At 72.5% G+C, this 53482-nt stretch carries 66 protein-coding genes and 4 tRNA genes (2 of these 70 only partly in view); 33 read left to right on the plus strand and 37 right to left on the minus strand.

All coding sequences use genetic code 11. The annotated features are described in order from the left end of the window. Positions 1-401: the beginning of a PrsW family intramembrane metalloprotease gene (locus BJ958_RS12065; RefSeq protein WP_179727053.1), read on the minus strand. 721 nt of this gene lie to the left of the window's left edge; the window shows 401 of its 1122 coding nt (coding positions 1-401); it begins with the start codon at positions 399-401; the stop codon falls past the left edge of the window. Between the two features lie 71 nt (positions 402-472). Here BJ958_RS12065 and BJ958_RS12070 point away from each other — a divergent pair, with 71 nt between their 5' ends. The 3 genes from BJ958_RS12070 to BJ958_RS12080 all read left to right on the plus strand — a co-directional run bounded on the left by BJ958_RS12070 (position 473) and on the right by BJ958_RS12080 (position 3850). Beyond that, positions 473-1903, plus strand: coding sequence for an aminopeptidase P family protein (locus BJ958_RS12070; RefSeq protein WP_343052657.1), 1431 nt, complete (start codon positions 473-475; stop codon positions 1901-1903). A gap of 56 nt (positions 1904-1959) precedes the next feature. Next, a complete protein-coding gene (locus BJ958_RS12075) occupies positions 1960-2400 on the plus strand; it encodes a universal stress protein (RefSeq protein WP_179727054.1) in 441 nt (146 codons plus the stop codon). 109 nt (positions 2401-2509) lie between these two features. Continuing rightward, positions 2510-3850 carry an NAD-dependent malic enzyme gene (locus tag BJ958_RS12080; RefSeq protein WP_179730140.1) on the plus strand — a complete coding sequence of 447 codons (1341 nt, stop codon included), beginning with the start codon at positions 2510-2512 and terminating at the stop codon, positions 3848-3850. Between the two features lie 28 nt (positions 3851-3878). Here BJ958_RS12080 and BJ958_RS12085 read toward each other — a convergent pair whose 3' ends face one another. Further along, the gene (locus BJ958_RS12085; protein ID WP_179727055.1) at positions 3879-4019 is read right to left on the minus strand and encodes a hypothetical protein; all 141 of its coding nucleotides are present in this window, start codon (positions 4017-4019) and stop codon (positions 3879-3881) included. Then, positions 4016-4531 (minus strand): DUF4396 domain-containing protein, encoded by a 516-nt coding sequence (locus BJ958_RS12090; RefSeq protein WP_179727056.1) that lies wholly within the window; start codon positions 4529-4531, stop codon positions 4016-4018. Before BJ958_RS12090 ends, BJ958_RS12085 begins: the two co-directional genes overlap by 4 nt. Positions 4532-4637: 106 nt before the next feature. Between BJ958_RS12090 and BJ958_RS12095 the strand changes: the two genes are divergently transcribed. After that, positions 4638-4714, plus strand: a tRNA-Arg gene (locus tag BJ958_RS12095). A gap of 63 nt (positions 4715-4777) precedes the next feature. On the opposite strand, the gene BJ958_RS12100 is transcribed toward BJ958_RS12095, so the two are convergent. Both BJ958_RS12100 and BJ958_RS12105 read right to left on the minus strand, forming a co-directional pair. Beyond that, positions 4778-5545, minus strand: a complete 768-nt coding sequence (locus tag BJ958_RS12100; RefSeq protein ID WP_179727057.1) for a hypothetical protein — start codon at positions 5543-5545, stop codon at positions 4778-4780. After that, complete coding sequence (locus tag BJ958_RS12105) at positions 5542-6102, minus strand: RNA polymerase sigma factor (RefSeq protein ID WP_179727058.1); 561 nt, start codon at positions 6100-6102, stop codon at positions 5542-5544. The genes BJ958_RS12100 and BJ958_RS12105 overlap by 4 nt, the downstream gene beginning before the upstream one ends. A 109-nt stretch (positions 6103-6211) precedes the next feature. Between BJ958_RS12105 and BJ958_RS12110 the strand changes: the two genes are divergently transcribed. Next, positions 6212-6877: a FadR/GntR family transcriptional regulator gene (locus tag BJ958_RS12110; protein WP_179727059.1), complete on the plus strand. Its 666-nt coding sequence runs from the start codon at positions 6212-6214 to the stop codon at positions 6875-6877. Then, on the plus strand, positions 6874-7680 hold the full coding sequence (locus tag BJ958_RS12115; RefSeq protein ID WP_179727060.1) for an ABC transporter ATP-binding protein: 807 nt from the start codon (positions 6874-6876) through the stop codon (positions 7678-7680). The genes BJ958_RS12110 and BJ958_RS12115 overlap by 4 nt, the downstream gene beginning before the upstream one ends. 127 nt (positions 7681-7807) lie before the next feature. Here BJ958_RS12115 and BJ958_RS12120 read toward each other — a convergent pair whose 3' ends face one another. From BJ958_RS12120 to BJ958_RS12130, 3 genes are read right to left on the minus strand one after another with little or no spacing between them, the layout of a single operon-like run. Then, positions 7808-8836, minus strand: a complete 1029-nt coding sequence (locus tag BJ958_RS12120) for an adenosine deaminase (protein WP_343052658.1) — start codon at positions 8834-8836, stop codon at positions 7808-7810. A gap of 32 nt (positions 8837-8868) precedes the next feature. After that, positions 8869-9606 (minus strand): DsbA family protein, encoded by a 738-nt coding sequence (locus BJ958_RS12125; RefSeq protein ID WP_179727061.1) that lies wholly within the window; start codon positions 9604-9606, stop codon positions 8869-8871. After that, positions 9606-10115 carry a MauE/DoxX family redox-associated membrane protein gene (locus tag BJ958_RS12130; RefSeq protein WP_179727062.1) on the minus strand — a complete coding sequence of 170 codons (510 nt, stop codon included), beginning with the start codon at positions 10113-10115 and terminating at the stop codon, positions 9606-9608. The genes BJ958_RS12125 and BJ958_RS12130 overlap by 1 nt, the downstream gene beginning before the upstream one ends. An 80-nt stretch (positions 10116-10195) precedes the next feature. Between BJ958_RS12130 and orn the strand changes: the two genes are divergently transcribed. From orn to BJ958_RS12145, 3 genes are all read left to right on the plus strand, one after another. Then, positions 10196-10831: an oligoribonuclease gene (orn, locus tag BJ958_RS12135; protein WP_179727063.1), complete on the plus strand. Its 636-nt coding sequence runs from the start codon at positions 10196-10198 to the stop codon at positions 10829-10831. Between the two features lie 49 nt (positions 10832-10880). Then, a tRNA-His gene (locus BJ958_RS12140) sits at positions 10881-10956 on the plus strand. 212 nt (positions 10957-11168) lie between these two features. Continuing rightward, on the plus strand, positions 11169-12029 hold the full coding sequence (locus BJ958_RS12145) for a bifunctional helix-turn-helix transcriptional regulator/GNAT family N-acetyltransferase (RefSeq protein ID WP_179727064.1): 861 nt from the start codon (positions 11169-11171) through the stop codon (positions 12027-12029). 1 nt (position 12030) lies between these two features. Here the strand turns inward: BJ958_RS12145 and BJ958_RS12150 are convergent, their stop codons facing one another. Continuing rightward, a complete protein-coding gene (locus BJ958_RS12150; RefSeq protein ID WP_179727065.1) occupies positions 12031-12984 on the minus strand; it encodes a pirin family protein in 954 nt (317 codons plus the stop codon). An 89-nt stretch (positions 12985-13073) separates the two neighbouring features. Between BJ958_RS12150 and BJ958_RS12155 the strand changes: the two genes are divergently transcribed. The 7 genes from BJ958_RS12155 (at position 13074) to BJ958_RS12185 (ending at position 18795) form a co-directional block, all read left to right on the plus strand. Further along, positions 13074-14657 carry a phytoene desaturase family protein gene (locus tag BJ958_RS12155; protein WP_179727066.1) on the plus strand — a complete coding sequence of 528 codons (1584 nt, stop codon included), beginning with the start codon at positions 13074-13076 and terminating at the stop codon, positions 14655-14657. A gap of 31 nt (positions 14658-14688) precedes the next feature. After that, positions 14689-15042: a VOC family protein gene (locus BJ958_RS12160; RefSeq protein WP_179727067.1), complete on the plus strand. Its 354-nt coding sequence runs from the start codon at positions 14689-14691 to the stop codon at positions 15040-15042. Next, on the plus strand, positions 15039-15482 hold the full coding sequence (locus BJ958_RS12165) for a MarR family transcriptional regulator (protein ID WP_179727068.1): 444 nt from the start codon (positions 15039-15041) through the stop codon (positions 15480-15482). The genes BJ958_RS12160 and BJ958_RS12165 overlap by 4 nt, the downstream gene beginning before the upstream one ends. 64 nt (positions 15483-15546) lie before the next feature. After that, positions 15547-15619 (plus strand) — tRNA-Lys (locus BJ958_RS12170). 83 nt (positions 15620-15702) lie between these two features. Continuing rightward, positions 15703-16554, plus strand: a complete 852-nt coding sequence (locus BJ958_RS12175) for a glycerophosphodiester phosphodiesterase family protein (RefSeq protein ID WP_179727069.1) — start codon at positions 15703-15705, stop codon at positions 16552-16554. A gap of 44 nt (positions 16555-16598) precedes the next feature. After that, positions 16599-18026 carry a protein kinase domain-containing protein gene (locus tag BJ958_RS12180; RefSeq protein ID WP_179727070.1) on the plus strand — a complete coding sequence of 476 codons (1428 nt, stop codon included), beginning with the start codon at positions 16599-16601 and terminating at the stop codon, positions 18024-18026. Positions 18027-18084: 58 nt separating this feature from the next. After that, positions 18085-18795, plus strand: coding sequence for an ANTAR domain-containing protein (locus BJ958_RS12185; RefSeq protein WP_179727071.1), 711 nt, complete (start codon positions 18085-18087; stop codon positions 18793-18795). A gap of 7 nt (positions 18796-18802) precedes the next feature. Here BJ958_RS12185 and BJ958_RS12190 read toward each other — a convergent pair whose 3' ends face one another. Continuing rightward, complete coding sequence (locus tag BJ958_RS12190; RefSeq protein WP_179727072.1) at positions 18803-18967, minus strand: hypothetical protein; 165 nt, start codon at positions 18965-18967, stop codon at positions 18803-18805. Positions 18968-19095: 128 nt separating this feature from the next. On the opposite strand from BJ958_RS12190, the gene BJ958_RS12195 reads away from it, so the two are divergent. Beyond that, positions 19096-19521: an SRPBCC family protein gene (locus BJ958_RS12195; RefSeq protein WP_179727073.1), complete on the plus strand. Its 426-nt coding sequence runs from the start codon at positions 19096-19098 to the stop codon at positions 19519-19521. Positions 19522-19527: 6 nt separating this feature from the next. Here the strand turns inward: BJ958_RS12195 and BJ958_RS12200 are convergent, their stop codons facing one another. The 9 genes from BJ958_RS12200 to BJ958_RS12240 are packed head-to-tail and all read right to left on the minus strand — an operon-like array spanning position 19528 to position 25414. Further along, positions 19528-20565 carry a helix-turn-helix transcriptional regulator gene (locus BJ958_RS12200; RefSeq protein WP_179727074.1) on the minus strand — a complete coding sequence of 346 codons (1038 nt, stop codon included), beginning with the start codon at positions 20563-20565 and terminating at the stop codon, positions 19528-19530. Continuing rightward, on the minus strand, positions 20562-21494 hold the full coding sequence (locus tag BJ958_RS12205; RefSeq protein WP_179727075.1) for a WYL domain-containing protein: 933 nt from the start codon (positions 21492-21494) through the stop codon (positions 20562-20564). The genes BJ958_RS12200 and BJ958_RS12205 overlap by 4 nt, the downstream gene beginning before the upstream one ends. A gap of 30 nt (positions 21495-21524) precedes the next feature. Continuing rightward, the gene (locus BJ958_RS12210; protein ID WP_179727076.1) at positions 21525-22304 is read right to left on the minus strand and encodes a crotonase/enoyl-CoA hydratase family protein; all 780 of its coding nucleotides are present in this window, start codon (positions 22302-22304) and stop codon (positions 21525-21527) included. Positions 22305-22347: 43 nt separating this feature from the next. Continuing rightward, positions 22348-22647: a GroES family chaperonin gene (locus BJ958_RS12215; RefSeq protein WP_179730142.1), complete on the minus strand. Its 300-nt coding sequence runs from the start codon at positions 22645-22647 to the stop codon at positions 22348-22350. A 46-nt stretch (positions 22648-22693) separates the two neighbouring features. Next, the gene (locus BJ958_RS12220; protein ID WP_179727077.1) at positions 22694-22942 is read right to left on the minus strand and encodes a DUF3618 domain-containing protein; all 249 of its coding nucleotides are present in this window, start codon (positions 22940-22942) and stop codon (positions 22694-22696) included. Beyond that, complete coding sequence (locus tag BJ958_RS12225; RefSeq protein WP_179727078.1) at positions 22939-23709, minus strand: ATP-binding cassette domain-containing protein; 771 nt, start codon at positions 23707-23709, stop codon at positions 22939-22941. The genes BJ958_RS12220 and BJ958_RS12225 overlap by 4 nt, the downstream gene beginning before the upstream one ends. Continuing rightward, positions 23706-24395, minus strand: a complete 690-nt coding sequence (gene cbiQ / locus BJ958_RS12230; RefSeq protein WP_179727079.1) for a cobalt ECF transporter T component CbiQ — start codon at positions 24393-24395, stop codon at positions 23706-23708. Before cbiQ ends, BJ958_RS12225 begins: the two co-directional genes overlap by 4 nt. A gap of 18 nt (positions 24396-24413) precedes the next feature. Then, complete coding sequence (locus BJ958_RS12235; RefSeq protein ID WP_179727080.1) at positions 24414-24731, minus strand: PDGLE domain-containing protein; 318 nt, start codon at positions 24729-24731, stop codon at positions 24414-24416. Further along, entirely contained in the window at positions 24728-25414 is a 687-nt protein-coding gene (locus tag BJ958_RS12240) for an energy-coupling factor ABC transporter permease (protein ID WP_179727081.1), read from the minus strand. Before BJ958_RS12240 ends, BJ958_RS12235 begins: the two co-directional genes overlap by 4 nt. A 122-nt stretch (positions 25415-25536) precedes the next feature. Here BJ958_RS12240 and bcp point away from each other — a divergent pair, with 122 nt between their 5' ends. From bcp to BJ958_RS12255, 3 genes are read left to right on the plus strand one after another with little or no spacing between them, the layout of a single operon-like run. After that, positions 25537-26031, plus strand: a complete 495-nt coding sequence (gene bcp / locus BJ958_RS12245) for a thioredoxin-dependent thiol peroxidase (RefSeq protein WP_179727082.1) — start codon at positions 25537-25539, stop codon at positions 26029-26031. Positions 26032-26086: 55 nt separating this feature from the next. Further along, entirely contained in the window at positions 26087-27301 is a 1215-nt protein-coding gene (locus BJ958_RS12250) for a hypothetical protein (protein WP_179727083.1), read from the plus strand. A gap of 1 nt (position 27302) precedes the next feature. Beyond that, entirely contained in the window at positions 27303-29270 is a 1968-nt protein-coding gene (locus BJ958_RS12255) for a hypothetical protein (protein WP_179727084.1), read from the plus strand. Here the strand turns inward: BJ958_RS12255 and BJ958_RS12260 are convergent. Beyond that, positions 29192-30418, minus strand: a complete 1227-nt coding sequence (locus BJ958_RS12260; RefSeq protein WP_179727085.1) for an amidohydrolase — start codon at positions 30416-30418, stop codon at positions 29192-29194. The two genes, BJ958_RS12255 and BJ958_RS12260, sit on opposite strands and share 79 nt — an antisense overlap. A 75-nt stretch (positions 30419-30493) precedes the next feature. Here BJ958_RS12260 and BJ958_RS12265 point away from each other — a divergent pair. Then, positions 30494-30575, plus strand: a tRNA-Leu gene (locus tag BJ958_RS12265). Positions 30576-30590: 15 nt separating this feature from the next. On the opposite strand, the gene rdgB is transcribed toward BJ958_RS12265, so the two are convergent. The 5 genes from rdgB to BJ958_RS12290 form a co-directional block, all read right to left on the minus strand. Continuing rightward, positions 30591-31193, minus strand: coding sequence for an RdgB/HAM1 family non-canonical purine NTP pyrophosphatase (gene rdgB, locus BJ958_RS12270; protein WP_273520655.1), 603 nt, complete (start codon positions 31191-31193; stop codon positions 30591-30593). Continuing rightward, the gene (gene rph, locus BJ958_RS12275; RefSeq protein ID WP_179727086.1) at positions 31190-31897 is read right to left on the minus strand and encodes a ribonuclease PH; all 708 of its coding nucleotides are present in this window, start codon (positions 31895-31897) and stop codon (positions 31190-31192) included. The genes rdgB and rph overlap by 4 nt, the downstream gene beginning before the upstream one ends. Positions 31898-31907: 10 nt before the next feature. After that, positions 31908-32666, minus strand: coding sequence for a GDSL-type esterase/lipase family protein (locus BJ958_RS12280; protein ID WP_179727087.1), 759 nt, complete (start codon positions 32664-32666; stop codon positions 31908-31910). Between the two features lie 86 nt (positions 32667-32752). Beyond that, a complete protein-coding gene (locus tag BJ958_RS12285) occupies positions 32753-33550 on the minus strand; it encodes an ABC-2 transporter permease (protein WP_179727088.1) in 798 nt (265 codons plus the stop codon). Further along, the gene (locus BJ958_RS12290; protein ID WP_179727089.1) at positions 33547-34485 is read right to left on the minus strand and encodes an ABC transporter ATP-binding protein; all 939 of its coding nucleotides are present in this window, start codon (positions 34483-34485) and stop codon (positions 33547-33549) included. Before BJ958_RS12290 ends, BJ958_RS12285 begins: the two co-directional genes overlap by 4 nt. 129 nt (positions 34486-34614) lie before the next feature. Between BJ958_RS12290 and BJ958_RS12295 the strand changes: the two genes are divergently transcribed. The 5 genes from BJ958_RS12295 (at position 34615) to BJ958_RS12315 (ending at position 38898) form a co-directional block, all read left to right on the plus strand. Beyond that, positions 34615-35829, plus strand: coding sequence for a histidine kinase (locus BJ958_RS12295; RefSeq protein ID WP_179727090.1), 1215 nt, complete (start codon positions 34615-34617; stop codon positions 35827-35829). Then, complete coding sequence (locus BJ958_RS12300; RefSeq protein WP_179727091.1) at positions 35781-36491, plus strand: response regulator; 711 nt, start codon at positions 35781-35783, stop codon at positions 36489-36491. The genes BJ958_RS12295 and BJ958_RS12300 overlap by 49 nt, the downstream gene beginning before the upstream one ends. 67 nt (positions 36492-36558) lie before the next feature. Next, positions 36559-37551 carry an AraC-like ligand-binding domain-containing protein gene (locus BJ958_RS12305; RefSeq protein ID WP_179727092.1) on the plus strand — a complete coding sequence of 331 codons (993 nt, stop codon included), beginning with the start codon at positions 36559-36561 and terminating at the stop codon, positions 37549-37551. A 133-nt stretch (positions 37552-37684) separates the two neighbouring features. Further along, positions 37685-38134 (plus strand): nuclear transport factor 2 family protein, encoded by a 450-nt coding sequence (locus BJ958_RS12310; RefSeq protein ID WP_179727093.1) that lies wholly within the window; start codon positions 37685-37687, stop codon positions 38132-38134. After that, complete coding sequence (locus BJ958_RS12315; RefSeq protein WP_179727094.1) at positions 38131-38898, plus strand: alpha/beta fold hydrolase; 768 nt, start codon at positions 38131-38133, stop codon at positions 38896-38898. Before BJ958_RS12310 ends, BJ958_RS12315 begins: the two co-directional genes overlap by 4 nt. Here BJ958_RS12315 and BJ958_RS12320 read toward each other — a convergent pair. Further along, a complete protein-coding gene (locus BJ958_RS12320; protein WP_218865723.1) occupies positions 38886-39725 on the minus strand; it encodes an MBL fold metallo-hydrolase in 840 nt (279 codons plus the stop codon). The genes BJ958_RS12315 and BJ958_RS12320 overlap by 13 nt on opposite strands. Next, a complete protein-coding gene (gene murI, locus BJ958_RS12325; RefSeq protein ID WP_343052660.1) occupies positions 39725-40564 on the minus strand; it encodes a glutamate racemase in 840 nt (279 codons plus the stop codon). Before murI ends, BJ958_RS12320 begins: the two co-directional genes overlap by 1 nt. Before the next feature lie 99 nt (positions 40565-40663). Between murI and BJ958_RS12330 the strand changes: the two genes are divergently transcribed. Continuing rightward, positions 40664-41683 carry an alkaline phosphatase family protein gene (locus tag BJ958_RS12330; protein WP_179727095.1) on the plus strand — a complete coding sequence of 340 codons (1020 nt, stop codon included), beginning with the start codon at positions 40664-40666 and terminating at the stop codon, positions 41681-41683. Positions 41684-41692: 9 nt separating this feature from the next. On the opposite strand, the gene BJ958_RS12335 is transcribed toward BJ958_RS12330, so the two are convergent. The 7 genes from BJ958_RS12335 to BJ958_RS12365 form a co-directional block, all read right to left on the minus strand. Further along, on the minus strand, positions 41693-42289 hold the full coding sequence (locus BJ958_RS12335) for a DUF3152 domain-containing protein (RefSeq protein ID WP_179727096.1): 597 nt from the start codon (positions 42287-42289) through the stop codon (positions 41693-41695). Positions 42290-42317: 28 nt separating this feature from the next. Then, a complete protein-coding gene (locus BJ958_RS12340) occupies positions 42318-43292 on the minus strand; it encodes a PLP-dependent cysteine synthase family protein (RefSeq protein ID WP_179730146.1) in 975 nt (324 codons plus the stop codon). A gap of 16 nt (positions 43293-43308) precedes the next feature. Next, complete coding sequence (locus BJ958_RS12345) at positions 43309-43587, minus strand: MoaD family protein (RefSeq protein ID WP_179727097.1); 279 nt, start codon at positions 43585-43587, stop codon at positions 43309-43311. Position 43588: 1 nt separating this feature from the next. Then, complete coding sequence (locus tag BJ958_RS12350) at positions 43589-44035, minus strand: Mov34/MPN/PAD-1 family protein (protein ID WP_179727098.1); 447 nt, start codon at positions 44033-44035, stop codon at positions 43589-43591. 294 nt (positions 44036-44329) lie between these two features. Beyond that, entirely contained in the window at positions 44330-45283 is a 954-nt protein-coding gene (locus BJ958_RS12355) for an acyl-CoA desaturase (RefSeq protein WP_343052661.1), read from the minus strand. 10 nt (positions 45284-45293) lie between these two features. Beyond that, positions 45294-46001 carry a response regulator gene (locus tag BJ958_RS12360; RefSeq protein ID WP_343052662.1) on the minus strand — a complete coding sequence of 236 codons (708 nt, stop codon included), beginning with the start codon at positions 45999-46001 and terminating at the stop codon, positions 45294-45296. Beyond that, positions 45998-47674, minus strand: coding sequence for a sensor histidine kinase (locus tag BJ958_RS12365; protein WP_179727099.1), 1677 nt, complete (start codon positions 47672-47674; stop codon positions 45998-46000). The genes BJ958_RS12360 and BJ958_RS12365 overlap by 4 nt, the downstream gene beginning before the upstream one ends. 122 nt (positions 47675-47796) lie before the next feature. Here BJ958_RS12365 and BJ958_RS12370 point away from each other — a divergent pair, with 122 nt between their 5' ends. From BJ958_RS12370 to BJ958_RS12385, 4 genes are read left to right on the plus strand one after another with little or no spacing between them, the layout of a single operon-like run. Beyond that, a complete protein-coding gene (locus tag BJ958_RS12370) occupies positions 47797-48783 on the plus strand; it encodes a Bug family tripartite tricarboxylate transporter substrate binding protein (RefSeq protein WP_179727100.1) in 987 nt (328 codons plus the stop codon). Continuing rightward, positions 48780-49283 (plus strand): tripartite tricarboxylate transporter TctB family protein, encoded by a 504-nt coding sequence (locus tag BJ958_RS12375; protein ID WP_179727101.1) that lies wholly within the window; start codon positions 48780-48782, stop codon positions 49281-49283. The genes BJ958_RS12370 and BJ958_RS12375 overlap by 4 nt, the downstream gene beginning before the upstream one ends. Then, on the plus strand, positions 49283-50803 hold the full coding sequence (locus tag BJ958_RS12380) for a tripartite tricarboxylate transporter permease (RefSeq protein WP_179727102.1): 1521 nt from the start codon (positions 49283-49285) through the stop codon (positions 50801-50803). Before BJ958_RS12375 ends, BJ958_RS12380 begins: the two co-directional genes overlap by 1 nt. After that, positions 50800-51192, plus strand: a complete 393-nt coding sequence (locus BJ958_RS12385; RefSeq protein ID WP_179727103.1) for a universal stress protein — start codon at positions 50800-50802, stop codon at positions 51190-51192. The genes BJ958_RS12380 and BJ958_RS12385 overlap by 4 nt, the downstream gene beginning before the upstream one ends. A 48-nt stretch (positions 51193-51240) precedes the next feature. On the opposite strand, the gene BJ958_RS12390 is transcribed toward BJ958_RS12385, so the two are convergent. From BJ958_RS12390 to BJ958_RS12400, 3 genes are read right to left on the minus strand one after another with little or no spacing between them, the layout of a single operon-like run. Further along, the gene (locus BJ958_RS12390; RefSeq protein WP_179727104.1) at positions 51241-51825 is read right to left on the minus strand and encodes a DUF2017 family protein; all 585 of its coding nucleotides are present in this window, start codon (positions 51823-51825) and stop codon (positions 51241-51243) included. Next, entirely contained in the window at positions 51825-52133 is a 309-nt protein-coding gene (gene clpS, locus BJ958_RS27330) for an ATP-dependent Clp protease adapter ClpS (RefSeq protein ID WP_141797832.1), read from the minus strand. Before clpS ends, BJ958_RS12390 begins: the two co-directional genes overlap by 1 nt. 22 nt (positions 52134-52155) lie before the next feature. Beyond that, the gene (locus tag BJ958_RS12400) at positions 52156-52698 is read right to left on the minus strand and encodes a DUF1697 domain-containing protein (RefSeq protein WP_179727105.1); all 543 of its coding nucleotides are present in this window, start codon (positions 52696-52698) and stop codon (positions 52156-52158) included. Positions 52699-52764: 66 nt separating this feature from the next. Between BJ958_RS12400 and BJ958_RS12405 the strand changes: the two genes are divergently transcribed. Continuing rightward, on the plus strand, positions 52765-53199 hold the full coding sequence (locus tag BJ958_RS12405; protein ID WP_273520675.1) for a MarR family transcriptional regulator: 435 nt from the start codon (positions 52765-52767) through the stop codon (positions 53197-53199). After that, positions 53196-53482, plus strand: partial view of an MFS transporter gene (locus BJ958_RS12410; protein ID WP_343052663.1) — the beginning only. It continues 985 nt past the right edge of the window; only the first 287 of its 1272 coding nucleotides appear in the window; the start codon lies at positions 53196-53198; the stop codon falls past the right edge of the window. The genes BJ958_RS12405 and BJ958_RS12410 overlap by 4 nt, the downstream gene beginning before the upstream one ends.

Below are 53482 nucleotides of genomic sequence, written 5' to 3' on the forward strand. Positions count from 1 at the left end.
CCGTCGACCTCCGCCCGGCGCCACCACAGCAGCAGCACGAGGAACAGTCCCTTGCTGGCCTCCTCGGTCACCGGCGCGACGATCGCGAGCGAGGAGGTGTCGGTGAAGCCGACGAACAGTCCCCCGAGGCCCTGGACGACGATCGCCGCCATGGTCGCCACGAAGGCACCCCAGCCGAGCCCGGCGACGAGCAGCGCGCGCGGCTCGGGCTCGTAGCGGTCCAGCCAGAGGTACGCCGCCAGCACCGGCCCGACCGGCAGCGCCGCGAGCGCGGTGGCGAGCAGCGTGATCCCCGGTGCACCGGACAGGGCGAGGACGAGGAGCGTGAGCAGTGCGCCGAGCGTCACGGCCACGGTCACGACGACCGTGAAGGCAAGGCTGTTGCGGCGGACTGCGGGCATGGGGGAACCCTATCCGGAGCGGTCCCTGCGCCCCCGATCGCCGGTGAGGTGAGCGAGCGTACATTGGGCGTGTGAGTGCGGACACCCCCAACGACACCCCCCAGAACGCCCCGAAGACCGAGCAGCACGACCCCGCCGTCCCCGAGGCCTACGCCGCCTTCATGCGGACGGGCTGGGACGACCGCGAGGACGACGTCGCCCGCCATCCGGTCGCCGACCTGGCCGCCGCGCGCCGCTCCCGGCTGGCCGAGGCCTTCCCCGGCGAGCGCCTGGTGCTGCCCGGCGGCGGCTACAAGGTGCGGGCCCACGACACCGACTACCGGTTCCGCCCCGACACCGCCCACTCCTACTACTCGGGCAACCACACCTCCGACGCCGTGCTGGTCGTCGAGCCGGACGGCTCGTCGGTGCTCTACGCCCGGCCGCGCTCGGGCCGTGACAGCGACGAGTTCTTCCGCGACCGGCAGTACGGCGCCCTGTGGGCGGGCAAGCGCCCCTCGGCCGGCGAGCTCGAGGCCGCGCTCGGGCTGACGGTCAAGCACATCGACCAGCTCGAGGCCGACCTCGCGACCGGGACGAAGACCCGCGTCCACCGCGGGATCTCGGCCCGGGTGGACGGACTGGTCGCCGGCGACGAGGGCCGCGACGCCGAGCTGGCGCGGGTCGCCTCCGAGATGCGCCTGGTCAAGGACGCCTGGGAGGTCGCCGAGCTCCGGGCAGCGGTCGACGCGACCGCCCTGGGCTTCGAGGACTGCGTGCGCGAGTGGGACCGCGTCATCGAGCACGGCGAGCGCTGGCTCGAGGGCACCTTCTTCCGTCGCGCGCGCACGATGGGCAACGACCTGGGCTACGACTCGATCGTCGCCAACGGCTCGCACGCCACGACCCTGCACTGGATCGAGAACTCCGGCGCCGTCGTACCCGGCGAGCTGATCCTGCTCGACATGGGCGTCGAGGGCGCGAACCTCTACACCGCCGACGTCACGCGAACCCTCCCGGTCGACGGCACCTTCTCGCCGCTGCAGCGCGACCTCTACTCGCTGGTGCTGCGCTCGCAGGAGGCCGCGCTGGCGGCGCTGCGTCCCGGCGAGCGGTTCCTCGCGGGCCACGACGCCGCCATGGTGGTGCTCGCGCACGGGCTCGACGACCTCGGCCTGCTGCCGGTGTCGGTCGACGAGGCGCTCTCCCCCGACTCGCGGGTCTACGCACGCTGGACGCTGCACGGCGTCAGTCACATGCTCGGCATGGACGTCCACGACTGCGGCCACGCCGCGCCCGAGGCGTACCGCGAGGCGGAGCTGGTCGAGGGCATGGTGCTGACCGTCGAGCCGGGTCTGTACTTCCAGGCCGACGACCTGCTCGTGCCCGAGGAGCTGCGCGGGATCGGCATCCGGATCGAGGACGACGTCGTGGTCACGGCCGACGGCGTCGAGAACCTCTCGGCGGCCCTGCCCCGCACCCCCGACGCGATCGAGGAGTGGATGGCCACCCTGCGCGGGTGATGTGACTCCCGTCACGCTAGGTTGCTGTCCCCACAAGACGCGAACAGGAGAGAGCGATGGCGGACAAGACGATCGTGACCGGGGTGGACGGCAGCGAGACCGCGACGGCGGCGGCCGAGCGAGCGGCCGTGCTCGCCGGCGCCCTGGGTGCGCGACTGCACGTGGTGTCCGCCTACGGGAAGTTCGAGCAGGAGACGGTGAAGATCGGCAGCGACACGATGTACCTCAGCTCCGAGAAGGATGCCGAGGACGTCGCCGCCAAGGTCACGACCACCCTGCGCGCGGCGTACCCGGACGTCGAGATCACCAGCGGCGCCGCCGAGGGCAAGCCGGGTGAGGCGCTGGTCGCGACCGCCGAGGCCCTGGGGGCGGACCTGATCGTGGTCGGCAACAAGAGGGTCCAGGGCATCGCCGGCCGGGTGCTCGGCAGCATCGCGCGCGACGTCGCGGCGCACGCCTCGTGCGACGTGTACGTCGCCCACACGCACACCAAGTAGCCCGTCCCACGCCCCCGGGGTTGCCTGCGACTTCCGAGTAACCCCGGGGCGGGACGAGGATGGGGCCGTGCCCTCCAAGACCGCCACTGCCTCGTCGTACTCCATCACGATGCGCCTGCACACCACCGTCGACCACGGTGTCGTGGGCGAGGTCGCCACTGCGATCGCCGACGCGGGCGGGATGGTGACCGCCATCGACGTCGCCGACTCGAGCGCGCACCGTCTCACCGTCGACGTCACCTGCTCGGCCGCCGACGCCGAGCACGCCGCCGAGCTGCAGGCCGCGGTGGCCGCGGTCGAGGGCGTCGAGGTCCACAAGGTCTCCGACCGGACCTTCCTGATCCACCTCGGCGGCAAGATCGAGGTCACCTCCAAGGTGCCGCTGCGCACCCGTGACGACATGTCGCTGGCCTACACGCCCGGCGTGGGCCGGGTGTCGATGGCGATCCACGAGAACCCCGACGACGTACGACGCCTGACCATCAAGGGCAACGCGGTCGCGGTCGTCACCGACGGCTCCGCCGTGCTCGGCCTCGGCAACATCGGACCCGGCGCCGCGCTGCCGGTGATGGAGGGCAAGGCGGCGCTGTTCAAGCGGTTCGGCGAGATCGACGCCTGGCCGATCTGCCTGGACACCCAGGACACCGACGAGATCGTGCGCGCGGTCGAGCTGATCGCGCCCGGCTTCGGCGGCATCAACCTCGAGGACATCGCGGCGCCGCGCTGCTTCGAGATCGAGGCCCGGCTGCGCGAGCGCCTCGACATCCCGGTCTTCCACGACGACCAGCACGGCACCGCCATCGTGGTGCTCGCCGCGCTCACCAACGCACTGCGCGTGGTGAAGAAGGACGTCGGCACGGCGCGCGTCGTCGTCTCCGGGGGCGGCGCGGCCGGCACCGCCATCGTCAAGCTGCTGCTCGCCGCCGGCGTGCAGGACGTCGTGGTCGTGGACCGGCACGGCGCCCTCGTCGCCGGCGACGAGGGGCTCTCCGAGGCACACCAGGAGCTGGCGTCGCTGACCAACCGCGACCGTCGCAGCGGTGGGCTGCAGGACGTCCTGGTCGGCGCCGACGTGTTCATCGGCGTGAGCGCTCCCGGCATCCTCAGGCCCGAGTGGATCCAGACCATGGCCACCGACCCGGTCGTCTTCGCCCTCGCGAACCCCGACCCCGAGGTCGACCCGGCCGCCGCCGCCCGGTTCGCGGCGGTCGTGGCCTCCGGTCGCTCCGACTTCCCCAACCAGATCAACAACGTGCTCGCGTTCCCGGGCGTGTTCCGCGGCCTCCTCGACGCCCGCGCGTCGGAGGTGACCATGGAGATGATGCTGCGCGCCGCGGCGGCGATCGCGCACGTCGTGCGCGACGAGGAGCTGAACGCGTCGTTCATCATGCCGTCGGTGTTCCACCCCGAGGTGCACCACGCCGTGGCCTCGGCGATCGCCGGGCACTGAGCCCCGACCGCTCCGACGGCTCCGGCCCTCAGCGCACCTGCACGACGGCGGGTCGGTCCACCCCGTGGGCCGGCCCGCCGTCGTCCTTCTCCAGCTCGGCAGCGGTCGAGACGACCAGGCCGCCGAGCAGGAAGCCGATCACGCCGGCCGCGAGGGTGGTGACGTTCATGCGTGGTGCTCCGATCCGTGCGCGTGGTGGTCGTGGTGCTCGTGCCCGCCGGGGTCACCCGGGTCACCGTGCCCGCCGTGGGCGCCGTGGTGCAGGGCGTGGCCCTTGCCCTTGTCGATGAGGTACCGGTTGACGGGGAACGCGGCGAGGAAGGCCGCCGAGAGGGCGATCGTCATCCCGAGCCAGAACACCGGGTCGACCAGGCCGGCGTCCATGGCGCCGGGGATCGCCGCCATCACCGCGTTGTCCATGACCTCCATCACGATGATCGAGATGGTGTCGGCAGCCAGCACCAGCCTGAGCGCCCTGCCCGGGCTCATCCCGGCACCGACCAGCGGCAGCGACGAGAGCGCGTAGCCGAACACGAACGCCAGGCCGATCGCGAGCGCCATGGTCTGCACGTTCGACAGGCCCACCGCCGTGCCGATCATCAGACCGGCGATCTCGCCGATCGCGCACCCGGTCAGGCAGTGCAGCGTGGCGCTGGCGGCGATGGCATTGCGGGGGTTCATCGGGACCTCCTCCTCGAGTGACGTCACCAAGAACCTAATACCCCCCAGGGGTATTTCGCAACCGGTGGAGAGGAAAGGCCACGGCAGGGCGATACCCTGACGCCAGGCCTCCGTAGCTCAATTGGATAGAGCCGCCGGCTTCTACCCGGCTGGTTGCGGGTTCGACTCCTGCCGGGGGCGCCAGTCCCGGCCGGGTGGGCGAGGGTGATCCGGAGAGAACCCTCGCCCACCCGGCTGCGCACCTCCTCACAGCTCCACGTCGACACGTCCGCGCGAACCGTCGGCGTAGGTGACCTCGAGCCTGACCGGCCCGCCGCCAGCCAGCTCGTCCCCGGGGAACCAGAGGGCGAAGCGCCCCTCGCCCAGGCTCGCCTCGACCCGGCCGTGTCGAGCACTCGGGTACGCGACGGCGACGACGTCCGAGCCGGCGAGGCCGGCCACGAGCGAGAGGGTGCCCGCGTCCATGGTCCCCGACCCGAGGTCGGTCGCCGTGAGACCGCGCGGGCCGGGATGCGGGGCGTCGGCGGTCCCGACCGAGCCGATCATGTCGTCGAAGAGGCGTCGGCTGTCGTCGGTGATGCACAGCGCGGAGTAGCCGGGTGCCCCGCTGAGCAGGACCAGGGTCCAGTCACCGCGCTGCTCGGCGACCGCGGGCGTCGTCCGATCGAGCGTCGCCCCGGGGTCGACGTCGCGGAGCCGGTCGCGACAGGCTCCGGCCGCCTCGGCGCGCGCTGCGCCGACGACCTTCCGGGGCGACGGCTGCCAGCTCGCGAAGGCAGCGTCCCCGCCGAGCGCGGAGGGCACCAGGACGGCAGCAGCGCCCGCGGTCGCGACCGCGGCGACACCGGCGACCAGCCTGCGCGCGGGACGGCGCCGGGGACCTGCAACGACGGGCTCGGAGGCGAGGATCCGGGCCAGGTCGGCCCGGGCGCGCGCGCCCGACGCCGACGGCACGACGTCCGCCGGGTCGGCCGGGTCGAGGGAACGGACCAGGGTGAGCAACTCGTCGGTCATGACGAGCTCCTTTCGACGGCCGCGACCGGTGGCACCGGGCGCGGGAGGTGATCGAGGTGGAGACGGAGGACCCGGCGTGCCCGGCTGAGTCGTAGCCGGTAGGCGACCGGCGAGATCCCGAGCACGACCGCCGCCTGCGGGGCACGCAGCCCGTCCAGCGCGGTCAGCGCGATCGCCTCCTGGTGGGCGGCGGACAGCCGCTCCCAGGCACGGGCCAGGTCGACGCGCCGGGCGGCCGAGTCGGCAGTGCTGTCGTCGCCCGGAGCGTCGATCGCCACGTCGGCGAGCCGGACCGCGAGCGCCTCGCGGCGGCGGTCCCCGCGTCGCTGGTTGAGCAGGTGACCGCGCGCGACGCCGTGGACCCACGCTCGGGCGGCGTCGTCGTCGTCGGGCAGGTCGGCGATCCGCCGCCACACGACGAGGAAGACCTCGGCGACGACGTCCTCGGCGTGGACCGGGTCGATGCGCCGTTGCACGAAGCGGACGAGGTCGCCGTAGAGCGCTCGGTAGAGCTCGGCGAAGCGGAGGCGCGGGTCGGGCGCTCGGGGGTGGCTCATGCCCCGTACCTGTCCGTCACCTCGCCCACTGTGTCACCGCTGATGTGGCCACCGCGGCTCCCACCTCCTAGACTCGGCGCGAACTCCTCAGACAAGTAGACAGGTTCCGATGCAGGTACGACGCGAGCCGCTCGCCGACCAGGCCGCGGAGCTGCTCCTCGCGCGGATCCGTGCGGGCGAGTGGCAGCTGGGGCAGCGCCTGCCCGGGGAGACCACGCTGGCGCCGCAGCTGGGTGTGGGCCGCTCGACCGTGCGGGAGGCGATCCGGCAGCTGGCGGGACGCGGGCTCCTCACGACCCGTCAGGGTGCCGGTGTCTTCCTGGCCGCCCTCGACGTGCGCGAGGACTGGGACCTGGTGCTGCGGCGGGCCGACATCGTCACGGTGATCGAGGCGCGCACGGCGATCGAGGCCGAGGCGGCCGCGCTGGCGGCCGAGCGGCGTACGCCGACCGAGCTGCGCGCGATCCGCAAGGCACTGGCCGACCGGGCCGAGCGTCGTACCGACGTCGAGGCGCACGTCGACGCCGACATGGCCTTCCACCGCGCCGTCGTGGTGGCCGCCCACAACCCGGTCCTGGTCGAGCTGTTCGACGGCTTCGTGCCGCGCAGCCGGGCCGCCATGGTGGAGATGCTGCGGTTGCGGCCGGGCTTCGACCACGCCACCGACCACGAGGCACACGACCAGCTGTGCCGGGCGATCGCCGAGCGCGACGCCCCGTCCGCGGCCCTGCTGAGCCGCACCCACCTCACCTCGCTCAAGGAGAGCCTGACATGAGCAGCACCGTCCTCGACCTCACCGACGTCGTCTTCCGCCGCGGCGGCAACGAGCTGATCCACGGAGTCAGCTGGCGCATCGAGGCCGGCGAGCACTGGGCGCTGCTCGGACCGAACGGCGCCGGGAAGAGCACCCTGCTCGGGTTCTGCAGCGCGCAGGTGCACCCCACGTCCGGGACGGTCGACGTGCTCGGCAAGCGCCTGGGCCGCGTCGAGCTGCAGGAGCTGCGCCGGCACATCGGGCACGTGAACCCGCGACACCCGCTGCAGACCGCCCTCACCGTGCACCAGGTCGTGCTCACCGGGATCACCGGGACCGTCGAGCTGCCCATGCGCTGGACGCCGACCGACGCGCAGGTCCGCACCGCCGACGAGCTGATCGACGAGGTCGGGCTGACCCACCGCCGCGACGCGCGCTGGCCGCACCTGTCCCAGGGCGAGCGGGGTCGTGCGCTCATCGCCCGCGCGCTCCTGGCACAGCCGGAGCTCCTGCTGCTCGACGAGCCGACGACCGGGCTCGACGTCGCGGCCCGCGAGCAGCTGCTGACGGTCCTCGACCGGCTGGCGCACACCGCGCCCGAGGTGGCCTCGGTGCTGGTCACCCACCACCTCGAGGAGCTGCCGACCACCACGACCCACGCCCTGCTGCTCGCGCACGGCCAGGTCGTCGCTGCCGGCCCGGTCGCCGAGACCGTGACGACCGAGACGATCACGCGCACCTTCGACCACCCGATCGAGGTCGACCACGACAACGGCCGCTGGCGCGCCCGGGCACTTCCCCCGGCCCGCCTGCACAGCGCCTGAGCAACGGGCCGGCGCGCCTCCCGCACCGCATCCGGCACCCGTCGTACAAAGGAGCCGGCCCCGCGGGAGGTATGAGCCCCGTGGGGCTCGTTCGTCCCGCCGGCCTGCCGGAGGGCGGCCGCGCCGGTCAGCACGCGCTGGCGGCGTACGACGCGATCTCGGCCCGGAGCCGGCTCTTGACGTCGTCCGGGGCGAAGGACGCATCCACCCCGGCGAGGGCGAGGTCGACCAGGCCGGACTCGTCGAGGCCGAGCAGGTCGGCGGCGATCTCGTACTCGCGGTTGAGGGTGGTCCCGAACATCGGCGGGTCGTCGGAGTTGATCGTCACCACGACACCGGCCTCCACGAACGTCGGCAGCGGGTGCTCGGCGAGCGAGGCGACCGCACGGGTGGCGACGTTGGACGACGGGCAGACCTCGAGCGGGATCCGGTGCTCGGCGAGGTGGGCGAGGAGCTCGGGATCGGCCGCAGCGGACGTGCCGTGGCCGATGCGCTCCGCGCCGAGGTCGCGCAGCGAGGTCCAGATCGTCTCCGGGCCGGTCGTCTCCCCCGCGTGCGGGACCGAGCGCAGCCCGGCCGCCCGGGCGGCCTTGAAGTGCGGGACGAACCAGTCCCGCGGGACCCCGATCTCCGGGCCGCCGAGCCCGAACGCGACCAGTCCCTCCGGCCGGTGGTCGAGCGCGAACCCGAGCGTGGCGTCGGCAGCCGGCACCCCGGACTCCCCCGGCACGTCGTAGATCCAGCGCAGCACGAGCCCGAAGTCGCGCTCGGCGGCGAGCCGCGCGTCCTCGATCGCCTCGGTGTACGCCTCGATCGGCATGCCGCGGTCCGGGTCGTCCGGCAGCACGGAGGTGTACGGCGTGCAGGTGAGCTCGGCGTACCGGACCGACTGGCCCTCGTGCAGCTCGCGCGCGATCTCGTACGTCAGGTAGCGCACGTCCTCCGGCGTGCGCACCAGGTCGACGACCGCGAGGTAGACCTCGATGAAGTGGGCGAAGTCGCGGAACGCGAAGAAGTCGCGCAGCAGACCGGGGTCCGAGGGGACCGTGCCCGGGTGGCGCTCGGCCAGCTCGGACACGATCCGCGGCGAGGCGGACCCGACGTGGTGGACGTGGAGCTCGGCCTTCGGCAGGCCCGCGACGAAGTTGCTCAGCACACGCCGATCCTGCCAGCCGGCCCCGCCCCCGGTCACTCGAGCTCGGCGACCAGGTTGGTCGCGAGCTCCTGCACGGTGCGGCCGTCCTGGAAGACCTTGCCGTCGAGCAGGATGGTCGGCGTGCCGCTGACGCCGGCCTTGCCGGCCTCGGCGGTCGCCTCGTCGACCCAGCTCTTGTGGGAGAGGTTCTCGATGCCGTCCTTGACGTCGCTCTCGGTGGCGCCGGCCTCGACGGCCAGCGCGACCAGGTCGTCGTCGGTCACCGCGCCCGGGTCCTCCTCGGACGGCTGGTTCTCGTACAGCAGGTCGTGGAACTTCTTCGCGACCTCGGGTCCGGACTTCTCGAGCACGAGCGCGAACGCGTTCGTCGCGCGGATCGGGTAGTCGCCGAGGCGGCTGAGCAGGTCGAAGGGCCGGTACTCGACGCGGACCTTGCCGTCGGCCGCGAGCCGGGCGAGGTCCTCGCGGGTGGCCTTCTCGAGCTGACCGCAGAACGGGCAGAGGAAGTCCTCGTAGATCACGACGTCGTGGGGCGCGTCCTTCGGACCGATCGCGACGCCGTAGTCGCTCTCGGCGCTGACCGCCTGCTCGAGCTTCTTCTGGTCCTTGTCCTGCTGCCACAGGCTGACGGCGATCGCCCCGCCCACGATCAGGATCATCGCCAGCGCGACCCCACCGATCGTCAGGAGCCGGCGTCGCGACTCCCTCTTCTTCTGGGCGGCCCGCATCTCGGCGGCCTTCTGCGCCCGGGCACTGGCCTTCGACGACATCAGCTCACGGCTCCTTCGGTGGCCCGCTCCTCGGGCCGGTGGACGAACAACAGGGAGTCCAGCGCCAGCCGGGTGCGGCGCAGGGAGGCGACGAGGAGGGACGCGGCCAGCAGCGCGGCGTCGCGGGCGATCTCCCAGGGGTACGCCGACGCGGCGCCCGCCTTGGTCCCGCCGCCGCCGAAGCAGCCGCAGTCGATCTCGATGCCGCGCGCCCACACCGAGGAGATGCCGACGATGAACGCCACGAACAGGAGCGCGGAGATCACCGCCGCACCCCGCGTGAACACGCCCAGCACGAGCGCCAGCCCGACGACCACCTCGACCGCGGGCAGCGCGATCCCGACCACCTCGGCGACCGAGGACGGAAGCAGCTGGTAGGCGCGCACCGCGTTGATGCTCGCCGTCGGCTCGGTGATCTTGAGCCCGCCCGCCACGATCCACACGGCACCGGTCACCAGGCGGGCCGCCAGGCCCACCCAGGCCAGCGTCGATCGACCGGTCTCCCTCATGCCGGTGAGGCTAGCCGGGTCCGCTGAGCGGCTGCTGAGAACGTCCCGGACGACCGAGGTACGGCGTAGTGTCCTCCCTCGTGAACGAACGACTCGTGTGGATCGACTGCGAGATGACCGGCCTCGACCTGGGGGCGGACGCCCTGATCGAGGTGGCGGCGCTGGTGACCGACTTCGACCTGAACGTCCTCGGCGACGGCGTCGACGTCATCATCAAGCCGCCCGCCGAGGCGCTCGACCAGATGATCGAGTTCGTCCGGAACATGCACGAGACCTCGGGGCTGCTCGCCGAGCTGGACCGGGGCGTGACGCTGCGCGAGGCCGAGGAGCAGGTGATGACCTACCTGCGCGAGCAGTGCGGCCCCGACAGCCGCCCGCCGCTCGCCGGCAACTCGGTGGCGACCGACCGCGGCTTCGTGGCCCGCGACATGGCCGAGCTCGACGCCTTCTTGCACTACCGCATCGTCGACGTCTCCTCGATCAAGGAGCTCTCGAAGCGCTGGTTCCCCCGCGCGTACTTCAACGCGCCGACCAAGCGCGGCAACCACCGTGCGCTGGCCGACATCCAGGAGAGCATCGAGGAGCTGCGCTACTACCGCGACACCGTCTTCGTGCCGCTGCCCGGCCCGGACTCGGACGCCGCCAAGCTGGCCGCCGCCCGGCACGGAGGCTCGATCACCGGTCTCGGCGGCCAGGAATCCGACACCGATTCCTGATTCCGAAGCGCTAGCCTCTACACTCGTCCCCGGCTCGCAAGAGTCGATGGTGGGTATAGCTCAGCTGGTAGAGCGCTGCGTTGTGGTCGCAGATGTCGCGGGTTCGAGTCCCGTTACTCACCCCAACGAGTCCGGCCCCGGTTCCTGTGGAACCGGGGCCGGATCGCTTTTGCACCCAACGCGCCGAGACCCCCACGATCCCGGGCACCGGCACGACCACCCTCGGCGATGCGTGCGTCGGCCCCAGCGTGCGGCAGCGTGGACCGCTGCGGCGTCAGGGAGCGACCCTCATCCTTGCCGCTTGCTCGCGACAGATTCGTCTGACTAAGGTCAGACAATGCTCACGGACGTGCTGCGCGGCTTCAACCGCACCTACACCCAGCGCATCGGCGTGCTCGACGAGTCCTTCCTCGGCACCGGCCGGCCGCTCGCCGTGTCGCGGCTGCTGTTCGAGATCGGCCGCTCCCCCGCGGCGAGCGTGCGCGAGCTGCGCGACCGGCTCGACCTGGACTCCGGCCACCTGTCGCGGATGCTGCGCCGCCTCGAGGCCGAGGGCCTGGTCGCGACCGAGCCCGACGCGCACGACCGGCGCCGCCGGGTCGTGCACCTGACACCCACGGGCGAGAAGGCCTACGACGACCTCGAGCGCCGCTCCGAGGAGCGGGCCACCGACCTCGTCGCGCCCCTGACCCCGCGCCAGCAGGAGCGGCTCGCCGAGGCACTGCGGACCGCCGACCTGCTGGTCCGCGCAGCCACGGTGCGGCTCGACGAGGTGCCGACCGACCACCCGCTGGCGCGGGAGGCGACGCGGCGCTACGTCGCCGAGCTCGACGCCCGCTTCCCCGGCGGCTTCGACCCGGGCGGCCCGGACGCACCCGAGCCGGGGGCGAGGTACGTCGTCGCGACGTCGGACGGCGAGCCGGTCGCCTACGGCGGCATCCGCCCGGTCCTCGACGACGAGACCGCCGAGATCAAGCGGATGTGGGTGCACGCCGACTGGCGCGGGGCCGGCCTGGGCGCGCGGATGCTGCGCCACCTGGAGGGCCTCGCCGCCGCGCAGGGCCACCGCCGCGTCGTGCTCGACACGAACGGCACCCTGCGCGAGGCGATCGCGATGTACGAGCGCTCCGGCTACGAGCGGGTGGAGCGCTACAACGACAACCCGTACGCCGAGGCGTTCTTCGCCAAGGTGCTGTAGGTCAACCGCCGATCGGCAGCCCGAACCGGCCCTTCTGGAAGTCCTCGTAGGCGGCCATCACCTCGGCCTTGGTGTTCATCACGAACGGCCCTGCCCACGCGATCGGCTCGCGGATCGGCTGCCCGCCGACGACGATGACGTCGAGCTTCGGCGAGCGGCTCTCCTGCCGGCCGTCGGCGGTGATGGTGAGGTAGTCACCCGCACCGAGGACGGCGGTCTGGCCGGTGTGCACCGGGCTGGGCTCGGTGGCGCCGACGGTGCCGGAGCCGTTGAGGACGTAGACCAGGGCGTTGTAGTCGACCTGCCACGGCAGGTCGAGCCGGGCACCGGGCTCGATCGTGGCGTGCACCAGGGTCATCGGGCTGTAGGTCGAGCCCGGGCCGGCGTGCCCGTCCACGGTGCCGGCGATCACCCGGACCAGCGATCCGGCGTCGTCACTGGTCAGCAGGGCGACCTCGCCGGAGCGGATGTCCTGGTAGCGCGGGTCGTTCATCTTGTCGCTCCTGGGCAGGTTGACCCACAGCTGGATGCCGTGGAACAGGCCGCCGGCCTGGACCAGCCACTCGGGCGGCGTCTCGATGTGCAGCAGCCCGCTGCCGGCGGTCATCCACTGGGTGTCGCCGTTGGTGATGCTGCCGCCGCCCCCGTGGCTGTCCTGGTGGTCGAAGACGCCGTCGATGATGTAGGTGACGGTCTCGAAGCCGCGGTGCGGGTGCCAGGGCGTGCCCTTCGGCTCACCGGGCGCGTACTCCACCTCGCCCATCTGGTCCATCATGATGAACGGGTCGAGGTGCTTCATGTCGATGCCGGCGAACGCGCGCCGCACCGGGAAGCCCTCCCCCTCGTAGCCCTGCGGCGCAGTGGTCACCTGCCAGACCGGGCGCGGCTGGTCGCCGAGCCCCGGCGCCTCCAGGCGCGGGAGGACAGTCAGGTCGTCGACGGTGATGGCGGGCATCGCATCCACCTCCAGGTGGCTGGTCGGATTGGTTGCCATGTCAACCATAACCCACCGCAGGACATTCCCGCACCCCTAGAGTCGAGCCCATGACCCGGGGGAAGTACGACGTCGTCGTCGTGGGGGCCGGCCACAACGGCCTGACCGCAGCGGCCTATCTCGCCCGCGCCGGACTCTCGGTCCTGGTGCTCGAGCGGCTCGACCACGTCGGCGGCGCGGCGGTCTCCGCACAGGCGTTCCCCGGCTTCCCGACCCGGCTCTCCCGCTACTCGTACCTCGTCTCGCTGCTGCCGGACCAGGTGATCGCCGACCTCGGGCTCGACCTCGACCTCGTCAGCCGCTCGACGGCGTCGTACTCCCCCACCGTGCGCGACGGTCGCGCGACCGGGCTGCTGGTCGAGCGGACCGAGGGCGAGGCCACCCGGGCCTCGTTCCGCGCGCTGACCGGCAGCGACGACGAGTACGACGCCTGGCGCGACTTCTACGACGGCGTCGCCGTGCTGGCGCAGGCCGTCGCCCCGACCCTGACCCGTCCGCTGGCCACCGACGCCGCGATCCGCGCGCAGGTGGACCCGGGCATCTGGCGCGACGTCGTCGAGCAGCCGATCGGCACGGCCATCGCCCGCCGGTTCCGCGACGACCTGGTGCGTGGTGTCGTCGGCACCGACGCGCTGATCGGCACCTTCGCCTCGCTGCAGGACCGCTCACTGGTCCAGAACCGGTGCTTCCTCTACCACCTGATCGGCAACGGGACCGGCGAGTGGCGGGTGCCCGTGGGCGGGATGGGGGCGGTGACCGACGCCCTGGCGCGGGCGGCCACCGGGGCGGGCGCGGAGATCGTCACCGGCGCAGGAGTGAGCGCGATCCGGCCGGGCGAGCCCGGCGGACCGGTGCAGGTGCGGTGGCACGACGGAGCCGTGGAGCACACGGTGGAGGCGTCGTACGTCCTCGCGAACGTGGCGCCGTGGGTGCTGCGCATCCTGCTCGGCGAGGACGAGGACCCGGCCACCAAGCCCGAGGGCGCCCAGCTCAAGGTGAACCTCCTGCTCTCCCGACTGCCCCGGCTGCGCTCGGGCATCGACCCGGAGGTCGCCTTCGCCGGCACCCTGCACCTCGCCGAGACCGCCGCCGACCTCGAGGTGGCGTGGGCCGCGGCGCAGCGCGGCGACCTGCCGGACCCGCTGCCCGGCGAGGTCTACTGCCACTCGCTCACCGACCCGTCGATCCTCGGCGACGTGCCGCCGGGCACCCACACACTCACCTACTTCGGCCTGCACACGCCCGCCCGGCTGTTCGCGAAGGATCCCGAGGCCGTGCGCGCGGAGGCGCTGCGGCGCGCGATCGAGTCGCTGGACGCGGTGCTCGAGGACCCGATCGACTCCGTGGTGATGCGTACGCCGGACGGCGAGGCGTGCATCGAGGCCAAGATCCCGCAGGACATCGAGGCCGACCTCGCCATGCCCGGGGGACACATCTTCCACGGCGACCTCGAGTGGCCGTGGGCCCCGGCGCGCGCCCGGCTCGAGACACCCGGCGAGCGATGGGGCGTGCAGACCGGCCATGCCGCCGTGCTGCTGTGCGGCTCGGGCGCCCGGCGGGGAGGTGCGGTCTCGGGCCTGGGCGGCCACAACGCGGCGCAGGCCGTGCTCGAGGCCACGGGTCGCACACTTTGACAGGACCCTGTCAATCGCTCACGATCGGACCATGACTCCGAGCGTGACCCTGCGGCGCATCATCGTCTCCGTCGCCGACCTCGAGCGTGCCCTCGCTGTCTACGGCGACGCCCTGGGCCTCGAGGTGGCCCGCAGCACCCCGGGCCTCGCCTGGCTGACCAGCACCGACGGCGTCGAGCTGATGCTGCACGAACGGCCGGCCACCGCGTCGGACACGGCCGTCGCCGTGGGCTTCTCGACCACGGCCCTCGACGACGCCGTCGCGCGGTGGGTCGCGGCCGGCGGCGCCGTCGTGGATCCCCCGCAGCTGCAACCCTGGGGAGAGCGGATGGCCGTGCTCCGCGATGCGGACGGTCACGTCGTGTGCCTGGGCGAGGCCGAGTGAGCGCCGCGCGGCAGCTGGTCGAGCTGGTCGACGAGGTGTTCCGGCTCTCCGAGGCGTTCGTGCGGGCCGGCGACCGGATCGTCGCGGAGGACGACCTGACCGCGTCGCGATGGATGACCCTCGGCGCGGTCGCGCACGGCCCCCTCAGCGTGGCCGGCATCGCGCGACGCCGCGGCATGCGACGACAGTCGGCCAGCGAGTCGGTCACCTGGCTGGAGGCCGCCGGGCTGGTCACCCGGGCCCCCGACCCCACCGACGCCCGGGCACCACTGGTCCACCTCACCGACGAGGGACGCCGCACCCTCGACCGGATCCGGCCACGGCGCGTCGCCTGGGCCGAACGGACCGCCGCCGTCGCCACCTCGGACGAGCTCGCCGCCGCCGTCGACCTCCTCCGACGCCTGCGGGAGGCGCTGGCCGACGCCGACAGCACCCGATGAGCCGTCCCGATTTCACCCGGATCGGACTACGCTGGTAATGTTCCATCTCGCGCTGAGGCGCGGGGCGCCATTAGCTCAATTGGCAGAGCAGCTGACTCTTAATCAGCGGGTTCGGGGTTCGAGTCCCTGATGGCGTACAGGACAGAAGGGGCCCGGTCGGCAGACCGGGCCCCTTCTGCGTCTCCGCCCTCCGTCCGCTCCCGACCGACCCGAGAGACCCGTGCGCACCACCTCCCTGCTCGTCGCCGTCCTGCTGGCCCTGGGCGTCCTCGCCACCGCCCCGACGACGGCGCGGGCCGACGATGCACCGGGCACGACGGCAACCCGCACCTTCGAGGTGGTGGCCCACCGCGGTGCGATCGGCCCCCACCGCACCGAGAACGGCATGCGCGCCCTGCGTCACGCCGCCGCCCTCGGCGCGGACCGGGTGGAGCTCGACGTGCGCCCGACGGCGGACGGCCGCCTGGTCGTGATGCACGACGCGCTCCTGGACCGCACGACCGACTGCCGAGGCCGGGTCGGGGCCCGGTCCCTGGCCCGCATCCAGAAGTCCTGCCGGCTGCGCGACGGCAGCGAGGTCCCCTCCCTGGAGGTGTACGCCGCCGAGGCCCGTCGCCTCGACGTCGGCCTGCTCGTCGAGCTCAAGCTGGCCCCCGGCTGGAGCCGCAGGGCCTGGCGGGACCTGCGCGACTCCGTCGCGGTGCCCGACGCCTCCGACCCGGTCGAGGCTCGCGGCCGGGCCGAGGTGCGGCTGATGTCCTTCAACCCGGGCCTGCTGCACCGGGCCGCGAAGGCACTTCCCGACGTGGCGACGATCTGGATCGCGCACCGCTTCCGGCCGAGCGTCCGGCAGGCCAGGCGGACGGCCGACGGGGTGTCCCTGGACCCGCGGTTCGTGGCACCGCGCCTGGTCCGCCAGCTGCGGGCCGCCGGCCTGCTCGTCCTCGGGCAGGCGACCGACCGGCGTACCGACTGGCAGCGCTACCTGCACGCGGGCCTCGACAGCGGCAGCACGGACCGCACGGGCGACATGGTCCGGTGGTGGCACCGGCGCCAGCCCGTCGCGGACTGACTCCGGCGTCCCTGCCGCATCGGACCTCACCTACGCTTCCCGGCGTGGACCCGACCCAGCGAGCCCTCCTGCTGCCCGGCGTCGAGCTGATCGAGGAGATCGGGCGCGGCGGCTTCGCCAAGGTGTGGCGGGGACGGCAGCTCGCGGTCGAGCGGGACGTCGCGGTGAAGATCGACGACCGGGTCCTCGACGACGAGGCCAACCGACGCCGGTTCGTGCGCGAGGCGACGGCGGTGAGCCGGATCAGCGGGCACCCGCACGTGGTGTCGCTCATCGACGTCGGCGTGACGCGGGACAACCGGCCGTACCTGGTGATGGAGCTGTGCACCAACGGAAGCCTGTCGTCGTACCTCGCCCAGCACGGGCCGATGACGCCCGACGAGGCGATCGAGGTCGGGCTCGCGGTCACCAGCGCGCTGGCCGCCGCGCACGAGGCCGGCATCCTGCACCGCGACATCAAGCCCGGCAACATCCTCATCGACGCCTGGGGCACGCCGCGCCTCTCCGACTTCGGGCTGGCGGCGCTCCCCCAGGCCGGCCAGGACCCGTCGGTCAGCCTGGAGGCACTGACACCGGCGTACGCGTCTCCGGAGGCGTTCTCCTTCTCCGCCCCGACACCCCAGTCCGACGTGTTCTCGATGGGCGCGACCCTGCACGCGATGATCTGCGGCGCGTCGCCGCGCCGGTCCGTCGACGGCAGCCCGGTCCCGATCGACCAGCTGCTGGCCAACCTGCACGCCGAGCTCCCCGACCCCGGCGTCCCCGGCAGCGAGGCGCTGATGCGGGTGATCCGCACCGCGACGGCGTACGACGCCGCGCAGCGCCACCCCACCGCCCGCGAGCTGCACGAGGCACTCCGCGCGATCCGCCCGGGCAGCTCCGCGGACGGCACCGGGGTCGTGGTCGGCGGCCCCCGGGCCAGCTTCACCCAGCTCCGGCCGCCGCTGCCCGCTCCCCGGCCCGCACCGGGCGGCCCGACCCGGCGCCGGTGGCCGATCGCGCTGGCGGGTGCCGTGGCCGGCCTCGGGATCGGCGGCCTCGGCGGCTTCCTGCTCGCCCCGGACACCACCGAGCCCGCGGCAGCCGCGGAGCACCCCGAGGTGCAGGGCGTCACCGAGGGCCCCGGGACCGACCCGCTGACCGGCGCCCCGGAGCTCGGCTCGTGCTACAGCGGCGTCCAGCAGCTCGGCCAGGCGCTCAGCGCCACGAAGGGTGCGTGTGCCGACGACGCCTGGTTCACCTTCGCCGTCGGCGAGCTCGCCGCGTCGACCGACGACGTCACGACCGACGCGATCGACGCGGACGCCGCGGCCCGGGCGACCTGCACCGCCGACACCCTGCGCACCTACGACGCCGACACCGGCAGCACCCGCCCCAAGGGCAGCTACGACGTGTTCGTGCTGCCGCCGAGCAGCACGGCGTTCCTCCAGGGCCAGCGCTGGTTCGCGTGCCTGGCCCGGCTGACGTCCTGAGCCGGGGCTGACCTCCCCGCTGACGGGTACCTCCGGGCCTGACCCACAGGAGGTACCCGTGCTCCACGACAGCACCAGCGTCGCGTCCGCACTGACCGACGCCGCCCGGTCCATCAACAGCCACCGTTCGCTCGACGACACGCTCGACGCCATCGTCCGCGCCGCCCAGCAGACGGTGCCGGGCTTCGAGCACGTCGGCATCTCGATCACGCACGGCAGCGGCCGGATCGAGACCCGGGCCGGCACCGGGCGACTCGTGTGGGACATCGACGAGCTGCAGTACAAGCTCGGCGAGGGCCCCTGCTACGACGCGATCACCTCCGGCGGCATCACGACCATGGACGACATCGCGACGGAGCGGCGCTGGCCGCGGTACGTCGAGGAGGCGGCCCGGTTCGGCCTGTCCGCCCAGATGGGGCTCCAGCTCTACAACGACGAGAGCACGCTCGGGGGCCTGAACTTCTACTCCGTGAACCCGGGCATCGACCCCGACGCGATCCAGCTCGCCGAGCTGTTCGCCGCGCACGCCTCCATCGCGCTCGGCCGGGCCCGGCACGAGCACCAGCTCAACGAGTCGGTGACGACGCGGCAGGCGATCGGGACCGCGGTCGGCATCATCATGGAGCGCTACCGGATCCCGGAGGAGCGCGCGTTCCAGTTCCTCGTCCGCGCGAGCAGCACCGGCAACGTCAAGCTCCGCACCATCGCCGAGGAGATCGTGGCCTCGGCGAACACCCAGTTCGCCGTACCGGCTCCCGAGGGTGGGTGAGTGGGGCTCAGTCGGGCTGGAGCACCTGCTCGGACGGGAACCACTGCGTCTGGACGTGTCCCTCGGACTCGTAGGTGACCAGGGCCTTGAGGCGCTGGCTGTCCCACTTGAGCACCAACCCGGGGACCGGTGGGCCGTCGACGGTGACCTGGACGTGGACCTGCTCGGACATGCGGGCTCCTGCTGCGCTGCGGGGTCGAGCGACCCCCGGCGCAGCCCGCGTCCTGAGCTGCGGTGTCCACGCTACTCGCACGCCGGTCGGGTCCGGATGCCGGCACGCGTGCCGGGTATCGCGGGACCATGGACACCACGACCGCAACCGCCCACGTCCAGGTCTCCGCCTCGCCCGCCCAGGTCTGGCGGGCGCTCACCGAGCCGGAGCAGATCCGCGCCTACCTCTTCGGCGCCGAGGTCGACACCACCTGGGAGCCCGGCACCCCGATCACCTGGCGCGGCGAGTACGAGGGCCGACCGTTCGCGGACAGGGGCGAGGTGGTGGAGGTCGAGCCCGAGCGGCGCCTCGTCGTCACGCACTACAGCCCGCTCACCGGCAAGCCGGACCGCCCCGAGAGCTACCACCACGTCACCTGGACGCTGCAGGACGACGGCGACCGCACCGACGTCACCGTCGAGCAGTCCCTGACCGACGGCGAGCAGGAAGCCCCGTCGCGGGAGAACTGGACGAACGTGCTGCGCCAGCTCAAGGAGCACGTCGAGCGCGGCTGAGCGCCGTCACCTCGTGTGGTGCAGCAACAGCTCCTCCGCGAGCACCACGCCGGCCGTGTCGAGCGCGGGCGGGTCGAGGACCGTGGCGGCGGGGCCGGCGGTGAGCAGCAGCCGGCCGACGCGGTCCTCCACCGGCGGGAGCAGATCGAGGTCGACGACGACGTCGCGCTCGTCGTCCTCGACGAAGGTGACCTGCTCGGCGTAGAAGTCCGCGACCCAGCGGGCGTGCTGGGGCAGCAGCACCCGCACCCGGGTGGTGGCGCGCTGTCGGGCCAGGTGGTCGGCGAGGTCGTCGGGGACGACGAAGGTCCGGTCGAGCACGTCGACCGAGCGGATGTTGGACAGCAGGTAGGTGCGGATCCGGCCCCGGTCGTCGACGGGCCCGGCGTCGACCTCCCAGCCGCGGCGGGTCTGCACCAGGCGGTACGGCTCGATCTCGCGCTCGGTGACGCCCGGCTCCCAGGCCCGGGAGTAGACGATCCGCACGGCCCGCCGCTCGTCCTGGGCGTGGCGCAGCTCCGGGAGCAGCCGGTTCCAGGCGGCGACCTGCGGCGCCTCGCCGCCGTCCTCGCCGCCGTCCTCGCCGCCGTCCTCGCTGACCTCACCGCCGTCGTCACCGGCTGCCCTGCCGAACATCGTCTCCGCGAGGACGTCGAGCGCCTCGGCGAGCTCGGCGTTGTCGGGCTCGATGTCGAGCAGCGCCTGTGCGGCGGCGTGGACCCGGCCGAGCTCGCCGGCGTCGACGTACTCGACGCCGAGGTCGATCGGGCTCTCCGAGACCAGCCGGACCACGTCGGCCGTGCCGGGGTCCTGCGTGATGCCGTCCGGACCGAGGAACTCCAGCACCTCGGGCCGCGAGAGCCCCCACACGCCGCCGACGTCGGCGGTGTAGAAGGCCAGCAGGTCCTCGCGCAGCTCGGCCTCGGTCGTGTCGAACTCCGCCGCCAGGTCGGGCAGCGAGACCCCGTCGGGGTGGGCGGCGAGGCGCGCGAACACCTCGGGCAGGCGGGCGATCCTGCTGACGTACCTCGGGACGTTGCTCATGCCGGGACCTCCTCGCCGCGCGCGGCCTCCAAGAAGGCCACCAGGTCCTTGCGGGCCTGGGCCGGTCCCTCGATCCGGACCCGGTCGTCGAGCTCGACCAGGCGGGCGTGCAGGGCCGCGCGGTGGGTGACCCGGTAGCGCAGCAGCACGTCGTCGCCGTCGGCCTCGACCCCGACCGGCTCGCCGAGCCAGCGGCGCACGTCGGGCTCGAAGCCGGCCGCTGCCCGCAACGTCACCTCGACGGGCGGGTCGATCTCCCACGACATCGGGTGCAGGCCGACGTGCCGCGTCGGCGGTACGGCGCGCGCCGACGCCGGGTCGTCGACGTCGACGTCGAGCATCCGGGAGACGACGAAGGTCTTCAGCGGTCCCTCGGCGAGGTCGGCGTCCTCGATGCCCCGCAGGTACCACACGCCGTTCTCGGTGCGGACCGACTCGGGGTGCACGACGCGTTCGACGCCCTTGTAGCCGAACCGGAGCAGTCGCTGGTCGCGCACCGCGTCGACCACGAGGCGCAGCGAGTCGGGGACGGGGAGCTGGATCGTGGCTCCCGTGGCCTCACCTCCACCGGTCGCGGCGGCGAGGCCGAGCCGCTGCACCAGGTCGCCGTCGTCGGCGAGCAGCATCGCGCGCCGCAGTGCCGCCTGCTGACCGAGCGAGAGACGCACCCGCAGCCGGTTGTCGACGGTGGTCATCCGGTACCGGGCCGGCTGCCCGGGCGGCGCGATGTTCTCGATCCGCCAGCCCTGGTGCTCGAGGTGCCGGATCTCCCGCTTCAGCTGGTCGTGGCCGGGCGTGTCCGGGAAGCCGGCCACGGCGTTGAGCCTCTCGGCGCTCACCCCCTGCTGCGGGTTCGCCTGCAACATGGCGGCGATCCGCACCAGTCGCTCCATCGGTCCGCGCTGGTCCCGTCCCGGGCCGTTCGCCACCGCTGTCCCCCTGTCCCCTGTCGCGCTCGGTCAGTCGTCGAACGTGCCGTGCCGGCCTGCTCCGCCGGCGAAGCGCGTCGCCCCCGCGAGGGTATCCGCGCTGAGCGAGCGCAGACCGTGTTTCCACTCCAGAGCCAGGGCGTCGTCGAGGTCCAGCCCGTGCTGTCCGTACGACGACAGCCGGTCCTCGCGCAGGCAGGTCTGCGGGAACGCGGCGAGCTGATCGGCCAGGGCCAGGGCCTCGGCCAGCACCTCGCCGGGGGCCGAGACGCGGTTGGCCAGCCCCATCCGCAGCGCCTCCTCGGCCCCGACCTCGCGGCCGGTGAGGATCAGGTCGAGGGCGTGCGAGTGACCGATCAGGCGCGGCAGGCGGATGGTGCCGCCGTCGATGAGCGGCACGCCCCAGCGCCGGCAGAAGACGCCGAACGCGGCACCCGGGTCGGCGACGCGCAGGTCGCACCACAGCGCGAGCTCGAGACCGCCCGCGACGGCGTACCCCTCGACGGCGGCGATCACCGGCTTCGACAGCAGCATCCGGGTCGGTCCCATGCCGGCGGGACCGGAGTCCGGTCCGTCGCCGGGGGCGCCGACGTCGACGCGGCCCTCGGACACGGCCTTGAGGTCGGCGCCGGCGCAGAAGACCCCGCCCGCCCCGTACAGGATCGCGACCGAGGCGCTCTCGTCGGCGTCGAACGCCGCGAACGCCTCGGTCAGCAGCCGCGCGTGCTCGGCGTCGACCGCGTTGCGCACCTCGGGCCGGGACAGCGTGACGACGGTGACGGGACCGCGCTTCTCCACCTCGACGGACATGCCCCCGAGCCTAGGGAACCAGCGAGAGCCTCGTGCCGAGGGCTCACAGGTAGAGGCCGGCGGCCTCGTCGGCGAGCCGCTCGGCGGCGACGGCGTGGATGTCGCGCTCGCGCATGACGACGTACACCTCGCCGGAGACCTCGACCTCGGCCTTGTCCTCGGGGTCGTAGAGGACCTTGTCACCCGCGACGACGGCGCGGCAGTGCGGGCCGACCGCGACCACGCGGGACCAGGCCAGGCGCCGGGCGCCCATCGCCGCGGTCGCGGGGATGACGATGCCGCCGGAGGACCGGCGCTCGCCGGCCTCGCTGTCGGCCTCGCACAGGATGCGGTCGTGCAGCATCTTGATGGGGGTCTTGTCGGACACGGGCGTGCTCACCTGGGCAGGATCAGTGGGTGATCTTGCGCAGCACGGCGAACAGCGCGATCACGCCGACGACGCCACCGACCGTCTTGAGGATGTTGTCGGTGCGCGGCTCCCCGGTCGCGGCGTCGACGTAGTACGCCTTCACCTGGGCGATCTCGCGGCTCACGATGGTCTTGGGGTGCGAGCGGTACAGCAGCTGGTCGATCGTGCCCGCGAGGCGCTCACGGGCCTCCTCGATCTCGCGCTCGATGTCAGAGGGAGTCTCACTCACCCGGGCAGGCTATCAATGCCGATGGAGCGGGGGTCGAACCCCCAGGGGAGTTCCAGCCGGTGGGCGTGCATGAGGGCGTCGTCGGTGAGCACGTCGTACGTCGTCCCGTCGGCCACCACCCGGCCGTCGCTGAGCACCACCGAGCGGGGGCACAGCTCGAGCGCGTAGGGCAGGTCGTGGGTCACCATCAGCAACGTCACGTCGAGGCTGCGCAGGATGTCGGCGAGCTCGCGGCGGGAGGCCGGGTCGAGGTTGGAGCTGGGCTCGTCGAGCACCAGGATCTCCGGCTCCATCGCCAGCACGGTCGCGACCGCGACCCGGCGGCGCTGGCCGAACGAGAGGTGGTGGGGCGGCCGGTCGGCGAAGTCGGCCATCCCGACCTGCTCGAGCGCCTCCATCACCCGCTTGTCGAGCGCGGCGCCCTTGAGACCGAGGTTGGCCGGGCCGAAGGCGACGTCGGCGCGCACCGAGCCCATGAACAGCTGGTCGTCGGGGTCCTGGAAGACGATCCCCACCCGCCGCCGGATCTCGCTCAGGTTCTTCTTCGTGACGGGCAGGCCGCTGACCGCGACGCTGCCCTGGCCGTGGCCGGTCTCGCCGGACAGGATGCCGTTGAGGTGGAGCACGAGCGTGGTCTTGCCGGCGCCGTTGGGCCCGAGCAGCGCGACCCGCTCCCCCTGGTGGACGTGGAGGTCGACCCCGAACAGCGCCTGGTGACCGTCGGGGTAGGCGAACGCGAGCCGCTGGACGTCGAGGACCGGGGTCACCGCACAGCCTCCGGGAGCCTTCCGTCGTACCCGCGCGACAGCATCGCCAGGTGCACCCGCTCACCCCTCTCGTAGGACCTCACGAACAGCGCGCCGAGCGTACGCGCCAGTGCGGGCCAGTGCCGCGGCGAGCGCGGGTCGACGCCGCGCGAGCGCATCGCGGTGAGCATCCGCCCGAGGTCGCCGGTGACGACGTCGAGGTAGCGGATCATGAAGCCCATGATCTGCACGATCAGGTCGGGCATGCGCAGCCGCTGCAGGCCGCGCAGCACGTCCGCCGGCTCGGTGGTCGCGGCCAGGGTGAGCGAGGCCAGCACGCCGAGCGTGCCCTTGGCCACCAGTCCCCAGGCCGCCAGCAGGCCCGACTCGGAGAGGGAGACCTCCCACCCCCCGAGGGGCACGGCGACCCGCGGGCCCTCCGCGACCAGCGGCATCAGCGCGGCGAAGACCAGGAACGGGACCTCGACGACCATCCGTGGCAGCAGGTAGGTCAGCGGCACCCGCGCCAGCAGCACCGCACCCAGCAGCAGGGCGAGGTAGCCGCCGAAGACGGGGTACCACTCGCGCGGCGTGGCGACGACGGTCAGCACGAAGCCGAGCAGCAGCAGGATCTTGAGGTGCGCCGGGGCGCGGTGGACCACGGAGTGCCCGTGGAAGTGCAGCCGGTGGCCGTGGCCCGCGCCCATCGCTCCGCCCTCGGTCCTTCAGTCCTGCTGCTCGGCCGGCGTGCGCCGGCGCAGCACCCAGAACAGGCCGCCACCGATGAGGAGGGTGAGGCCGACGCCGGCCACGCCGGCGATGCCCCCGCTCAACCGCGGGTCGTCGACGCCCGAGGTCTCGTAGTCTGCGAACGGGCTGCCGGTGTCGACCGGCTGCTTCGCGGAGTCGATGAAGCCGGTCTGGTGGGCGACGTACTCCAGGCCGTCGGGGTGGCTGCTGGCGTAGTAGCTGCCGACCCCCGCGACCAGGAGGGCGACGAACAGGCCGACCAGGAGGAAGCGACGGTTCTTCGTGGCGCTCATGCGGGGACCTCCTGGTCGAGCAGCGGACGACGCCCGGCGAGCCCGCGCGCGCCGTGGACGAGGTCGGGACGCGACGCGACGACGGCACTGACGACCAGGCCGGTGATGACGGCCTCGCCGATGCCGATCACGGTGTGCCAGCCGACCATGGCGGCGAACACCTTGCCGGCGGCGATGTCGGCCGTGCCGCCGATCGCGAACAGCACGCTGAACGCGGTGGCCGCGACGGGGACGGAGACGAGGGCGCCGAACCCCGCGGCGACCGGCACCGAAGCGACCTTCGTGGGGAGCAGGGCGAGCACGAGCCGGAAGGCGCCGTAGCCGACGAAGACGCCGACCAGGCCCATCAGGGTGATGTTGGTGCCGAGCGCGGTCAGGCCGCCGTCGGCCATGAACAGGCCCTGCACGAGCAGCACCACGCTGATGCACAGCGCCCCGGTCCACGGCCCGACCAGGACCGCGGCGAGGGCACCGCCGAGGAGGTGGCCGCTGGTGCCGGCGCCGACCGGGAAGTTGATCATCTGGCCTGCGAACACGAAGGCGGCCACGAGGCCGGCCATCGGTGCGGTGCGGTCGTCGAGCTCGGCGCGGGCCCGGCGCAGCGCGATGCCGACGCCGGCCGCGGCGACGACGCCGGTCGCGACCGAGGTCGGGGCGTCGAGGAAGCCGTCGGGGACGTGCATGGGTGATCCTCCACTCGATCCGGTGTTCGGTCGACCGACACCGGGGTAGTTAGATGGTCACGAGCACGAACCACCTTATTGCATGCTGTTTGCAACAGCATCACGGCATCAGGAGAACCCTCATGAGCGACCAGGCCAGGCTGGCAGCAGGAGACCGCGCCCCGGACTTCTCCCTCGCCTCCGACCAGGGTGGCGAGGTCGACCTCTACGACCTCCTCGAGCAGGGCAAGAAGGTGATCGTCTACTTCTACCCGGCCGCGATGACCCCCGGGTGCACCAAGCAGGCGTGCGACTTCACCGACTCCCTCGACGCCCTGCAGGCCGCCGGGTACACGGTCGTCGGCATCTCGAAGGACACCACGACCAAGCTGGCGAAGTTCCGCGAGCGCGACGGCCTCACCATCACGCTGCTCGCCGACCCGGAGCTGGCGGTGCACCGTGCCTACGGCGCGTACGGCGAGAAGAAGCTCTACGGCAAGCTCGTCGAGGGCGTGATCCGCTCGACCTTCGTGATCGACACCGACGGCACCGTCGAGCTGGCCCAGCACAACGTCAAGGCCACCGGGCACGTCGCCAAGCTGCGCCGCGACCTCGGGCTCCCCGTCCCGCCCGCCTGATCCATCCCGCACCCGGCTGACCGGCCCGGACCTGCCTGTACCTGAAGGACTCCCGATGAAGCTGCACCAGTCGCTCGCCGAGCTCGCCCGCGACCACGGCACCGCGCTGTTCCGCGACGCGACCGCGTTCCGTGGTTCCCTCGACGACTACCTCGACGAGGGACAGGCGTCCAGCGGCACCATCAACCTGCTCACCGACGCGGTCCGGCTCGGCGCGCTCGACGGCCTGGTCACCATGCTCGACAGCGGTGCCCGGCCGGCCGACGCCGTCGAGTCCGCCGGCCAGCGCCTGGCCCGCGACCGCGGCAGCGCCGACGTCCGGGGCTGCCAGTGGGCGATCGCGGTCCTGGGCTTCGCGCTGGGCAAGGTCCCCGAGTCGCTCGTCGACGGGCTCGACCCCGACGCAGGTACGGCGGCCCCGCCGAGCCACGGCCCCGGTGGCACCGCGCCCAGCCAGCCGCCGCTCACCTCGCCGATCACCTCGCCGGTCCAGCAGCCCTTCGCGGCCCCGGTCTCGCACCAGCCGATCGTGTCGCCGCCGCACCAGCCGGTCCAGCCGTCGTACGGCGCCCCGGCACAGGCGTCCTGGAGCCAGCCCACGCCGCCGAAGAAGTCCGGCACCGGCTTCGTCGTCGGCGCGATCGCCGTTGCACTGGTCATCATCGTGGCCGGCATCATCGGCATCATCGCGGTCGCCAACAGCGGCGGGGACAAGAAGGCCGACGACCCGTCGAGCAGGACGACCGAGGCCACCAGCGACGCCACGGACTCCAGTGACGAGCCCACCGACAACTCGAAGGGCAGCGGCAACACCGCCACCGGCACCGGCTACGAGACCGAGCTGCCCTCCGGTTGGATCGACGGCACCGAGGACTTCAGCGCGCAGAACCCCGGCCTGAGCACGCTCGACCGGGTGTTCATCTGGGGCTCGACCTTCAACACCGCGCGCGGCAACGTGATCGTGGAGACGCAGTCGTCCTACGGCAGCACCGACCCCGCCGACCTCTCCGACGACTGGAAGACCGCACTGGTCTCCGACGACGACACCGCGACCACCACCGACATCGACGACCGGACCATCGGCGGCCAGACCGCCCTCGGTGTCGACATCAGCCGCACCAACGAGAACGGCATCGACGTCGCGCAGCGGTCCTACCTGGTCATCAACGGCGACACGGCGTACTCGATCACCGTCTCGCTCAAGGACGGCGACGACGACGTGCTGACCAAGTTCGACGACATCCTCACCGCCTGGACCTGGACGGACTGAGGTGAGGCCGCGCGGTCGGCGGTTGCTCCGCTGCCTGCTGGCCGCGCCCCTCGTCGCCCTGCTGCTGGCCGCGGCGCCCGCGCAGGCCGACGGCGATCCCGGCGGCGATCCCGGCGGGGATCCCGGCGTCGCCGCCGAGCAGGCCCTGGCCGACAGGTTCGCGCCGGTCCTGATGCTGGTGCGCCAGGACCACGGCTGCGGTCCCGGCGAGCCCTACTCCCCCAGCGCCGTCGAGGTGCTCTTCGACAACCCGACCGTGGCGCTGCGCGGCCCGTGGACCTCGCGCGACCTGGTCGAGGTCGGCCCGTCCGCCGAGGACGTGTCGGCCGGCCTGCCGGGCTACGAGCTCGACCTGCCCGGCAACCCGCTCACGCCCGGCTGCGACTACGAGCGCTGGGCCAAGCGGCAGTGGCGCGGGACGAAGCCGACGATCTACGCCCACGTCGCGACCCAGAAGGGCGTCGCGGACCGGTTCGCGCTGCAGTACTTCTTCTTCTACGCGTTCAACGACTACAACAACTTGCACGAGACCGACTGGGAGCGGATCCAGCTCGAGTTCGCGGCGCCCGACGCCACGACAGCACTGGCCGAGGGGCTCGACCCGGACCTGGTCGTCTACTCCCAGCACTACGGGTCGGAGAAGGCGGACTGGGGAGACGACAAGCTCGAGGTCGACGACGCCACGCACCCGGTCGTCTACGTCTCGGCCGGTTCGCACGCCAACCAGTTCTCCGCCGGCGTGTTCATGGGCAACACCGCCACCACGGGGTTCGGCTGCGACACCACGGCCGGCGAGCACGACGCCGTTCGGGCCGAGGTGCGCTCGATCCCCTCGGACCCGGGACTGGCCCGGGCGGCGTACCCGTGGATCACCTACGAGGGCCACTACGGCGAGGTCGGCCCGAAGCGGTTCTACACCGGTCCGACCGGCCCGAACCGCAAGCAGGCGTGGGCGAAGCCGTTCTCGTGGTCGGCCAAGGCCCGTGACTCCTCGATCGAGGTGCCGGGTGCCGGCGCCAGCAGCAGCGCGGTGGCCGAGACCTACTGCGACCTGGTCGGCAGGGGCAGCGACCTGTTCCGTGGGTACGTCGACGACCCGTGGCGCGGGCTGGTGGTGCTGGTGGCTGCGCTGCTCGGGGTGGGCTGGCTGGTGCGCCGCACGTCGTGGGCGACGACCGCGCTGCCGCTGCGGGTCCGCCGATCCAGCGGCCAGGTGGTCGCCGCGTCGCTCGCCGTGCTGCGGGAGCGGCCGGCCGTGTTCGCGCTGGCGATGGCACCGCCGGCGCTGCTCAACGTGCTCGCAGCGGTGCTGCAGGGCGTCGCCGTGTCGAGCCCGGTCCCGGGCTGGGTCGGCGGTGCGGCCGTGCTGCTGGGCGTGCTGTCGCTGCCTGTGTCCGCGGGTGCGCTGGCCCTGGTGGTGCAGGTGCTCGACGACGAGGGTGTCGGGACGCGGGTGGACCTGCGGGCGGCGTACGGCGCCAGCGTGCGGCGTCTCCTCGCCGGCCTGCCCGCGGTGCTCGTCACGGCCCTGCTCGTGGTCGGCCTGACGACCTCGATCGTGCTCGCGCCACTGGCCCTCGTGGTCCTCACCGCAGGAGTGCTGCTGGTGCCGGTCGTGGTGCTCGAACGGGCCCGCGGGTTCGGCGGACTCCCCCGCAGCATCCGGCTGGTCCGGCACTCGTTCGGCACCCTGGTGCCGGTGCTGGCGCTCGGGCTGCTGCTGCTCACGACGACCGGCGCGGTCGTCGCCGCCCTTCTGTTCGTCGTGGTGCCGGTGCCGTTCGTCGTGCTCAACACCGTGCCGTCGGTCGTGCTCGGCGCCGTCTGGCCGTTCGTCGCGCTGACGTGCGTCTACGCCTGTGCGAGCGCCGTGACGCGGTCCGAGGAGGCTCAGGCGAGCCAGGCCCGCGCGGCAGTCACCAGCGCGGCCACGCCGGACTCCAGCGTCGGGCCGGCGAGCGGGGCGTAGCGCGGCGAGTGGTTCGACGGCAGGTCCGCGACGACGTTGCGGATCTCCTCGATCGTCGTGGCGCCCTCGAACAGCGCCGGGTCGGCGCCACCGAGCAGCCAGTACGCGCACGGCGCCCCCGCGGCCTCGGCCAGGACCCCGACGTCCTCGCTGCCGGTGACCGGCCCGGGGTCGACGACGATCCAGCGCGCCGCGTCGGTGAACGCCTCGCGGACCTGCTCGCAGGCCGCCGCATCGTTGACGACCGGCGGGAAGGAGTCGCGCACCTCGATCTCCGGCTCCTTGGGCGCCCCGGCGGCGAGGGCCTCGGCCCGCACCATCCGCTCGACCGCGGCGAGCACGCTCGCCCGGACCCGCTCGTCGGTGGTCCGGATGCTCAGCCCGAGCACCGCGTTGTCGGGGATGACGTTCGGGGCGACGCCCGCGTGGAAGGAGCCGACCGTCACCACGACGGTGTCGGTGGCTGCGACGTCGCGCGAGACGACCGTCTGCAGCCGCTGCACGAGCGAGGCACCCATCACGACCGGGTCGACGGTGGCCTCCGGCCGCGACCCGTGCCCACCGGCGCCGTGCAACGTGATCCGCAGCGAGTCGGACGCCGCGAACGCCGGACCGGAGCGGACACCGAGAACGCCCACCGGGACCGGCGCCACGTGCTGCCCGAGCACCACGTCCGGCGTACCGAACCGCTCGAACAGGCCGTCGTCGACCATGGCCTGCGCACCGCCACCGCCCTCCTCGTCGGGCTGGAAGACCAGCAGCAGCCGGCCCTGCCAGCCGTCGTCGTCGGCCAACGCGGCCGCGGCGCCGAGCAGGCAGGTGGTGTGGATGTCGTGCCCGCAGGCGTGCATCACCGGCACGGTCTCGCCGTCGGCACTGGTCGCGGTCGCCGTGCTGGCGTAGGGCAGCCCGGTCGCCTCGAGCACCGGCAGCGCGTCCATGTCGGCGCGCAGCAGCACCGTGCTCCCCTGGCCCCGCTCCAGCACGCCCACCACGCCCGTGCCACCGACGCCGGTCGTGACGTCGTACCCGAGGGCGCGGAGCTGCTCGGCGACGATGCCGGCCGTGCGGTGCTCCTGCCGGCCGAGCTCCGGGTGGCGGTGCAGGTCCTCGTAGGTCGCGATGAGGGCGTCGAGCTCGATCGGCATGCCCCGATCCTGCCCGGGCGCACCTGAGGCTGCAACGAACGCGCCTGCGGCGCACCCTAGACTCGTCCCGCTCACGCCGGAGTGGTGGAACTGGCAGACACGCGGCACTTAGGATGCCGTGCCTTCGGGTGTGCGGGTTCGAGTCCCGCCTTCGGCACCGACCAGGATCGGCTCAGCCCAGCAGCTGCGCCACGAGCGGCGCGACCTCCCGCAGCGCCTTGCCGCGGTGGGAGATCGCGTCCTTGTCCGCACGGGACAGCTCGGCCGTGGTCACCCCGGGGCGGTCGTCGGCGACGAAGAGGACGTCGTAGCCGAAGCCGCCGGCGCCGCGGACCTCGCGGATCACGTGGCCGTCCATCCGGCCCTCGACGACCAGCTCCCGGCCGTCGGGGTGCACGACGGCGACGGCGCACGCGAAGTGCGCCCTGCGACGCTCGTCGGGCACGTCGGCGAGCTGGGCGAGCAGCAGCTCGTTGTTGCGCTCGTCACTCTTGGGCGGGCCGGACCAGCGGGCGGACAGCACGCCGGGCATGCCGTTGAGGGCGTCGACGCACAGGCCGGAGTCGTCGGCGAGGGTGGGCAGGCCGGTGGCGGCGACGCCGGCGCGGGCCTTGAGCAGCGCGTTGCCCTCGAAGGTGGGCTGGTCCTCGACCGGCTCGTCGAACGGGGCGACGTCGTCGAGGCCGACGACCTCGACGGCTCCCATGTGCCCGGCGAGGATGCGGCGCATCTCCTCGAGCTTCTTGGCGTTGCGGGAGGCGACGAGGACCTTCACGACCCCAGGGCCTCGCGCTGCAGCCGGGTGAGGTCGGCGCAGCCCTTCTCGGCGAGGGCGAGCAACGCGTCGAGCTCGGCGCGGTCGAAGGCGGCGCCCTCGGCGGTGCCCTGGACCTCGACGAACTTCCCGTCTCCGGTCATCACGACGTTCATGTCGGTCTCGGCACGCACGTCCTCGACGTACGGCAGGTCGAGGCGCGGCACGCCGTCGATGATGCCGACGCTGACCGCGGCCACCGATCCGGTGAGCGCCTTGGGGACCCGCAGCTTCGCGCACGCGTCGGCGAGGGCGACGTAGGCACCGGTGATGGCGGCGGTGCGGGTGCCGCCGTCGGCCTGCAGGACGTCGCAGTCGATCTGGATGGTGTTCTCGCCGAGCGCCTTGTCGTCGATGACGGCGCGCAGCGAGCGCCCGATCAGGCGGCTGATCTCGTGGGTGCGGCCACCGATGCGGCCCTTCACCGACTCGCGGTCGGAGCGGGTGTTGGTGGAGGCGGGGAGCATGGCGTACTCGGCGGTGACCCAGCCCAGGCCCGAGCCCTTGCGCCAGCGCGGCACGCCCTCGGACGCGGAGGCCGCGCACAGCACGCGGGTCCTGCCGAACTCGACCAGCACCGAGCCGGCCGGGTGGTCGAGCCAGTTGCGGGTGATCGTGATCTGGCGCAGCTCGTCGTCGGCGCGGCCGTCCTCGCGGGTGCTCATGAGGCCCAACCTACCGAGCGGCGGCGAGTGCTCTGCGCACCGCCCACGGACCCAGGTCACGAGCCCGGCGGCCGAACCACGGCGCTCCCTCGGTGACCATCCACGCCACGTCACGACGCCAGCTGGGCTCGCGGCCCCCACCGGCCTCGAGGCTCGGCAGCGGGAAGTCCAGGCCGGCCGCGCACAGCCGCTCCGCCCAGGCCCGGGCCAGCGCCCGGTGACCCAGCTCGGAGGGGTGGAAGCGGTCGATCGACCAGCAGGTGCGGTCGGTCACCTCGGGCATCAGGGCGAGGTCGAGTCGCAGGCCGCCGTAGGTCGCGTGCAGGTCGTCGTAGACCTCGTTGACGCGTGTGATCCGCTCGGCCATCGGCCGCACCAGCACGCGGGGCAGGCCGAGCAGGGCGGCGTGGTCGTGCCAGCGCACGGTCAGCAGCGTGGCCCCGCCGTCGACCAGTGCACCGGCGACGTGGTCCAGGTCGGCGTGCAGCCGATCGGGGTCCCACGTGGAGCGGAGCGTGTCGTTGACGCCGACGAGCAGGGAGGCGAGGTCCGGCCGGTGGGCGAGTGCCTGGTCGAGCTGCTGCTCCCGGACGACCGCAGCCGTCGCCCCCGAGAGAGCGACGTTGCAGAACGAGACGTCGTACGACGCCTGCAGCGACTCGACCAGCAGCCGGGCCCAGCCCCGCCAGCCGCCGCCCGGCAGCGGGTCGCCGAGGCCGACGGTGGTGCTGTCGCCGAGAGCGGCGAAGCGGAGGTAGCCGTTGCCCACGGGACACAACCGTGGCGGAGCCCGCTACGCGCAGGCTCCGCCACGGTGACGTGTCCGGCAACCTTCGGTGAAGGGCCGGGGAGGTGCTACTTGAACTCGATGCGCAGCAGCCGCATCGTGCCCAGCACCAGCGGGACGACCAGCCACAGGAATCCGGCGGTGGCGAACTGCGCCCACTCCTCGCCGGACGGCTGGTAGTCGCCGGTGAACAGCGGCGCCTGGGCGGTGTTGAACTCGATCCAGGGCGCGATCTTCTCGAAGCCGGAGCTGAGCGCGCTCAGGATGCCGGCGGCGATCGGGAGGATCAGGCTGTAGGCGAAGTAGACGACGATGCCGGCCGGGGTGTTCATCAGCAGCATCGCGATGGCGAACCCGACGAAGATGCCGATCAGGTTGGCGAGCACGAAGCCGTTGAACAGCAGGTTGCCGTCGACGGACCACTCGGGCGAGCTGCCGGTCGCTGCGCCGATGGCGGTGAACACGACGGCGAGCAGCGCGGCCAGGACCATGACCACGCCGCCGAGGCTGATCCCGGCGAGGAACTTGGCGGCCACGACCCGCGAGCGCTTCGGTTCGAGGGTGAAGGTGACCAGTCCGTTGCGCTGCGACTGCTCGCTGGTGACCAGCATGATGATCAGGATCGGCAGGAAGTACCCGAGCACTCCGCCGGCGACGGGCAGCATGTCGCCGAGGTCCTTCGACCCGTCCGGCGCGACGAGGGTGTAGATCAGCAGCACGACGGAGACCAGCCCGACGATCGAGGTCGCGAACCAGAAGCCGGCGCGGGTGTCGATCGCCTTGCGGATCTCCACGCCGACCAGGCGGCTCAGCGGGGTGGGCGGCGTGCCGGAGATGTCCAGGGTGGGGACGGTCGTGGTGCTCATGCGGGGATACCTCCGGGGGTCGGGGCGCCGAAGCCGGCGACGGCCTCGCGGGCGTCGGCCGAGGTCAGCTCGAGGAACAGGTCCTCCAGGCCGGCACCGCCGGACCGGAGGTCGGTGAGGACGACGCCGGCCGCCAGGGCGGCACGACCGACCTGCTCGGGGCTCGCCTGCACCTTGAGACCCGGCCCGGCCGGCTCGACCGCGTGGCCGGCGTGGGTCAGCGCGGCACCGAGCGCGGTGTTGTCGAGCGAGGTGACCAGGGTGACCGGCGTGCCGTTGGCGCCGGCCAGCAGCGTCTCCCGGTCTCCCTGGGCGACGATCTTGCCGCGGCCGATGAGGATCATCTCGTCGGCGATCTGCTCGACCTCGTGCAGCAGGTGGCTGGACAGCAGCACCGTGCCCCCACGGTCGGCGTACCCCTTGAGCAGGCCACGCATCCAACGGATGCCGGCCGGGTCCAGGCCGTTGGCGGGCTCGTCGAGGATGAGGACCGACGGGTCACCGAGCAGCGCGTGGGCGATGCCGAGGCGCTGCTTCATGCCGAGGGAGTAGTTGCGCAGGCGGCGCCCGGCCTCGTCGTCGTTGAGCCCGACGAGCGCGAGCATCTCGTCGACGCGGGTCCCGGGCAGGCCCATGGTCTTCGCGGCGATCGTGAGGATCTCGCGGCCCGTGCGGCCGACGTGCTGCGCCGACGCGTCGAGAAGGGTCCCGACGTGGCGGCCGGGGTTGGGGATGTCGTGGTAGCGCAGGCCACCGATGGTGACACTGCCGTGGGTCGGGAGGGTGAGGCCGACCATGACCCGCATGGTGGTGGTCTTGCCCGCGCCGTTGGGGCCGAGGAAGCCGGTCACGCGGCCGGGCTGGCACACGAAGCTGACGTCGTCCACGGCGGTGTACGCGCCGTAGGTCTTGGTGAGTCGATCAACGGTGATCATGGCTCCAGCCTGCCCGACCCGACGGACGCGCACATCGACCCCACGTCGCGAGTCGCCCCGACCAAAGTAGGTGCTGCTCCGGTCCCGGGGCGCTGCCGGCGGGGGTCCCCGAGGCCCTAGCCTCGGACCGTGGACACGCCGGACGACTACCAACCGCGCCTGCGCTGGTACAGCCAGCTGTGGCGCTACGTCCTGGCCCTCGCGCTCGGGCTGCTGGTCTGGGGACCGGTGATGGACGCCCAGCTCGACCGGAACCCACTGCTGTTCTGGGCCGATCTCGTCGTCGGCCTGCTGGCCTTCGTGCTCGTCTGGTTCCGGCGACGCTGGCCCTTCACCATCGCCGTGGTGACCATCCTGATGGCCCCGATCAGCTCGCTGTCAGCCGGCCCGGCTGCGCTCGCCACCGTCTCGCTGGCGACCCGCCGCCGCTGGTGGCAGGTGATCACCGTCGGCGCGCTCAACGTGGTGTTCAGCCTCGTCTACTACGCGGTCCAGCCGAGCGACCAGGCCGACCCGTGGTGGGTCAACCTGTCCGTGACCGTCGCCGTCGTGCTGGCGATCACCGCCTGGGGCATGTACATCGGCTCGCGCCGTGAGCTGATCTGGACGCTGCGGCAGCGGGCCGAGACCGCCGAGGCCGAGCGCGACCTGCGCGCGACGCAGGCCCGGACCAACGAGCGCGCCCGGATCGCGCGCGAGATGCACGACGTGCTCGCCCACCGGATCTCGCAGATCTCCATGCACGCCGGAGCGCTGACCTACCGCGAGGACCTGTCGGCCGACGAGATGCGCAGCAGCGTCGCGGTCATCCAGGCCAAGGCGCACGAGGCGCTCACCGACCTGCGCGAGGTCCTCGGCGTGCTCCGCGACGTCGACGGCTTCAACGGGACCGGCCCGCTCACCGGCCCCCAGCCGACGTACGGCGATCTCGGCGCGCTGGTCGCCGACGCACGGGCGGCCGGCGCCGCGATCGAGTACGACGATGGCCTCGCCGACGGCGAGCCACTCCCCGACGCGGTGGGCCGCACGGTCTACCGGATCGTGCAGGAGGGCATCACCAACGCCGGCAAGCACGCGCCCGCGGCCACCCTGCGGATCCGGGTGAGCGGCTCCCCCGCCGACGGGGTCGACGTGGTGCTGCGCAACGCCCTGGGCTTCGGTCCGACCCGGACCCCGGGTGCCGGTCTCGGCCTGGTCGGGCTCACCGAGCGGGCCGAGCTGCGCGGTGGGACGCTCGAGCACCGCTTCGAGCACGCGACCGACCGGGCCGGCGCCGAGGTGTTCGTGCTGCAGGCATGGCTACCGTGGGCTGCCGAGCCCGGCCAGGGAGAGGACCCGTCGTGACCGACCAGATCCGCGTCATCGTCGTCGACGACGACCCGTTGGTGCGCTCCGCGCTGAGCCTGATGCTCGGTGGGCAGTCCGACATCGCCGTCGTCGGCGAGGCCCCCGACGGCAAGGCCGGCATCGCCCTGGCTCGCGAGCTGCGACCCGACGTCGTCTTGATGGACATCCGGATGCCCGTCCTCGACGGCCTGGCAGCCACCCGGGTTCTGCACGCCGACCCCCAGCCGCCGCGGGTGATCGTGCTGACCACCTTCGACGCCGACGACTACGTCGTGGGCGCGCTCGCGGCCGGCGCCGACGGCTTCCTCCTCAAGGACACCGCTCCTCCGGAGATCGTCGCCGCTCTGCGCAAGGTCGCCGACGGCGACCCGATGCTCTCCCCCTCCGTCACCCGGACCCTGATCGAGCGGGTCCGCACCGAGTCCGGTGACAGCCGGGCCGCCGACGCCCAGCGACGACTGGACCGGCTCACCGAGCGCGAGCTCGAGGTCGCCGGCGCCGTCGGGCGCGGGCTGTCCAACGCCGAGATCGCCCGAGAGCTGCACCTGTCGGTGCCGACCGTGAAGGGGCACGTGTCGAAGCTGTTCGAGAAGCTGGGGACCACCAACCGGGTCCAGATCGCGCTGACGATCAGGGACGCGGGACACCCGGTGGAGTGAGCGGCGGCAGAGCGCCCCTGTCCCGCCACCGGCTGTCGGTCCTACTCTGACCCCGAGGAGGTGGACCGTGTCGCTCACAGAGATGGCTGACGTCATCCGGGTGGCGGGCTCCTCGCTCCTGCAGTCCGTCGACGAGGTCGACGCCGTTGTCGATGCGTGCACGACGGCGCTGCGTCCCCACCGCCTGCGCATCCTCGGCCGTGACCGGACCCTCGCCGCCCGCCTCGACCACCTGTCGGGCGCCCTGGCCCTGAGCCGCCTCAGCTACGGCGCAGACGTGACGATCTCCGAGGTCTCCCCCGAGCAGGACGAGTTCATCGTCGCGCTCCCCCTGGCCGGCCGCGCTCGCTTCGGGTACGGCGGCGCGACCGCGCTCCTCGAACCGGGCACCATGTCGGTCGTCAGCCCCTACCGTCCCTTCACCCTCGAGATCGGCCACGAGTTCGACCAGATCCTGGTGCGCCTCGACCGGACCAGGGTCGAAGCCGCCGCGGCGTTGCTGGTCGGGGCAGCCGACACCGTCCCGGTCCATTTCGACCTGGCCTCTCCACACGTCAGCTCCGGCCTCGTCGGGCTGATCGAGGCGTCGGCCCTGGTGGCAAGCGACTCCGGCCTGGATCGTCGCGCCCGGCTCGCCGGCCAGCTCGAGGCGCTCGTCATCGACGCCTTGCTGCTGGCCGTCCCGAGCAACCTCAGCGGACGCCTGACGGGTAAGGCGCAGAGTCCCTCGGCCGACCGGGTCGCGCGGGCGATGGACTACATGCTCGAGAACCTGGCCGACCAGTTCGCCCTGTCGGCCGTGGCCGCGCACTGCGGCGTGACGCTTCGCAGCCTGCAGATCGGGTTCCACCGCGAGCTCGGCACCACGCCCGGCCAGTGGCTTCGCGAGCGTCGCCTCGACCGTGCGCACCTCCTGCTCGTCGGGTCCGACCCGGCCGAGACGACCGTGACCGCGGTCGCCGTCGCGTGCGGCTTCCTGCACCTCGGCGACTTTGCCGCGCGGTTCCGGCAGCGCTTCGGCGAGTCGCCGTCGGTGGTGCTTCGCAGCACCTCGCGCTGAGCAGGACTGCGGGCTCGACACCTTTCGCGAACCTGCTGGCCCCCGTTCGCATCGGCGATTGGAGCGCATCCTCCGGACGACGAGACTCCTGCGCACCGCATCAGCGGTGCCCACCCCACAAGGAGGATTCGCCATGCCCCTCTCCCTCGAGGACAAGCTCGCCATCATCGAGCTCTCCAACGCCCAGATGCGCTCGCTCGACGAGCACGACATCGACGCCTGGGTCGATGCCTGGGTTCCCGACGGGACCTTCGTCGCCACTTACGGCACCTTCGCTGGCCACGCCGCGATCCGCACCTTCATCGAGGGCCACATCGCCGCCGGCAAGGAGGACGGTGCCCGTCACCTGATGACGAACCACGTCGTCGCCGCCGGCCACACGGCCGGCACCGCCACCCTCACCTGCGCCGTCACCAAGCTCCAGGTGGAGGAGCCGCCCTACATCATTGCCAGCGGCATCTACCGCGACGTCGTCGTCCGCACCGCCGACGGCTGGCGCTTCACCTCGCGGGAGCTCAGTATCGACCGCGGCGTGTTCGCCCGCGCCGAGCTCGCCGCCGCCTCGAACGGGGGCGGGCAGTGAGCGATCTCGCCGCCGAGCGTTGGGGAACGTCCGGCCCGCGCGTGGTCATGGTGCACGGGAGCCTGAGCAGTGCGGCCACCGCCTTCGCCGAGCAGAAGGTGCTCGCCGACCGGTACCAGATCGTGGCGCCGTACCGCCGCGGGTACAGCCCCAGCCCCCACACGGACACGATCGACCCCGACCGGGACGCCGCCGAGATCGCCGAGCTCCTCTGTGACGGCGCCCACCTCGTCGGGACGTCGATGGGCGGGGTGGTGGCGATGCGGGCTGCCGCCTTGGCGCCGGACCAGGTCCGCTCGCTCACGGTGATCGAGCCCCCGGCGATGCCCAACGGCGCCGGACGCCCCGTGGCCGATGACCTGATCGCTGCCCTCAGCGCCTATTGGGCGGGAGCCGACAGCAGCGACCTGCCGGGCTTCGCCGCCGGCTTCCTCGAGATCCTCGGAATCGACCTGGTCCTGCCGTCCCCGCTGCCGCCGCCGCTCGAGGAGGCGATCCGCAACCTGACGACCGAGCGGCCGTGGCTGACGGGCGCGCCCGCCGCGGAGCTGGCGCCGGCCCCGTTCCCGAAGCTGGTCGTCACCGGCGGCGGCACGCCGGGCTTCGAGGAGGTCGCGGACGCGCTGGCCGACGAGCTCCTTGCTAAGCGGGTGCTCTTTGACGGCAGCCCTCATGCGGTCCAGCGGATCGGCGCGCGGTTCAACGAGGAGCTCGTCGCTCATTTCGAGTCGGCAGACCGAGCCGGCAGTGCCTACAGCTCGTAGACGGTGCCCTGCGCGGCGAGCTCGGTCGGCCCGTCGTAGGCCGCCTCGGCCTCGGCGAGCATCGTCGCGGCGTCGTGCCACGGCGGGACGTGGGTGACGACGAGCCGCTTGGCGCCGGCCTTGGCGGCGACCTCGCCGGCCTCGGTGCCGGTGAGGTGCAGGTTGGGCGGGTTGTCGTCGCAGGAGCGGAACGACGCCTCGCACAGGAACAGGTCGGCGTCGGCGGCGATGTCCATCAGCGCCGCGGTCGGGCCGGTGTCGCCGCTGTAGGCGAGCACCTTGCCGAAGGCCGAGACCCGCAGGCCGTACGCCGGCACCGGGTGGTCGACCTCGTAGGGCTCGATGCGGAACGGGCCGATCTCGATCGGCTCGGAGTAGACGCGGAAGGAGAACTCCTCGCGCATGCCGGGCTTGCGCGGCAGGTCGTAGGCCTTCGCCAGCCGCTTGGCGGTGCCCTTCGGCCCCCAGACCGGGATCTTCGGCTGGGTGCCCGTGGGGTGGTACTTGCGCAGCACGTAGTAGCTGGTCATGTCGACGCAGTGGTCGGCGTGCAGGTGACTGATGAAGACCGCGTCGACCTGCAGCGGGTCGACGTAGCGCTGCAGTGCGCCGAGCGCGCCGTTGCCCATGTCGAGCACCAGGCTCCAGGTGCGCAGTGAGTCGATGGCCTGGACGAGGTAGCAGCTCGCGGGCGAGTCCGGTCCGGGATAGGAGCCCGAGCAGCCGACGATCGTCACCTTCACCGTGTTCGGCGCGGGTGGCACCCGCAGCACCGTCGTCGCCGGGGCCACGACCCCTGCGTCCTGGGAACCGTTCTCGTCAACCATCAACGCACACCCCCTGCGAACTGACCTGCCGCGACGAGCTCCGGTCCGAGGAACCGGCGCCCGATCGTCTCGAACTCCGCCGGGGAGCCGGTCGTCGTGAAGGTGTACGACGGCTCGCCGGTCGGCCGCATGAGGCCGGAGTCGGCCAGCATCCGGTAGACGTCCTTGGCGCACTCCTCCGCGCTGCTCACCAGCGTGACGTCGTCGCCCATCACGTAGGAGATGACGCCGGTGAGCAGCGGGTAGTGCGTGCAGCCGAGGATCAGGGTGTCGATGCCGAGCTCGGTCAGCGGGTCGAGGTAGTCGTGGGCGACGGCGATGAGCTCGTCGCCGCCGGTCACCCCCGCCTCCACGAAGTCGACGAAGCGCGGGCAGGCGCGCGTGGTGAGGGAGATGTGGGGAGCCGCCGCGAAGGCGTCGTCGTAGGCCATCGAGTCGGCGGTCGCGCGCGTCGAGATGACCCCGATCCGGCCGTTGCGGGTCGCGGCGACCGCGCGTCGGGTGGCCGGGTAGATCACCTCGACCACGGGGACGTCGTAGCGCTCCCGGGCGTCGCGGAGCATCGCGGCCGACGCGGAGTTGCAGGCGATGACGAGGGCCTTGACGCCCTGGTCGACGAGGTGGTCGAGGCACTCCAGGGCGTACTCGCGCACCTCGCCGATCGGCTTGGGGCCGTAGGGCTGGCGGGCCGTGTCGCCGACGTAGGTGATCGACTCGTGGGGCAGCTGGTCGATGACCGAGCGGGCGACGGTGAGTCCGCCGAAGCCCGAGTCGAAGATCCCGATCGGAGCATCGAGATCCGGTCCGACGCCGACGTCGGGATCATTCACCTGCCGCACCCGGTCAGACTACGGCGTCACCGTGCCCGCAGTCGGCATTCCGGGACCGAGATCACGTCGGTCCCCGGATCGGGGAGCACGGCACGTAAGGTCGGGCGGGTGACCCACCTGCGCCGCCCTGCCGTCGTCCTCGCCGCCGCGCTCGCGGCCTCCTTCCTCGCCGCGCCCGGTCCGGCAACGGCCGACCGCGCCGACACGGCGAGGGTCAACGAGAAGCACGTGATCGCGATCTCGGTCGACGGCCTCAACCCGCGCGCGCTCAACAGGCTCGGCCGCACCGGCGCGCCGAACCTGAACCGGCTGATCCGCGACGAGGGCGCCGGCACGGTCAACGCCCGCACCCAGCTCGAGATGACCCTCACCCTGCCCAACCACACCAGCATGGTCACCGGGCGCCGGATCAAGGCGAGCAAGGGCGGGCACGGGGTCACCTGGAACGACGACACGGTGACCAAGACCGTCCAGCAGGCCGCGGGACACGAGGTCGACTCGGTGTTCACGCAGGTCCACGAGGCGGGCGGCACGACGGCGGTCTACGCGACGAAGTCGAAGTTCTGGCTCTTCGAGCGCTCCTGGCCGAAGGCGGTCGACAAGAACGTCATCCAGGTCGAGAAGAACGCCGCGGTCGTGAAGGCGCTGCGCTCCGACCTCGCCAGCGACCCGGCGACCTTCTCGTTCGTGCACCTGGGCCGACCCGACCAGATCGGTCACCGCGACGGGTGGATGACGCCGACGTACCTCAAGGCGGTTGCGCAGGTCGACAAGCTGGTCGGCTCGATCATGGCCCAGGTGGAGTCGACGCCCTCGCTGCGCAACAACACCGTCATCGTGCTCACCTCCGACCACGGCGGCATCCCCGGCACGAGGAACCACGGCATCAGGACCAACCGTGAGGACTACCGGGTGGCGTTCGCGTTCTGGGGTGCGGGCGTCCCCCACGCCGACCTCTACGCACTGAACCCCGACCGGGCGAAGCCCGGCCGCACCCGCCCGGGCTTCGGCGCGTCCCCGCAGCCGATCCGCAACGGCGAGATCGCCAACGTCAGCCTCGACATCCTCGGCATCGGCCCGGTCCCGGACAGCCTGTGGGACCGCGACCAGGACCTCGCCTGGAAGTGACGCCCTCGCTCAGCGGCGGTGGAGCTCGGCCGGCGTCGGCCACGGGTTGAGCCGGCAGCCGCCCGTGCCCTTGGACTGCTGCATCATCACCGGCGCGAGGGCACCGCGCCGCGGGCACGAGGCGTGCCCGTAGCCGAGCCAGTGCCCGGTCTCGTGGTTGACCACCATGTGCTGGTAGTCGCGCAGCGCGAGGCCCGCCTTGTTCCACGCCGGAGACGCGCCGCGCCACCGGTCGAGGTTGATGATCACGTTGCGCCCGGCCCGGCACGACCACTGCGCGCTGCAGCTGCTGGAGAAGCTGGGCACCAGGCGGGCGCGGGAGAGCCACAGCGTGAACGCGCCGCCGTGCTTCACCTGCTCGAACCGGATGCCCCCGCCCTTGGCGGACCAGCCGCGCGGGTCGTCGTACGTCTCCTGGGCGAGGACGCGGAACTCCCGCCTGGTCGTGCGGCCGATCTCGCCGCGCACCCGCACCGAGTAGCGGATCACGCGCGGCTTGTCCTGCTCGGCGCGCACCTGCGTCGTGCCGGTGTGGGTGTCGGCGTGGGCGACGGGTGCGACCAGCCAGGCGGAGAGGGCGAGCAGCAGGCCCAGGAGGATCCTCACCGGGCCATCATGGCCCCCGCGGTGGACCCTAGGCCCAGAGCTGGCCCTCGAGCCGGTCCTCGGCCTCGTCGATGGTGCCCTCGTAGGCGCCGGTGGACAGGTACTTCCAGCCGCCGTCGGCGACCACGAACGCGATGTCGGCGGCCTCGCCGGCCTTGACCGCCTTGGCGGCCTGGCCGAGCGCGGCGTGCAGGATCGCGCCGGTGGAGATCCCGGCGAAGATGCCCTCCAGCTCGAGCAGCTCGCGGACGCGGCGTACGGCGTCGCGCGGGCCGACCGAGAAGCGACTGTCGATCAGCTCGGCGTCGTACAGCTCCGGCACGAAGCCCTCGTCGAGGTTGCGCAGGCCGTAGACGAGCTCGCCGTAGCGCGGCTCGGCGGCCACGATCTTCACGTCCGGCTGGGCGCGGCGGAAGAAGCGGGAGACGCCCATCAGGGTGCCGGTGGTGCCGAGGCCCGCGACGAAGTGGGTGATCGAGGGCAGGTCGGCGAGCAGCTCGGGGCCGGTGCCCTCCTCGTGGGCGAGGGCGTTGGCGGCGTTGCCGTACTGGTAGAGCATCACCCAGTCGGGGTGCTCGGCCGCGATCTGCTTGGCCACGCGCACGGCCTCGTTGGAGCCACCGGCCGCGGGCGAGGACACGATCTCGGCGCCCCACATCCGCAGAAGCTGGCGCCGCTCCTCGGAGGTGTTCTCCGGCATCACGAACACGCAGCGGTAGCCCTTGAGCTTGGCCGCCATCGCGATCGAGATGCCGGTGTTGCCCGACGTCGGCTCGAGGATCGTGCAGCCGGGGCGCAGGGTCCCGTCCTTCTCGGCCTCCTCGATCATCTTCAGGGCCGGGCGGTCCTTGATCGAGCCGGTGGGGTTGCGGTCCTCGAGCTTGGCCCAGATCCGCACCCTTGGACTGTCGGGCGAATCGGGCGCGTTGAACGGCGCCGACAGTCGCGGCAGCCCCACCAGCGGCGTGTTGCCGACGGAGGTCAGCAGGCTGTCGTAGCGCACCATCGCCGGTGTCGGCTCAGCGAGCGCCGCCGGCGACCGCCGGCAGGATGACGACCTGGTCGCCGTCGGAGAGCTCGGCCTCGAGGCTGCCGATGAACCGGACGTCCTCGTCGTTGATGTAGATGTTGACGAACCGGCGCAGGTCGGCGCCCTCGATGAGGCGGTCCTTGATGCCGGGGTGGTTGGCCTCGAGGGAGTCGATCAGCGCACTCAGCGTGGCGCCGTCGGCGTTGACCGCCTTCTCGCCACCGGTGTAGGTGCGCAGGATGGTCGGGATCCGGACCTCGATGGCCATGTCAGCTGCTCTCCTCTGCTGCTTCGGTGCTGCTGGCGATCGTGACCTCTTCCTCGGTCACGGCGCCGTCGACGATTCTGTAGGACCTGAACTCCACGGGCCCGGGGTTATTCCCGTGCTCACGCGTGCTGACCAGCACGTAGTGCGCGCCCGGCTCGCTGGCCAGGTTGATGTCGGTCACGCTCGGGTACGCCTCGGTCGCGGAGTGCGAGTGGTAGATCACCACCGGCTCCTCGTCGCGGTCGTCCATCTCGCGGTAGAGGTGGAGCAGGTCGGTCGAGTCGTACTCGTAGAAGGTCGGGCTGCCGGCCGCGTTCACCATCTCGATCAGCCGCGCCGGCCGGTCGCTCCCGATCGGGCCCGCGACCATCCCGCACGCCTCGACGGGGTGGTCCCGCTTGGCGTGCTCCACGATGGCGTCGTACGTCGCCTGGTCGATCCGCAACACGCGGTCAAGGGTATGGCGTCGGCCGGTCTCCACCGGAATCGGGCCGGGTGGCGGGACGGTGGGCGGGGCGGCGCCGGCCGCTGTAACACGTGGTTCGCCGCTGTGGGGGGCCGGTGCCGTATGTAACACGTCGTTGGCCCCACCACCCGCCACGTGTCACCTCTGGCAGCCCCGTGCAGCCCGGCATTCGGGTGGTCTCGGGGCGGGTAGTGCAGCGAACCACGTGTTACAGCGGTGGAGCCGCCCGCCACCTCGCCCACCGAGCCCGCCCCACCGAGCCCCGGCCCGGTGGACTCAGGCGGCAGGCGTGACGGACTTGGCCCGGATCCGCTCGGCCGTGGGCCAGCGCACGTCGCGCACCCAGCCCAGTTTCTCGAGCACCCAGATGATGCGGGCGGAGGTGTCGAGCTGGAAGCGCTTCACCCCGTGCCGCGCGGAGGTCGGGTCGGCGTGGTGGAGGTTGTGCCAGGACTCGCCGCCCGACGGGATGGCGAGCCACCACACGTTGCCGGAGAAGTCGCGCGAGGCGAACGGGCGCTCGCCGAGGGTGTGGCAGATCGAGTTGATCGACCAGGTGACGTGGTGGATCAGGCCGATCCGGACCACGGTGCCCCAGAAGAACGCGGTGAGCGCGCCCTGCCACGACCAGGTGAGCAGCGCGCCGAGGAGCGGCGGGAGGAAGATCGAGGTGAGCACCCACAGCCAGAACAGGCGGGAGATGCGGACCAGGTCGCGGTCCTTGGCGAGGTCGGGGGCGTACTTGTCGATGGAGGTCTGCTCGGGGTCGAACAGCCAGCCGACGTGCGCCCACACGAAGCCCTTCGTGAGGCCGCGCAGGCTGTTGCCGTAGCGCCACGGCGAGTGCGGGTCGCCGTCCTTGTCGGAGAACTTGTGGTGCTTGCGGTGGTCGGCGACCCAGCGGATCACCGGACCCTCGATCGCCATCGACCCGAGGATCGCGAGGGTGATCTTCACGGCCCGGTTCGGCTTGAACGACTTGTGCGTGAAGAGCCGGTGGAAGCCGACGGTGATGCCGTGCAGGGTCAGGCCGTACATCACGAAGGTGATCACGACGTCGCTCCAGCCGAGCCAGCCACCCCACGCGACGGGGATCGCGGCGAGGAAGGCGAGGAACGGGACGGCGATGAACAGGCCCAGCGCGAGGCGCTCCCAGAAGCCCTGGGTGTCGCCACCCATGGTCGCCCTGGGGGTGGTCGGCGGCTGCGGACGCTCGTCGATCGCGGTCACACGACCAAGCCTATGCCGTGACGCGATACCTGCGTTCGGGCCGTCCAGTGCCGCCGTACCGCAGCCGGACCTCGGCCGTCCCGATGTCGACGAAGTGCTCGAGGTAGCGCCGCGCCGTGACCCGCGAGAGCCCGACCGCGTCGGCGGTCTCGGACGCCGAGATCTCCCCCGCGGCCCGCGCCGCCTCGAGGACGAGGTCGGCCGTCTCGGGGCTGAGCCCCTTCGGCAGTCCCTGCGGTACGACGGCCTGTCGGCCCGCCCCGAACGCCCGGTCGATCGTCGCCTGGTCGACCTCCTCCTCGTCGTGGCCGACGGCGCCCGGCAGCGTGGCCAGCGTGGCCGCGACCCGGCGCAGGCGGTCGGCGAGGTCGTCGTACTCGAAGGGCTTGACGAGGTACTGCATCGCGCCGCCGTGGAGGGCGGCACGGACGGCGGCGGCACCGCGCTCGGCGGTGACCATGACGACCGCGACGTCGCGGCCCTGCTCGCGGGACTGGCCGCGCAGCCGCTCGAGCACCTCGAGACCGGACAGGTCGGGCAGGTGGACGTCGAGGAGGACCAGGTCGGGCTGCAGGGCGGCCGCGAGCTCGATCGCCTCGCCGCCGGTGCGAGCGGTGCCGACGACCTCGAAGCCGTCGGTCTGCTCGACGAAGCGCCCGTGGATGCGCGCGACCATGAAGTCGTCGTCGACGACGAGGACCCTCAGCGCCCGGCTCACGGTTGCCCATCCTGACCCACGGCGCTCCCGATCGGGAGGACCACCCGGAACTCGGCGCCGCTGCCGTCGCCGTCCTCCTCGGGATCGGCGGCGTCGACGACGACCTCGCCGCCGCGCTGGGCACAGATCAGGCGGACCAGCGGCAGCCCGATCCCCCGCCCGCCGAGGACCGCCTCCTTGGTGGAGAAGCCGCGCACGAAGATCGCGTCCCGCAGCTCGTCCGGGACGCCCGGGCCGTTGTCGCGGACGCGGACGTGGACGGCCCGCTCGTCCGCGTGCACCCACACCTCGACCAGCGCGTCCGGCCGGCCGGCGCACGCGTCGACCCCGTTGTCGACCAGGTTGCCCAGGACCGTCGTCAGGTCCGCGCTCTCGTCGGGCGCGAGGACGGGCAGCCGGGACCCGGGATCCAGCTCGAGCGCGACCCCGCGCTCCTCGGCGACCGCGTGCTTGGCGACGACGAGTGCCGCGACCGCGGGGTCGGCGAGGCGCTTCGCGACGTGCTCGCCCACCTCGGCACGGTGCCGGGTCAGGGTGCCGACGAGGGCGGCCACCTCGTCGTACTCCCCCAGCTGGACCAGCCCGGAGATCGTGTGCAGCCGGTTGTCGAACTCGTGGGTCTGCGCGCGCAGGGTGTCGGTGATCGAGAGGTTCGAGCTGAGCTGGCTCTGCAGCGAGACCAGCTCGGTGCGGTCGCGGAGCGTGGTGACGGTGCCGATGCCGCGGCCGCCGGACGACGCGTCGCCGCGGTTGAACACGACCACCCGGGTGCCGACGAGGGCGAGCGCGTCGCGGACCTCGGCCCCCTCCCCTGTCAGCAGCGCCACGACGTGCGGGTCGAGGCCGAGCTCGTCGACCCGTCGCCCCACCGGGTCGGGGCCGGCGTCGAGGCCGAGCGTGGCGCGGGCGGCGTCGTTCATCGCCGTCACCCGGCCGTCGGTCCCGACGCCGACGACGCCCTCACGGATGGCGTGCAGCAGTGCCTCGCGGTGGTCGGCCAGGTGGGCGAGCTCGGTGGTGCCGAGGCCCCGCGTCGAGCGGCGCACCATCCGCGCGACCAGCCAGGTGCCGACCAGGCCCAGCAGGGCGCCGAGCCCCAGGAAGAGGCCCAGCTCGGGCACGGCCTCGGCGAGCTGGTCCCCCAGCGACGGGTACGCCGCCTCCGCGACGATGGCGCCGACGGCACCGTTGTCACCGGGCAGGTCCGCGATGACGGGCGCGAAAGCCGCCACCCGGCGCTCTCCCCCGGCCTCGACGTCGACGGTGCCGCCCCGCCCGGCCGCCACGTCGGCACCGCCGAGGTCGGCCCGCTTCCCCACCCGGCTGGCGTCGGTGGCTGCCAGCACGGTGCCGTCGGGACCCACGACGAGGACGTCGGTGGCGCCCGAGAGGCGCACCCCGCGCTCGGCGTACGACGTGAGGTCGGCCGTGACCTGCCACAGCTCGGTGCCGCCGCGGACGTCCTCGAGCGCGGTCCGCACGAAGTCCTGCACGGCGACGTACTCCGCCAGCGAGCGCATCTGCGCGCCGCGCTCGTCGGCGAAGTCGGCGTTGGACTGGCGGATGCTCAGCACACCGACGGCAGTGAGCAGCACGACGATCACGACGAGCTGCAGGAGCAGCACCTTCGCCGCCAGGGTCAGCTCTCCGCGACGCCATCGCAGCGGGTTCATCGGCGTGACCACAACGACCACAACCTCCTTTGCGTCCGCAAGCGTGACGGCCGCCACAGGCCACGGACATGCTGGCACGGATCGCCCGTGACGGCGCTCACCACCCAACCCGGAGGTACCCCATGCATCGCCCAGGGCGTGTCCTGACGGCACTCCTCGTCGCGCTGGCGCTCGCGGTCGTCGCGAGCGGCTGCGGCGTCACCCGCGGCTCGGACGACCCGAGCAACCGGCGGCTGCGGATGATGATCCCCAACAGCGTCGGCGGCGGCTACGACCTCACCGGCCGCGCCGCGGCACGCGCGATGGAGGACAACGACCTCACCGGTCGCTTCGAGATCACCAACGTGCAGGGTGCCAGCGGCACCGTCGCGATGCAGCGGCTGGTCAACGAGAAGGGCGCCGACGACCTCATGATGATCATGGGGCTCGGCGTGGTCGGCGCGGTCTACACCAACAAGTCCAGCGCCACCCCGCTGAAGATGACGCCGATCGCGCGGCTCGTCGAGGAGCAGGAGGGCATCCTGGTGCCCGCCGACTCGCCGTTCGAGACGGTCGACGACCTGGTCGCGGCCTGGCGCAAGGACCCGGGCGGCCTCACCGTCGGCGGCGGCTCCAGCAACGGCGGCCCCGACCACCTGTTCCCGATGCAGCTCGCCGACACGATCGGCGTCGACCCGAAGCAGGTCAACTACATCTCCTACGACGGCGGCGGCCCCCTCACGACCGCGCTGCTCGGCGCCAAGATCGACGTGGGCATGTCCGGCCTCGGCGAGTTCGAGGGCCAGATCAAGGACGGCAAGCTGCGGGTCCTCGCGGTCTCGGGCGCCGAGCGCCTCGACGGGATCGACGCCCCGACGCTCACCGAGTCCGGCGTCGACCTGGTGTTCACCAACTGGCGCGGGGTCCTCGCGCCGCCCGGCATCTCCGAGGCCCAGCGGGACTACCTCACCGACCTGCTGACCGAGATGCACGACACGGCCGAGTGGAAGGACGCACTCGAGGCCAACGGCTGGACCGACAACTTCGCCACCGGCAAGGAGTTCGAGGACTTCCTCGCCGAGCAGGACGACCGCGTCGCCGACACCCTGAAGGAGCTGGGACTCGCATGAGCGCGACACCGACCACCCCCCTGATCGACAAGGCGCAGTACGGCCTGGCCGCCTTCCTCGGCCTCGCCGGGGGCTACGTCCTGCTCGACGCGGCCGGCCTCGAGGACGGCTTCGCCGACCAGCCGGTCCAGCCCTACACGCTGCCGTACGTCGTCGGCGCCGGCCTCGTGGTCCTCGGGATCCTGCTCGCGATCGCCACCGCCCGCGGCGACCGGCCCGAGGCCGAGGAGGGCGAGGACATCGACCTCACCCAGGGCACGGACGTCCGTACGGTCGGGCTGCTCGCCCTCGTGCTGGTCGCCAACATCGTGCTGATCGACTTCCTCGGCTGGGCGATCACCGGCGCCCTGCTGTTCGCCGGCTCGGCCGTCGTGCTCGGCAGCCGCAGCTGGTTGCGTGACATCGCCGTGGGCGTCGCCCTGTCGGTCGGCAGCTGGTACGGCTTCTACGTCGGCCTCGGGATCCCGATCCCCGCCGGCATCCTGGACGGAGTGCTCTGATGGACCTGCTGCTCGACGGCTTCCAGACCGCCCTCACCCCCGAGAACCTGCTCTTCGCCGCCCTCGGCGTGCTGCTCGGCACCGCTGTCGGCGTGCTCCCGGGCATCGGGCCGGCGATGACCCTGGCCCTGCTGCTGCCGGTGACCTACAGCGTCGGCGCGGACAGCGCGATCATCATGTTCGCCGGCATCTACTACGGCGGCATGTACGGCGGCTCGACCACCTCGATCCTGCTCAACACCCCCGGCGAGTCCTCGTCGGTGATCACGGCGATCGAGGGCAACAAGATGGCCAAGGCGGGACGAGCGGCCCAGGCCCTCGCCACCGCCGCGATCGGCTCGTTCGTGGCCGGCAGCATCGCGACGGTGCTGCTGTGGATCGTCACCCCGCAGGTGGCCGACGTCGTCGTCACGCTCGGCTCCCCGTCGTACTTCGCCCTGATGGTGCTGGCGCTCTTCGCCGTCACCGCGGTGCTGGGCTCCTCCAAGCTGCGCGGCTTCATCGCGCTCTTCCTCGGCCTCGCGATCGGCCTGGTCGGCACCAGCACCGGCCAGGCGCGGCTGACCTTCGGGGAGCCGCTGCTGGCCGACGGCATCGACATCGTCGTCGTCGCGGTCGCGCTGTTCGCGATCGGCGAGGCGCTGTGGGTCGCCGCCCACCTGCGCCGCAAGCCGCTGGAGATCATCCCTGTCGGCCAGCCGTGGATGAGCCGCGAGGACTGGGGCCGCTCGTGGAAGCCGTGGCTGCGCGGCACCGCCTTCGGCTTCCCGTTCGGTGCGCTGCCCGCCGGTGGCGCGGAGCTGCCGACCTTCTTGTCGTACGCGACCGAGAAGAAGCTCACCAAGCACCCCGAGGAGTTCGGCAAGGGCGCGATCGAGGGCGTCGCCGGCCCGGAGGCCGCCAACAACGCCTCGGCCGCCGGCACCCTGGTCCCGCTGCTCGCGCTCGGGCTGCCGACCACGGCGACCGCCGCGATCATGCTGGTCGCGCTGCAGGGCTACGGCTTCCAGACCGGCCCGACCCTGATGGACGACCACCCCGACCTGGTCTGGGGCCTGCTGGCCAGCCTGTTCGTGGCCAACGCGCTGCTGCTCGTCCTCAACCTGCCGATGGCCCCGCTGTGGGCGCGACTGCTGCGGATCCCCCGGCCCTACCTGTACGCCGGCATCCTCTTCTTCGCCTCGCTCGGCGCCTACAGCGTGAACTTCCAGGCCTTCGACCTGGCCCTTCTGCTGGCGATCGGCGTCCTCGGCTTCTTCATGCGCCGCTTCGGCGTCCCGGTGCTGCCGCTGATCATCGGCGTCATCCTCGGCCCGAAGCTCGAGGACCAGCTGACCACCGCACTGAAGATCTCGCAGGGCGACGTCAGCACCCTGTGGAGCGAGCCGGTCGCCGTCGTCGTCTACGTCGTGATGGCGCTGCTGCTCGTCGCCATGACCGTCGCCGGCCTGCGCAAGCCGTCGGCCCCGCCGGCCGGCACCGGCACCGACACCGAGGAGAAGGAGATGGTCGAGCGATGAGCATCGTGGTCGCCTACAGCGCGGACCGGTACGGCGCCGCCGCCCTCGAGCACGCCGCCGAGCTCGCCCGCAAGGACCGCACCCGCCTGGTCGTGGTCAACGCGACGCTCGGCAGCAGCCTGGTCGACAGCCGCTTCGCGCACGACGCGGACATCGCCGCGTTGCAGGACCGGCTGGCCGCGGAGGGGCTCGACGTCGTCGTACGCCACGACGTGGTCGACGACGTCGCCGACGCCGTCGTCGCCGCGGCCGACGAGGAGCACGCCACGCTGATCGTGGTCGGCATCCGGCACCGCACGCCTGTGGGCAAGCTGCTGCTCGGCAGCGTCGCGCAGCGGATCATCCTCGAGGCGCACTGCCCGGTGCTGGCGGTCAAGCCGGCGGCCTGACACGTGGGTCGCGGCTGCCGGACCAGCTGTCGGGAGCCCGCACCGCGCTCAACGCACCGCGGCGACCAGCGTCTCCTGCAGGAACCCGAGCCACTCGTAGATGTTGTGCGCCTGGGCGCGCGGGTCGTCGTCGGGCAGCGAGTACCAGTAGCCCTCGTCGCCCTCCTCGACCTCGAGGCGGGTGCCGAGGGCCAGGCGCAGGTCGGTGAGGGAACGCATCCAGACCAGCGCGGTCTCGGGCTCCAGCTCCACGTCGATGGTGATGCCCTCGTCGGTCGGCTCGGGCGGCAGCCCGGCCTCCTCGAGCACGTCGATCACGGTGCCCGCGGCGCGGGCCTTGCCGTCGCGCAGGGCACCCTCGGTGTAGCGGCGGAACTCACCGGCCGCCTCGTCGTCGCCCCGGTAGGCGTTGGGGAACAGCCGGCGCAGGACCGGGTCGTCGGGCTCGGTGGTCGGACCGGAGAAGTCGAGGAGGGCCTCGAGCGGGTCGCGCTCGGTGGCGGCGATCGCCGACTCGTTGTGCAGCAGCTCGACGAGCTGGCCGGCCAGCGAGCGCAGCAGGTCGGCCTCGAAGACCGAGAAGGTCGCGATGGCGCGCTTGCTCCGACGGTGCCGGACGAATCCAGAGGTCACTACTCAGCCTTCGACAGGGTCGCCCAGAGGCCGTACTCGTGCATCGCCTGCACGTCGCGCTCCATCTCCTCGCGGGTGCCGCTGCTGACGACGGACCTGCCGTCCTCGTGGACCTCCATCATCAGCTTCTCGGCCTTCTTCTTGCCGTAGCCGAAGTGCTTCTGGAAGACGAAGGTGACGTACGACATCAGGTTCACGGGGTCGTTCCACACCACCGTCACCCACGGGGTGTCGGCGAGCGTGATCGATTCCGGGGTGAGGTCCTGCTGGACTCCCGGATCGACCTTCTCCGGGCTCGCGGTCGTCACGGTCCCATGGTGTCACAGGGGGTCAGGAGCACCACTTGTCGGCCAGCGTCGTGACGACGTTGAAGTTCCGGTTGGTGGCCACCACCTGCAGCGCCTTCTCGCACTTGAACGGGTCCACCCCACCCGCCTGGTAGCCCGGTCCGAGCAGCAGGTGCACCGCGCGATGTCGTACGACGGCCGCGTTGACCTCGTCGCTGCGCGCCTCCAGCTCGGCGACCCGGGCGGGGTCGGGCTCCTCCTTGAGCAGGTAGACGTAGTGCCGTTCGAGGTCGGCCCGGGCCGCGGTCAGCTCTCGTGCGTCCTGCGCGACGACGCGCAGCTCGTCCGGCGTGTACACGATGGTCGGCACCTCGAACCCGGCCTGCTCCCGGTAGGCCCGCTCCAGGGTCGCCTCGACCTTCGCACGCGAGCGCAACGAGGTGGTCAGCCGCACGTTGCCGGTGTTGATGTGGGTCAGCACGTCGGTGCCGCCGGCCGCCTCGGTCGCGGCGACGATGTCGGCCTTGGCGAACCTGCGGTTCGGCCCGAGGTTGATGGCGCGCAGGAAGGCGACGTAGGTCGGCATGGACTCATTGTGGCGTGCCCCACCCTCACTCGACTTGCATAGGTTTCCTATGTAATGTGGACGGACGTGAGCACACCCGCCGCGGACGACCTCAGCAGCGACCTGACGGTCTACGCCGCCCGCCTGGTCCGGCTCGTCCGTCGCGAGCACGCCCCGTCGGCCGGCACCCGGGTGCTCTCGGTCCTCGACGAGACCGGTCCGCTCGCGATCACCGCGCTCGCCCAGATCGACCGCTGCTCGCAGCCGACGATGACCGGCCAGGTCAACCAGCTGGTCGAGGCCGGGTGGGTGACCAAGGAGCCGAACCCGGCCGACGCACGCAGCAGCCTGGTCCACCTCACCGGGGCCGGCCGGGCCGAGCTGGCCCGGATCCGGCGGCTCAGCGCCGCGCTCGTCTCGCAGCGCCTCGCTCGTCGTACCGATCTCTCCACCGACGACCTCGCGACCGCCGTGGCCGTGCTCCAGGCCGTCCTCGAACCCACCACGGAAGGAAGCTCGTGACCGCCACCGCCGACCCCGGCACGCACACCCCCACCCACGCCGCACCGGGCGGCTCGTTCCTGCACCAGCCGCGCGCGGTGTGGGCCGTCGCCTTCGCCTGCGTCATCGCCTTCATGGGCATCGGCCTGGTCGACCCGATCCTCAAGGAGATCGCGGCCAAGCTGGAGGCGACGCCGAGCCAGGTCTCGCTGCTGTTCACCAGCTACATGGCGGTGATGGGCGTCGCGATGCTCATCACCGGCGTCGTCTCGACCCGGATCGGCGCCAAGAGGACGCTGCTCAC

The organism is Nocardioides kongjuensis (assembly GCF_013409625.1).
Classification (GTDB): Bacteria; Actinomycetota; Actinomycetes; order Propionibacteriales; family Nocardioidaceae; genus Nocardioides; species Nocardioides kongjuensis.

What these genes read in the sequence shown, in the direction of transcription:
- BJ958_RS12370 (WP_179727100.1), top strand. Translation starts at nt 47,797, where the DNA reads ATGCATCGCCCAGGGCGTGTCCTGACGGCACTCCTCGTCGCGCTGGCG.
- BJ958_RS12080 (WP_179730140.1), top strand. Translation starts at nt 2,510, where the DNA reads ATGCGCCTGCACACCACCGTCGACCACGGTGTCGTGGGCGAGGTCGCC.
- BJ958_RS12400 (WP_179727105.1), bottom strand. Translation starts at nt 52,698, where the DNA reads ATGCCGACCTACGTCGCCTTCCTGCGCGCCATCAACCTCGGGCCGAAC.
- BJ958_RS12240 (WP_179727081.1), bottom strand. Translation starts at nt 25,414, where the DNA reads ATGCACGTCCCCGACGGCTTCCTCGACGCCCCGACCTCGGTCGCGACC.
- BJ958_RS12190 (WP_179727072.1), bottom strand. Translation starts at nt 18,967, where the DNA reads ATGTCCGAGCAGGTCCACGTCCAGGTCACCGTCGACGGCCCACCGGTC.
- BJ958_RS12075 (WP_179727054.1), top strand. Translation starts at nt 1,960, where the DNA reads ATGGCGGACAAGACGATCGTGACCGGGGTGGACGGCAGCGAGACCGCG.
- BJ958_RS12300 (WP_179727091.1), top strand. Translation starts at nt 35,781, where the DNA reads ATGGCTACCGTGGGCTGCCGAGCCCGGCCAGGGAGAGGACCCGTCGTG.
- bcp (WP_179727082.1), top strand. Translation starts at nt 25,537, where the DNA reads ATGAGCGACCAGGCCAGGCTGGCAGCAGGAGACCGCGCCCCGGACTTC.
- BJ958_RS12105 (WP_179727058.1), bottom strand. Translation starts at nt 6,102, where the DNA reads ATGAGCCACCCCCGAGCGCCCGACCCGCGCCTCCGCTTCGCCGAGCTC.
- BJ958_RS12130 (WP_179727062.1), bottom strand. Translation starts at nt 10,115, where the DNA reads ATGAGGGAGACCGGTCGATCGACGCTGGCCTGGGTGGGCCTGGCGGCC.
- BJ958_RS12195 (WP_179727073.1), top strand. Translation starts at nt 19,096, where the DNA reads ATGGACACCACGACCGCAACCGCCCACGTCCAGGTCTCCGCCTCGCCC.
- BJ958_RS12200 (WP_179727074.1), bottom strand. Translation starts at nt 20,565, where the DNA reads ATGAGCAACGTCCCGAGGTACGTCAGCAGGATCGCCCGCCTGCCCGAG.
- BJ958_RS12290 (WP_179727089.1), bottom strand. Translation starts at nt 34,485, where the DNA reads ATGATCACCGTTGATCGACTCACCAAGACCTACGGCGCGTACACCGCC.
- BJ958_RS12160 (WP_179727067.1), top strand. Translation starts at nt 14,689, where the DNA reads ATGACTCCGAGCGTGACCCTGCGGCGCATCATCGTCTCCGTCGCCGAC.
- BJ958_RS12155 (WP_179727066.1), top strand. Translation starts at nt 13,074, where the DNA reads ATGACCCGGGGGAAGTACGACGTCGTCGTCGTGGGGGCCGGCCACAAC.
- BJ958_RS12260 (WP_179727085.1), bottom strand. Translation starts at nt 30,418, where the DNA reads ATGCCGATCGAGCTCGACGCCCTCATCGCGACCTACGAGGACCTGCAC.
- BJ958_RS12345 (WP_179727097.1), bottom strand. Translation starts at nt 43,587, where the DNA reads ATGGCCATCGAGGTCCGGATCCCGACCATCCTGCGCACCTACACCGGT.
- BJ958_RS12375 (WP_179727101.1), top strand. Translation starts at nt 48,780, where the DNA reads ATGAGCGCGACACCGACCACCCCCCTGATCGACAAGGCGCAGTACGGC.
- BJ958_RS12210 (WP_179727076.1), bottom strand. Translation starts at nt 22,304, where the DNA reads ATGTCCGTCGAGGTGGAGAAGCGCGGTCCCGTCACCGTCGTCACGCTG.
- BJ958_RS12365 (WP_179727099.1), bottom strand. Translation starts at nt 47,674, where the DNA reads ATGAACCCGCTGCGATGGCGTCGCGGAGAGCTGACCCTGGCGGCGAAG.
- cbiQ (WP_179727079.1), bottom strand. Translation starts at nt 24,395, where the DNA reads ATGGGCGCGGGCCACGGCCACCGGCTGCACTTCCACGGGCACTCCGTG.
- BJ958_RS12100 (WP_179727057.1), bottom strand. Translation starts at nt 5,545, where the DNA reads ATGACCGACGAGTTGCTCACCCTGGTCCGTTCCCTCGACCCGGCCGAC.
- BJ958_RS12090 (WP_179727056.1), bottom strand. Translation starts at nt 4,531, where the DNA reads ATGAACCCCCGCAATGCCATCGCCGCCAGCGCCACGCTGCACTGCCTG.
- BJ958_RS12380 (WP_179727102.1), top strand. Translation starts at nt 49,283, where the DNA reads ATGGACCTGCTGCTCGACGGCTTCCAGACCGCCCTCACCCCCGAGAAC.
- BJ958_RS12215 (WP_179730142.1), bottom strand. Translation starts at nt 22,647, where the DNA reads ATGCTGCACGACCGCATCCTGTGCGAGGCCGACAGCGAGGCCGGCGAG.
- BJ958_RS12250 (WP_179727083.1), top strand. Translation starts at nt 26,087, where the DNA reads ATGAAGCTGCACCAGTCGCTCGCCGAGCTCGCCCGCGACCACGGCACC.
- BJ958_RS12385 (WP_179727103.1), top strand. Translation starts at nt 50,800, where the DNA reads ATGAGCATCGTGGTCGCCTACAGCGCGGACCGGTACGGCGCCGCCGCC.
- rph (WP_179727086.1), bottom strand. Translation starts at nt 31,897, where the DNA reads ATGAGCACCCGCGAGGACGGCCGCGCCGACGACGAGCTGCGCCAGATC.
- BJ958_RS12145 (WP_179727064.1), top strand. Translation starts at nt 11,169, where the DNA reads ATGCTCACGGACGTGCTGCGCGGCTTCAACCGCACCTACACCCAGCGC.
- BJ958_RS12235 (WP_179727080.1), bottom strand. Translation starts at nt 24,731, where the DNA reads ATGAGCGCCACGAAGAACCGTCGCTTCCTCCTGGTCGGCCTGTTCGTC.
- BJ958_RS12285 (WP_179727088.1), bottom strand. Translation starts at nt 33,550, where the DNA reads ATGAGCACCACGACCGTCCCCACCCTGGACATCTCCGGCACGCCGCCC.
- BJ958_RS12125 (WP_179727061.1), bottom strand. Translation starts at nt 9,606, where the DNA reads ATGTCGTCGAAGGCCAGTGCCCGGGCGCAGAAGGCCGCCGAGATGCGG.
- BJ958_RS12320 (WP_218865723.1), bottom strand. Translation starts at nt 39,725, where the DNA reads ATGGTTGACGAGAACGGTTCCCAGGACGCAGGGGTCGTGGCCCCGGCG.
- BJ958_RS12150 (WP_179727065.1), bottom strand. Translation starts at nt 12,984, where the DNA reads ATGCCCGCCATCACCGTCGACGACCTGACTGTCCTCCCGCGCCTGGAG.
- BJ958_RS12310 (WP_179727093.1), top strand. Translation starts at nt 37,685, where the DNA reads ATGCCCCTCTCCCTCGAGGACAAGCTCGCCATCATCGAGCTCTCCAAC.
- BJ958_RS12110 (WP_179727059.1), top strand. Translation starts at nt 6,212, where the DNA reads ATGCAGGTACGACGCGAGCCGCTCGCCGACCAGGCCGCGGAGCTGCTC.
- BJ958_RS12085 (WP_179727055.1), bottom strand. Translation starts at nt 4,019, where the DNA reads ATGAACGTCACCACCCTCGCGGCCGGCGTGATCGGCTTCCTGCTCGGC.
- BJ958_RS12115 (WP_179727060.1), top strand. Translation starts at nt 6,874, where the DNA reads ATGAGCAGCACCGTCCTCGACCTCACCGACGTCGTCTTCCGCCGCGGC.